Below are 57,671 nucleotides of genomic sequence, written 5' to 3'. Positions count from 1 at the left end.
TAGTCAAGATAATGCGGCAAGTTTAATTACTGAGATAAATTCAGTAGGTGGTTGGGTAGCTAATGGAGCTGATGCTAATACATCTTTAGATGCTGTGGTAGGAACTAATTCTTTACGGTTCACTGCGGCTTCAAATGGATCTGATAGTGGTAGATTTTATAATTTTAATGTTACTTCAGGAAGTGTTTACAGTATAAGTTTTTGGGCTAAAAAAGGAGCTCAAGGAAACAATCAAGCTGTTTACACGTCTAATTTCTTTGACAACTCTCCTGTTTTTCCAACAAGTACTTGGCAAAAATTTACATTAACCAGAACAGCAGCAATTACGGGTACTGTTAGGTTATGGGCAAATACTAACTTTAATGATCCTGGAGGTTTATCGGGTGATGAAATTTTTATTGATGGTGTTTCTATAATAGAAGTTAGTCAATCAATATTAGATACAGATGGTGATTTGGTTTTTAACTTCATAGATGTAGATAGTGATAATGACGGATGTTTTGATGCAGTTGAGGGTTCAGCAGCTTTTCCTGCAAATGCTATTTTTGCATCAGGTAGGCTAAAAGATCCAGTAAATTCAAATGGTGTTCCAGGTGGTTCTTTTCAAGCAACAACACTTGGTTATTTTGATTCGGCTTTATTTAGTACTGCTTGTGATGCTGATGGTGATAATATTTCTAATGCTAATGACCCTGATGATGATGATGATGGATTACTAGATGTTGATGAAGAATGTGCGAATAGTTTTTTGGTTGAAACTTTTGGGCAAGCAACGAACCCTAGTGATCAAATTGCTCTTACGGCACCAAATTTTTCTAATATTCCTTTTTCGTCGGGTGTAGTGGATGATAATTCATATGCCGTTGTTACTGACCCTGCTTTCAACACTAGTTTTTGGGGTCCATTAGGTACAAATACAGATCATACAGGAGATACAAACGGATATATGTTATTAGTTAATGCTCCAAATACTGGTAATAATATTGTATATCGTAGAGAAATAACAGGTTTGCAACCAAATTTAGATATTACAATTACTTTTTGGGTAAAAAATATTGCAAGTGCCCCTACCGATGTAGATTTACCAGATTTAAGAGTAAATATAGAAACAACTGGAGCAGTAGTTATTGGAACCGATAATACTGGATCAATTCCTTATACAGGAAATTGGGTGCAACAAACCTTAACTGTTAACCCAGGAACAAATACTTCGGTAAACTTTGTGTTAATAAACAATTGTGCATGTGGCCAAAATGGTAATGATTTTACAATTGATGATATAGAGGTTTTTCAAGTGTGTAATGACGATGCAGATGATATTCCAAATGAGCTAGATCTAGATAGTGATAACGATGGTATTTTAGATGCTGTTGAAGGTTTAGATGATGTAGATGGTGATGGCAATGGTAATAGTACAGATTTAGATAGTGATGGCGATGGTATTTTTGATATTGTTGAAGCAGGTGGAATTGACACCGATAATGACGGGATGATAGATGGGTTTAACGATACTAATGGTGATGGTCAGGATGATCTTATTGTTTTGGTAAGTCCAGATACTGATGGTGATGGCGTATTAGATGTTTTTGATTTAGATAGTGATAATGATGGAATACTTGATAGTATTGAATTAGAAAATAGTTTTGCTGACGGAGATAATTTACCTGACAGATTAGACTTAGATTCAGATGGTGATGGAATTCCAGATAATATTGAGGCACAGCCTACTGCTACGTATGTGGCTCCTAGTGGAACTGTTGATTCAAATGGCGTTGATACGAATTATACAGGAGGTTTAACGCCTGAAAACAGTGATACAGATGCAGATGTAGATTATTTAGATTTAGATAGTGATAATGATCTTATTTTAGATGCCATTGAAAACGGAAGTGCTACAAACTTTCCTTTATTGACTGATGCAGATAATGATGGAATAGATGATGCTTGGGATATTGTAGATGGTACAGGAAATACAGGAGCTCCTAATAATGTTAATAATGGGATTAATCCTCCAAATGCAAGTAATTTAGGTGATGAAGATTCAGATGGAGAGGTAGATTATAGAGATATTTTAGATTTTGATGGAGATGGAGTAACAGATTATATAGATTTAGATGATGATAATGATGGTATTGCAGATGTTGATGAGTCTGGTGGTAATGCTCCTAATGGAGATGCAGATGGTGATGGAATTCCGAATTGGCAAGATACTACTGATGATGGTGGTGCAGGAGATGGTAGTACGACAGATTATACAGATGCAGATAATAATGGAGTTCCAGACGTGTATGATAATGATGGAGATGGTATTCCGAATCATTTAGATTTAGACAGTGATAATGATGGTATTTTTGATATTGTTGAAGCAGGTGGGATTGACACCAATAATGATGGTATCATAGATACTTTTACAGATCTTAATAATGATGGTCAAGATGATCTTATTGTTTTGGTAAGTCCAGATACTGATGGTGATGGCGTATTAGATGTTTTTGATTTAGATAGTGATAATGATGGAATACTTGATAGTATTGAATTAGAAAATAGTTTTGCTGACGGAGATAATTTACCTGACAGATTAGACTTAGATTCAGATGGTGATGGAATTCCAGATAATATTGAGGCACAGCCTACTGCTACGTATGTGGCTCCTAGTGGAACTGTTGATTCAAATGGCGTTGATACGAATTATACAGGAGGTTTAACGCCTGAAAACAGTGATACAGATGCAGATGTAGATTATTTAGATTTAGATAGTGATAATGATCTTATTTTAGATGCCATTGAAAACGGAAGTGTTACAAACTTTCCTTTATTGACTGATGCAGATAATGATGGAATAGATGATGCTTGGGATATTGTAGATGGTACAGGAAATACAGGAGCTCCTAATAATGTTAATAATGGGATTAATCCTCCAAATGCAAGTAATTTAGGTGATGAAGATTCAGATGGAGAGGTAGATTATAGAGATATTTTAGATTTTGATGGAGATGGAGTAACAGATTATATAGATTTAGATGATGATAATGATGGTATTGCAGATGTTGATGAGTCTGGTGGTAATGCTCCTAATGGAGATGCAGATGGTGATGGAATTCCGAATTGGCAAGATACTACTGATGATGGTGGTGCAGGAGATGGTAGTACGACAGATTATACAGATGCAGATAATAATGGAGTTCCAGACGTGTATGATAATGATGGAGATGGTATTCCGAATCATTTAGATTTAGACAGTGATAATGATGGTATTTTTGATATTGTTGAAGCAGGTGGGATTGACACCAATAATGATGGTATCATAGATACTTTTACAGATCTTAATAATGATGGTCAAGATGATCTTATTGTGTTGGTAAGCCCAGATACAGATAATGACGGAGTAATAGATGTGTTCGATTTAGACTCCGATAATGATGGGATTCCAGACGAATTAGAGACAGGTGCTGATACCGATAATGATGGTGTAATAAATTCACGAGATTTAGATAGTGATAATGACGGTATTTTCGATATAGTAGAGGCTGGTAATATTTTGTCCGATGGTAATGGAGATGGTATTATAGATGCCGCTACGCCAATAAGTGTGGGTAGTAATGGTTTATTTGATGGATTTGAAACATTTCCAGATAGTAATATTTTAAATCCAACGTTAACACCGTTAGATTCAAGTACCGTAGGAGGTGTGCCAACACCAGATGGTATATTTGACTTCTTAGAATTAGATTCAGATACCGATGGGTGTAATGATGTTTTAGAAGCAGGATTTGCAGATACAGATCCTACTCCTGACGGTATATTAGGAGCTTCACCTGCAACAGTAGATCCTACAACGGGTGTGGTAGTTAGTACACCGCCACCACCAAATCAAGGCTATACAACACCAGCGAATGTTAACGGTGGAAATTTTGATTTCCAAGAATATAACCAAGCGGCTTCCATTATAACGCAACCAACACCACCTCCAGCAGTGTTAATAGGAAATAGTGTTACTATTGAGGATGCTACAGCAAATGGAGATATATTTAGATGGCGATTTAGTCCAGATAATGGTGTAACAGTGCCTTTTACGGATATTGCTGACGGTGATGCAAATTATTCAGGTCAAAATTCCAACGAATTAACAATTCTAAATGCACAACCAAGTTTAGCAGGGTATTATATATTGAGAGTTGAAGTAAGTAATTACGTATGTAATACAACTCCAGCGGAAACTGATCCAGCGGTACAGGTTGTGATTCAAGGTGATAATGATGGAGATGGAATTCCTGATGTGATAGATTTAGATGATGACAATGATGGTATCCCTGATGCTGATGAATTAGCAGGAGGTGTTGATCCTGATGTTGATGGAGATGGAGTGCCCAATGTGTTCGATTTAGATTCAGATAACGACGGTATTTATGATCTAGTTGAATCAGGTCAATTAAATCCGACCAATCTAGTAGCAGATTCTAATAATGATGGCGTTATAGATGGCGCTAACGCAGGGACTGTAGGAGCAAATGGATTATATAATAATATAGAAACAGATGATTCAAATACAGCTACTGTTTCTCAAGCTACTTTAGATTCAGATAGTGATGGGATAGCTGATTCCAATGAATCAAATGCAGACAATGATGGTTGTAATGATGTGACTGAAGCAGGTTTTGATGATGGAGCTGATGGTAACGATTTCTTAGGTGTTGGAGTTCCAGGAGCAGGATTGGTTACAGATGCTAATGGTGTAGTTCAAAATCAAGGAGGATATAGTGAACCTGCTGATAATGATGGAAATGGTATTTTCGATTATAGAGAGTTTGGTGAACAAGTCACAATAGACACTTCTACTCCTCAAGATGAGACAGTAATACTAAATGCTACTGCTAATTTTGAATTGATTCTTGAAGACGGAATAAATCCTACATATACATGGTTTGAAAGTAACGATGAAGGAGTTTCATTTAGGAGATTAGATGCCGATGGAGGTATTTATACAGGAACAAATACTGCCACACTTACAATAAATGCTAATACTTTAGATTTACATGAGAATCAGTACTATGTAGTAATTTCAGCGCCTGGTTATGCGTGTAATGGTAATGTCACTTCGAGAGTAGCAATATTAAATGTTCTTGAAGATTTCGATGGTGATGGTGTAGCAGATATTAATGATCTCGATGATGACAATGACGGTATTCTAGATACTGAGGAAGGTACAGGAGATTTAGATAATGATGGTCAACCTAATAGTCAAGACATAGACGCCGATGGTGATGGTGTTTATGATATGTTCGAATCTGGCCAGACGGCAGATTTGATTGATTCTGACATGAATGGTATGATAGATGGCGCAGTTGGCTCAAATGGTATTCCTAGTGCAGTTGATCCAGAAAATGATGGAACTGTTAATTATATAATACAGAATACAGATGGCGCTGATAATCCTGACTTTTTAGATACAGATGATGATAATGATGGAATAGATACTGAAAACGAATTTTCTGACCCAAATAATGATGGTAATCCAGATGATGCGATTGACACTGAAGGAGATGGTGTTGATAACTACTTAGATATAGATGATGATGGTGACGGCATTTTAACAAGCCTTGAAAATACAGGAAACTTAGACTTAGATGGTGATGGCATCAATAACTATCTTGATTTAGATACAGATGGTGATGGTATTGCAGATAATGTAGAAGGGCAAACTACTGCAGGGTATATTAATCCTTCAGGAACAGTAAATGCCTTAGGTTTAGATACTGCTTATGAAGGAACAAATGGTATTCAAGCGAATGATGTGAATTCAGATGTAGGTACACCATTTAGTGACCCAAATCCAGATTATAGAGATTTAGATTCAGACGGAGATTCTGTGCCAGATAGTACAGAAGCTCATGATGTAGATCCTTTGAATGGTTTGCCAGATGTAGGCCCTTCGGGTGACGCTGATGGTGATGGTTTAGATGATTCGTATGATGATACTGTTGGCTATGCTGACCCTAATGGTTCGATTGTAAGTACAAACCCAGCCAATGATTTACCAGATACAGATAATAATGGTGAAGTAAATTATAGAGATCGCGATGATGATGGTGATACGGTAGGTACACGATTTGAAGATGCAGTAACGATGGATGGTGACGTTACAAATGATGATACAGATGAAGATGGTATTCCTAATTATTTAGATAACGACGATGATGGTGATACGATACCAACAGCAGGTGAAGGACCAAACCCTGATGTAGATGGACGACCAGTTAATCCTGATGATGCTGATAATGATGGCACACCAGACTATTTAGATAATGATGATGATAACGATGGTGTTCCAACGCAAGAAGAAATAGGAGAAGGAGATACCGATGGAGATGGAATAGATAATTATTTAGATATTGACGATGATAATGATGGTATTCTCACAGTTGTAGAGACCTCTAATGATGATGATTTAGATGGTAATGACAATCATTTAGATTTAGACAGTGATAATGATGGTATTCCAGATAATGTAGAAGGACAAACAACTACTGGTTATCAAGCACCTAGTGGTGTTGATAGTGATAATGACGGTTTAGATGATGTGTATGATAACGATACAGATGGAACCAATGAGTTACCTAATTTCGAATCTACAAATGGTATTCAACCTGTAAATACTGATGAAAATTTAGATAATGGTGATGGCGATCCAGATTATTTAGATGAAGATGCAGATGGTGATAAAGTGCCTGATAGTATTGAAGGCCATAATTTTAATGCAGAAATTGAACCAGATACTATTGCATCAGGTAATGATGATGACGAAGATGGTTTAGACGATGCATATGATGGTGACTTAACAGGTTATGGCGATCCTAACGGAGCTACTGTAACGAATAGCCCAGCAACAGAATTACCAAATTTCGATGGTACTGATGAAGTAAATTATCGTGACATTGATGATGATAATGACGGAATCAACACAGTAGATGAAGATGGAGATATGAGTGGTGATCCTATTACAGATGATTGTGATGAAGATGGTAATCCGAATTATGTTGATGTAATACCTTGTGATCGAGTTCCTAGCGGATTCTCTCCAAATGGTGATAATAACAATGATACATTTGTAATACCAGCCTTAGATCAATATCCAAACTTTACAATGGAGATATACGATCGTTGGGGTAATGTCGTTTATGAATATAGTAATGATGGTAGAGCACAACCACTATGGTGGGATGGATTCTCAACAGGTTCTAGAACTATTTCTAAAGGACAGAAAGTACCTGTTGGTACATACTATTATGTAATTGAATTTAATCAAGACAGACAATCGCCGTTAGCAGGTTGGGTTTATGTAAATTATTAGGGATTTTAAGAATTATTAAACACTCATTTTGAGATGCATATTATAAAGAACAGACATAAGATAGTTTCGGTACTACTGTTGGGTTTATTGTTAGGTTTAACGGGTTTAGAGGTTAGTGCTCAGCAGGATCCTCAATATACGCAGTATATGTACAATATGAACATTGTAAATCCGGCGTATGCAGGTAGTAGAGGTACATTAAGTATTGGTTTATTGGGTAGAACCCAGTGGGTTGGTATTGATGGCGCTCCCAAGACAGCTACGGCAGCTATCCATGCACCGGTAGGTAAGAATTTAGGGGCAGGTTTCAGTTTTATAGCTGATGAGTTGGGTCCGGTAAAGGAACAGAATATTTATGCAGATATCTCGTATACGATTTCTACTTCAGAAGAAGGTAGGTTAGCTTTTGGATTAAAGGGAGGTATTAGTTTATTCAATGCGAATTTAGTAGGTGTTGAGTTGCCGCAGAATGATGTTGATGATTTGTTCGCAGAGAACATCAATAGGAGTTTTCCAAATTTTGGTGCTGGTATTTTTTATTACAATGAGAAGTTTTATGTAGGGTTGTCTGCACCTAATTTTTTAGAGACGGTTCATTTTGAGAAGGAGGGTAATGCGATTACCAGAGCTTCAGAGGAGACGCATTATTTTTTAACGAGTGGTTATGTTTTTGATTTATCACAGACGTTAAAGTTTAAGCCAAGTGTTATGTTGAAGGGCGTTCAGGGAGCGCCATTATCGGTTGATGTATCGGCGAACTTTTTGTTTAATGACAGGTTTGAGGTTGGTGCGAACTATAGGTTGGATGATTCTGTGAGTTTGTTGGCTAATTTTGGATTTACACCGAGTTTGCGAATAGGTTTTGCGTATGATTATACGACGACGAATTTGGGTAATTTCAATAATGGTACGTATGAGGCGTTTTTATTATGGGATATAGATTTTTCGAAGAAGAACTTAAAATCACCTAGATTTTTCTAAAAAATAGTAAGATAAATATTAAATGATGAAGAAATTTATTGCATTCATATTTTTAGTAAGCTTAATAACTTTCACACATGCCCAAAGAGAAGGTGGTGGAAAATACACAGTGAAGAATTTAGAAAATGTTAATACAGAAAATTCTGATTTCGGACCTTCGTATCTGGGAGCTGATAAATTAGTGTTCACATCACCGAAAAGAGGCTTTAGAATTATTAGAGATGTATGGGAACCTAATGGGCAGCGATTTCTAGATTTGTATGTTGGAGATATTGGAGAAGGAGGAGAGATTACAAATAAAAAGAAACTAGAAGGAGAAGTAAATACACGATATCATGAAGGAAATGCTATCTTTTCTAAAGACGGTAAAACGGTATATTTTACCAGAGACAATTATTATAACAAACAATTAGGAGTAGATAATACAGGCTGGACGAATTTAGCGATGTTTAAAGCATCGGTAAATAATGAAGGCGAATGGATCAACATTATACCAATGCCTTTTAATAACGTTGAGTACTCTGTAGGTCATCCTGCATTAAGTGATGACGAAAAAACGTTATATTTCGCTTCAGATATGCCAGGGACATTAGGCGAAACTGATATTTGGAAAGTTGAAGTAAATGATAGTGGTTTTGGTAATCCTGTAAACATGGGGCCAAAAGTAAATTCTAGCGCCAAAGATTGGTTTCCACATGTAGATGGAGAAGTATTGTATTTTTCTTCTGATAGATCAGGAGGTAAAGGAGGAATCGATATATATGCTAGTAAATTAACAGGATTTACACCAGACCCTGTACTACTAAACGCTCCGATTAATACAGAAAATAATGATTTTGCTTTTGTGATTAATAAAGAATCACGTAACGGTTATTTTTCTTCTGATAGACCTGGAGGTAAAGGAGACGACGATTTATATTCATTAGTAGAAGAAGAACCCGTAGAATTTAAATGTAAACAATCTATCGCTGGTGAAGTGTTAGATAAAGATACAGGAGATCCATTATCTGGAGCTGAGATTACACTTAGAGATAAAGAAGGCAATGTATTACAAACGGCTGTTGCAGATAATAAAGGTACTTTTAGTTTAGATGTTGATTGTCAAACAGAGTATCAATTAGAAGGAAAAAAAGAGGGTTATACGCCTCAGGCAAAAAATTTTACTACTTCTGAAGAAGCAGATAAAGAATTAAACCCAAGAATTCTTTTAGGTAAAGGAGATATCAATTTTGTGATAGATGAAAATGGTAATCGCGTACCTGCCGATCAGGTTGAAGATGTGAAACCAGAAGGTTTACCAGATGTTTTACCAGAAGAAATTGTAAGAGCACGTGCTAGTACTTATATTGTAAATATAGAACCTATATATTTTGATTTAAACTCATCTTACTTAAATAAAAAGGCAAAAGCTGAATTAATGAAAGTAGTTGAGTTGATGAATCAGTATCCTAAGATGATCATCGAGTCTGGTTCTCATACCGATTCAAGAGGTATCCCTAGTTATAATATGTGGTTGTCTGGAAGAAGAGCAAGCTCAACGGTTGATTTTATTATAGATCAAGGTATAGACCCTCGAAGAATTACGGGGAAAGGTTATGGCGAAACGCAGTTATTAAATGAATGTACAGACGGAGTAGAATGTACAGACGCTCAGCATGCTAAAAACCGTAGAACAGAGTTTGTGATTATAAGAATGTAAATAATATTGATTGATAATCTATAATACCCTTTTTTTGAGGGTATTTTTTATACAATACAATTGACTTGTTTTACGTTACAGTATAGTAATACAAGTAATTATGAGAACTTTTGTCGCTATATTCTCCTTTTTAAGTATCCTTATAAGTAATGCTCAAGATGTAGCTTTTGTAGATACTATTAAAGATAGATGTTATCAAAATATTCAAGGTGTCGTTAAAGATAGAATAACAAATAACTTTATCCCGAATACGGTCATTACTTTGATGGATGAAAAAGGGAATTCCGTTGAGACACAAATAGTGTTAGAAGACGGAATCTTCACTTTTAAGGTTGATTGTAATACAAAATATCACTTAAAAGCTAGTAAAGAAACATATACACCAGAGTCAAGAAATTTTACTACAACCAGTGAAATGGCTGCTAGGCTTAAAACAAATATTTTTTTAGATAAAGGAAGTATAGACTTTATAACAGCTTCAAAAGCGATTGAAACATCTGACAAAATAGTAGCAGAAGACTCTAAAATTAATGAGATATCAGTCGATGATATTGAACCAATAACGAATACAACCAAAAAAGATGATGAGGATAATACAGTAGAAGATGTTGTTGAAGAAAAAGTTAAGAAAACAACTAGTGAATCAATTGTAAAGCCTGTTAAATCTAAAAATGCGAGGCAGAATACAATTAGTGTTGGTGATGCAAGACTTACTATAGCACCTATTTTATTTGATTATGAGTCTTCGTATTTAAACAAAAAAGCTAAAGCTACTCTTAAAAAGACTGTAGCTTTATTAAAAGAACATTCAAATATAAAAGTTGATGTACGAGCCTACACTGATGCCAAAGGAACAGAAAAATACAACCAATGGATGTCTGATAGAAGAGCAAAAAGAACGGTTGATTATTTAGTGGCTAGAGGTATTTCTCGTTCGAGAATTACTGGGAAAGGCTATGGAGAAGCTAATTTAATAAACCATTGTAAGAACGATACAGATTGTACTGATGAAGAAAGAGCTGTCAACAGAAGAACAGAGTTCGTTATTATTAAAAAGTGAGATTGTTTATAAAAACAGAATAAAAAGCCTTTATCTAATGAAGGCTTTTTTCATGATTCGTCATGAACTCACTATATTTGGTATAACATTTGATTTACCCTTAATTAAATTGTATAGATGAAAAATTTCTTAGTACTTATATTATTTTTTATCACAGTTAATTTGGTTGCTCAGATAGAGCGAGCAGATTCGATTATGGCTGCAGAATATAGTATTAAAAGTATTGATGCAAATACAAAGTATTCAGACTTTGGTGCCACTTTTATGGGCAATAAATTAGTGTTTTCATCGACAAGACCACGTTCAGGTATTGTTAAAAAGGTATGGAGAGGTAACAATCAACCGTACTTAGATCTATATATTGGGGATCTAAAGGAGAATGGAGATGTAGAAAATGTAAAGCCTTTTTCAGATGAAGTCAATTCGAAATACCACGATGCTTTTGTGAGTTTTTCTTCAGATTTAAAAGATGTGTATTTTACGTCAAATGATAAGGTAAATAGAAAGATAAAATCAAAAAGTGTAAAACTTTTCAAGGGGTCCGTCGGAAAAAATGGAGAATGGGAGAATATAGAAAATTTACCATTTAATAGTGATGGTCACGATGCGGGTCATCCATTTATAAGTGACGATGGAAAACGTATTTATTTTGTCTCAGATATGGAAGGCACTTTGGGAGACAAAGATATTTTCTACGTTGATATAAAACAAGGCTATTATGGAGCTCCAGTAAATCTGGGTCCAACAATCAACTCACCTTATAAAGAATACACACCGTTTATTGATGGTGATCTTATTTATTTTTCATCTAATCGTGAAGGCGGTCTAGGAGGTTTTGACATTTATGTAACCAAACTTGATGGCTCATTGCCAGAACCTATTAATCTTGGGGCACCAATTAACAGTAAGGGAGATGATATCTCATTTATAATTAATAGCGAAAATTTACAAGGCTATTTTTCTTCTAACCGTGAAGGTGGAGAGGGAGATGATGATATTTATACCTTTGTGCAAACTACAACGGTACCTATTTGTGATCAATCAATTTCTGGTATTGTAAGAGATAAAGTTACTTTAGAGCCTGTTTTCAATGCCTTGGTAACACTAAAAGACACCAATGGTAATAGAATTCGAGCCATTACCACACTTGGCGATGGTGAATTTAATTTCGGTTTAGATTGCGCACTAAAATATACCATAGAGGTCTCTAAAAATGGATTTTTTGATACGTCAACTGCTATAGAAACTACGAATGCTAATGGGTTTAAGCATGATAAAGAAATTCTAATTGAAGAAAAAGAATTTATTATTAGAGATGGTGTAGAAATGCTCAATATTGCCAATATCGATTTCGAATTGAACAAGGCCGAAATAAAAGAAGTTTCAAAGAATCCTTTAGGGAAAGTAGTACGTATTATGAAAAAATACCCTAGTATGTACATTGCATTTGGTGCGCATACAGATGCTAGGGGTCCAGACGGTTTGAATTTATCACTTTCTCAGCGCAGAGCAGTCAAAGTAATACAGTTTTTAATTGAACAAGGCATCGAATCTGAACGAATTACTGGAAAAGGTTACGGAGAAACACGCCTATTGAATGAATGTTCAAATGGAGTTAAGTGTACAGATGCACAGCATAGAGTTAATAAACGAACGGAATTTGTGGTTATTAAAAAAGAGTAAAACTCTAATATATAAACACTTTTCAAAGCACTCTTTTTGAGTGCTTTTTAGTTTTATATACTATTTAAATAGTAGAAAAATATGTAATTTCGCGCTTCAAAAGTATTTTTAATAGAAATGAGCGCTAAGTTTAGAGAATACAAGGGATTAAACCTTGCCAAAGTAGCTGAAGAAACACTAGATTTTTGGGAAACGAATGATATTTTTCAAAAAAGTATTACTACACGCGATGAAAATAAGCCGTATGTGTTTTTTGAGGGACCACCTTCAGCAAATGGATTACCTGGTATTCACCATGTAATGGCACGTTCTATTAAAGATATTTTTTGCCGTTATAAAACATTAAAAGGATATCAAGTAAAACGTAAAGCAGGATGGGATACGCATGGCCTGCCGATTGAATTGGGTGTTGAAAAAGAGCTTGGCATTACAAAGGAAGATATCGGCAAAAAAATATCTGTTGAAGAATATAATGCAGCTTGTAGAAAGGCTGTAATGCGTTATACAGATGTATGGCTAGACCTAACAAAAAAAATGGGGTATTGGGTAGATATGGAAAACCCTTATATCACCTATAAATCAAAATATATCGAATCTGTTTGGTGGTTATTAAAGCAGATATATGATAAAGGATTACTATATAAAGGATATACGATTCAGCCTTATTCACCAAAAGCAGGTACAGGGCTAAGTTCACATGAGTTAAATCAGCCAGGTACCTATCAAGATGTAACCGATACAACGGTGGTTGCTCAGTTTAAAACGATATCAGAAACGTTACCTAATTTTTTACAAGATGAAGGCGATGTTTATTTTTTAGCTTGGACTACGACCCCTTGGACACTTCCGAGTAATACAGCATTAACTGTAGGCTCAAAAATTGATTATGTACTGGTGGAAACATATAATCAATATACATTCCAACCTATGAATGTAGTACTCGCAAAAAATCTAGTGGCAAAACAATTTATAGGCAAGTACAATGAAGTAGAAGAAAAACCTAAATTATTAAACTATAAAGAAGGTGATAAAAAAATTCCATTTTATGTTGTAAAAGAGTTCAAAGGTGCTGATCTTGTTGGCATACGTTATGAACAACTATTACCCTATACGTTACCTTATGAAAATGCAGAAAATGCTTTTCGGGTAATTTCGGGAGATTTTGTGACTACCGAAGATGGTACGGGTATTGTGCATACAGCTCCTACTTTTGGTGCAGATGATGCAAAAGTTGCTAAGGAGGCTGTGCCTGAAGTGCCACCTATGTTAGTGTTAGATAATAATGGTAATACAGTACCTTTAGTCGATTTACAAGGACGCTTTAGACCAGAAATGAATGAACTAGCAGGGAAATATGTAAAAAATGAATATTATAGTGATGGCGAAGCTCCCGAGCGTTCGGTAGATGTAGAGATTGCCATACGACTAAAAGAAGAAAATAAAGCATTCAAGGTTGAGAAATATAAGCATAGTTACCCTAATTGTTGGCGTACAGATAAACCCATACTATATTATCCTTTAGATTCTTGGTTTATAAAAGTTACCGAGATTAAAGATAGAATGTATGAATTAAACCAAACGATTAATTGGAAACCTAAAGCTACCGGTGAAGGACGTTTTGGTAATTGGCTGCAAAACGCAAACGATTGGAATTTATCGCGTTCACGTTATTGGGGAATTCCATTACCTATTTGGCGAACTGAAGATGGCACCGAAGAAGTACTGATTGGTTCTGTAGCTGAGTTGAAAGCTGAAATGAAAAAAGCTGTAGATGCAGGAGTGATGAATAAGGATATTTTTGCAAGTTTTGAAGTAGGTAACATGTCTGAAGAGAATTATGATAGTATTGATCTTCATAAGAATATAGTTGACGAAATTGTATTAGTATCTCCGTCAGGAAAACCTATGAAGCGCGAATCAGACCTTATAGATGTTTGGTTTGATTCTGGGTCTATGCCGTATGCACAATGGCATTATCCGTTTGAGAATAAAGAAATGATTGATGGAGTTTCTTCTAAACAAAACGATTTAATTGCAAAAAAAGGCAAGGCATTTCCTGCTGATTTTATAGCTGAAGGAGTTGATCAAACGAGAGGATGGTTCTATACCTTGCACGCGATTGGTACATTAGTATTTGATTCGATTGCCTATAAAAATGTAGTTTCAAATGGGCTTGTATTAGACAAAGAAGGTAAAAAAATGTCGAAACGCCTCGGCAATGCTGTAGATCCATTTAAAACTATGGATGAATATGGGGCCGATGCAACGAGATGGTACATGATCGCCAATGCAAATCCTTGGGATAACTTGAAGTTTGATATTGAAGGTGTAGCTGAGGTACGAAGAAAGTTTTTTGGTACACTGCATAATACGTATTCATTCTTTTCGCTATATGCTAATATTGATAATTTCTCTTACGAAGAAGCCAATATAGCCATACAAGATCGTCCAGAAATTGATCGTTGGATACTTTCAGAATTGAATACGCTTACCAAAAAAGTTGATGCTTTTTATGCTGATTATGAACCTACCAAAGCGGCTAGGTTAATTCAGTATTTTGTGATGCAATATCTAAGCAACTGGTATGTACGTTTGTCTAGAAGGCGTTTCTGGAAAGGCGAATATGGTCAAGATAAAATATCTGCATATCAAACACTCTATACCTGTATGTTAACGGTAGCTAAATTGAGTGCACCAATTGCACCATTTTATATGGATCAATTATATAGAGACCTTACAGCGTCATGCAATGTAGAGAAAGCAGAATCTGTACACTTATCAGATTTTCCTATATACGAAAAAGCACTTGTTGACGTTTCATTAGAACGTAAGATGGAAAAAGCTCAGGCAATTTCATCTATGGTATTATCATTACGTAAAAAAGAAATGATAAAAGTGCGTCAGCCATTACAGCGTATTATGATACCTGTCTTGGATGCACAAGATAGGGAAGATATAGAAGCGGTTGAAGATCTTATAAAAGCAGAGGTGAATGTTAAAGAAATAGAGTTGTTAGACGATGCTTCGGGCGTTTTAGTAAAAAACATCAAACCAAATTTTAAGGTTTTAGGTCCTAAGTTTGGTAAAGACATGAAATTAGTAGCGACAGAAGTGCAAAAATTCACACAAGAAGACATTGCTACTGTTGAAAAAGAGGGTGAAATAGCTATTGCAGTTAATGGTAAAAATACTATATTAACCCTCGATGAAGTTGAAATAGCATCGCAAGATATTGAAGGTTGGTTGGTGGTGAATCAAGGTGGCTTAACGGTCGCGTTAGATGTAACTATTTCTGATGAATTACGTAAGGAAGGCATTGCCAGAGAATTGATAAATAGAATTCAGAATTTACGTAAAGAATCTGGTTTTGAGGTGACTGACAAAATAAAATTAAGCGTTAAAAAAGATGGTGTTGTTGACGATGCAATCTTAGTTAATGCAAACTATATAAAGAACGAAACACTAACCAATGAGTTAGTATTAGAGGATGAAGTGAAAAATGGTATAGAAGTTGCTTTTGACGATGTAAATACCAAGTTATTAATCGAAAAAAATTAGTGAGTTATGACAGAAAATAAGGTTAGATACTCAGATGATGAGTTACAAGAATTTAAAGAGATCATAGAAAAGAAAATTGCGAAAGCGCAAGAAGATTTAGAGCTTCTTGAAAGTACCTATAAGAATGATAGTAATAATGGTACTGATGACACTTCGCCTACATTCAAAGCCTTCGAAGAGGGTTCTGAAACCATGAGTAAAGAAGCGAATGTACAGCTGGCAATTCGCCAAGAGAAGTTTATTCGCGACCTTAAAAATGCTTTATTACGTATAGAGAATAAAACATACGGTGTTTGTAGAGTAACAGGTAAATTGATCCAAAAGGAGCGATTAAAATTAGTTCCTCATGCAACATTGAGTATTGAAGCCAAAATGCGACAATAAAAACTAAAAAGCTTTCTAAATTTAGAAAGCTTTTTTATTTTATGTAATGAGACTTTTTTTAGTAATATTTTTCGTTTTTTTTACTACTTTTTCTATTGCGCAACAACAAAATGAGCAACAGTTAACTTCTGATGCAAAGACTATATTTATAGAACTAGCTTCCTTAAATGAATTAGTAATAAAGTCTAGTAAAAAAAGTAGTAGAATTACTGTAAAATGCTCGAATTGTAATTCAGAAACAATACCAAAAATTGTAGAAAACAAAGACATAGTAACTATTAAAGTTTTAGAAGATACACAAACAATTTATGGCGCCCAACGAAATAAGTTTAGAGCAGGACAACCAGCATATGCTAATTATAGTATTACCTTACCTGAGAACAAAGATGTAAAAATCGTATACAATAAAGGAAACTTTAAAACGTCTAAATTTAAAGGTGATCTTGAAATACACCTCAATCACGGAAAGGTTAGGGTTAAAGAAGTTTTAAACAATCTTACCATTACATCGTATGATGGTACGGTTGACTGTACTTTAAGCAAAGGAAAAGTACGCGTAGAAAATAGTAAGGGCACTACGATAAGTAACCTTATCAATTCAAACTTAAAAGTTATCGAGAATAATATTAGTGGAACTTATAAAAAGAACACTCCACTTATAAAGATAAAAACAGTACGTGCTAAAGTTGTGTTAAGCCCTGTGATAACTCAATAATATTCTTATTTTTGTGCACTTTTAAAACCGATTCATTGAAGAAGGCACTTTTCATCGTTATTGCTGTACTCTTAGTAGATCAGATAAGTAAGGTCTATATCAAAACCCATTTTCATTTAAGTGAAGAAATTAAGGCTTTTGGGCTCGATTGGTTTCGAATTCATTTTTTAGAAAACAATGGTATGGCTTGGGGTAAGGAGTTTGGAGGCGAGAATGGTAAGCTTTTTTTAACCTTATTTCGCTTAGTGGCTATTACAGGTATAGGGTATTGGTTGTATAAGGCAATACAAAAAGGAGCTCCTAAAATATTGGTAACCGCAGCTGCTTTAATTTTTGCTGGTGCTGTAGGTAACATCATAGATTCTGTTTTTTATGGAGTATTATTTGGCGAAAGCACCTATACTACTGTAGCCTCTTTTTTACCTGAAAGTGGAGGGTATCGACCTTTATTTCAAGGTAAAGTAGTAGATATGTTATACTTCCCGCTAATAAATACTGAACTACCCAGCTGGATACCTCCCATCAGTTTTGTATGGCCAGAATGGTTACCTTTTTTTGGTGGAGATGCGTTTAATCTATTTGTTGATCGTCGTTTTACCTTTTTTGATCCTGTTTTTAATGTAGCAGATATGGCTATCTCTACTGGGGTTGGTATCTTATTAGTCTTTAATAAAAAAGCATTTCCTAAAAAGGAAAAAGAAGAAGAGAACGCACATCAAATTGTACCACCAGTGGTGGTACGACATTACGAAAAGCCAAAGGCTTAAGTTTCTTTTAAGAAGTTAAAATGTTTAACTTCGCTCTATGCCAAATAACGCATTAGCATTACAAGTAAAAATCTTACCAAATTCTCCCGGAGTCTATCAGTATTATGATAAAGATGAAGTCATATTGTATGTAGGGAAGGCTAAGAACTTAAAGAAGCGCGTGTCTTCGTACTTCACCAAAAATCACGAGTATGGTAAAACCAAAGTACTCGTAAAAAAAATTGCTTCTATACAGCATATTGTTGTCGAAACAGAATCTGATGCGCTTTTATTAGAAAATAGCCTGATAAAAAAATACCAGCCTCGCTATAATGTCATGTTAAAAGATGACAAAACCTACCCTTGGTTGTGTATAAAAAAAGAGCCGTTTCCAAAAATATTTATGACGCGTAATCTTATTAAAGATGGTTCAGAATATTATGGTCCCTATACTTCGGTTCGTACAGCAAAAGCCTTATTATCATTAATTAAAGAATTATATCCGTTACGAACATGTGCGTATGATCTTTCTCAAAAAAACATAAAATCAGGTAAATATAAGGTGTGCTTAGAGTATCATATTAAAAATTGTGCAGGTCCTTGTGAAGGTTTACAAAATGAGATAGATTATTTAGAAGATGTAAAAGCGATACGCAACATTATAAAAGGTAATTTTAAGCAATCGTTACAGCGTTTTAAAGCACTAATGCATCAATTTTCCGATGAACTTAAATTCGAAGAAGCGCAAAAGATCAAAGAGAAAATAGATTTACTAGCGAATTATCAGGCAAAATCAACTGTGGTGAATCCGTCGATTACTAATGTAGATGTGTTTTCTATTATTTCTGATGAAAGCTTTGCATATATCAATTTTTTTAAGATCGCTAACGGGGCAATTATTCAGTCACACACCACTGAAATAAAGAAAAAGTTAGATGAATCTGATAAAGATTTATTAGAGCTGGCTATTATAGAAATTAGACAACGATTCAATTCACTAGCCAAAGAAATTTATGTACCCTTTAAGGTTGACGTAGGTGATGAAATAAAAGTTACAGTACCTAAATTGGGTGATAAAAAGCGTATTGTAGAATTATCAACACGAAATGCTAAGTATTATCGGCAAGAGCGATTCAAACAAATAAAAATTGTGGATCCAGACCGTCATACCAATAGAATAATGACACAGATGAAGAAAGATCTACGATTGTCGGTAGAACCTCGACATATAGAATGCTTTGATAATTCTAATATACAAGGTACTAACCCTACAGCTTCATGTGTTGTATTTAAAAATGGGAAACCTAGTAAAAAAGACTACCGTCATTTTAACATAAAAACGGTTGAAGGGCCAGATGATTTTGCTTCGATGACAGAAGTGGTTCACAGGCGTTATAAGCGCTTATTAGAAGAAGCACAATCTTTGCCTCAACTCATCGTTATTGACGGTGGGAAAGGCCAATTATCTTCTGCTGTGAAAAGTTTAGCCCTCTTAGGGCTTCGTGGTAAAATTGCCATTATTGGTATAGCGAAGCGATTAGAAGAGATTTATTACCCTGAAGATCCTATTCCATTATATTTAGATAAAAAATCAGAATCATTAAAAATTATTCAACAGTTGCGTAATGAAGCACATCGCTTTGCTATTTCACTTCATAGAAATAAACGTAGTAAAAGTGCTATTCAATCAGAACTAGAGTTAATTCCAGGAATTGGTAAACAGACCATTACAAATGTGCTAAAACATTTTAAATCAGCAAAGCGTGTAAAAGTAGCTTCGCTAGAAGAATTAATCCAAGTAATTGGAAAAGACAGAGCACAAAAAATTTTTAATTTTTTCAATTCAAATTAATAATTACTTTTATATAAAATTTGAAGATGAGGGGGTTTCTTTTTCTAATTGTCTTATTATGTATTTCTTTAGGCTTTTCTCAAGATACATTATCTGTTAAAAAAGATGTCAAGGTAGGTTTGGTGATGAGTGGAGGTGGAGCTAAAGGCTTCGCGCATGTTGGTGCCTTAAAAGTTCTTGAAAAAGCAGGCATACGTATTGATTATATTGGTGGTACCAGTATGGGTGCTATTATTGGCGCTATGTACGCTTCAGGATATAAAGCCAATGAAATCGATTCGATGCTACGCTCGTATGATTTCAATGAATTGATGCAAGACAATCTTCCTAGGCGTGTAAAATCAATCTACCAAAAAGAAAATACTGAAAAATATGCTATTACACTTCCCATTAAAAAAGGGAGTATTGGTTTGCCAAGTGCTTTGTCAAAAGGGCAAAATGTATTTAATGAACTTTCTAGATTGACAGAGCACGTACATACTATTAATGATTTTACAAAGTTACCCATTCCATTTTTTTGCGTGGCTACAAATCTTGAGACAGGTAAACAAGAAATCTTAGAAGAGGGATTTTTACCTGAAGCCGTAAAGGCAAGTGGCGCTTTTCCAACATTATTAGATCCAGTAGATATTGATGGTAAGTTACTGTCAGATGGTGGTGTGGTGAATAATTTTCCTACTGATATTATGCGACAAAAAGATGTTGATGTGATTATAGGAATCGACGTGCAAGATAAACTACTTACAAAAGGAGAAATAACATCTGCACCAGATATCGTTATGCAAATTGTGAATTTTCAGATGTATGATGATGAGAAGTTAAAAAGAAGTTTAACAGATTATTATGTGCATCCAGATATTACAGATTTTACAGTGATTTCTTTCGATGAAATAGATGGTATTATAAAATCAGGTGAAGAAGCGACCTTAAAGCAATTTCAGGCATTTAAAGAATTAGCTGAGAAGCAGAAAAAAAGGAATTTAAAAACGAAAATTACTCGAGTGAAACGAGATAGCTTGGTAATAGATAGAATTGTAATTAAAGGAACTAAATACTACACCAATGATTATGTACGAGGTAAATTAGGATTTAGGCAAGGTGAAACGTTAACCTATGATGAGTTTTCTAAAGGCATAAATCAACTTTTTAGTACGGGTGATTTTAAAAGCATTCAATATAAATTTTTAAACTCTAGAACAGTAGAATTTAGCCTTAAAGAAAATGACATTGCTTCTTTTTTGAGAATTGGTGCACATTTCGATGACCTTTACAAAAGCTCGGCATTGTTAAATTTTACAACAAAACTTGTATTATTTAAAAATGATGTATTGTCTGCAGATCTTATCTTAGGAGACAATATTCGCTATAATTTAGATTATTTTATTGATAACGGATTTCATTGGAGTTATGGTATTAACTCTAGCTATAACAGATTCGAAAAAGATATTTTTAAAGGAACATTCACAGTATTACAAGAGAATGAGGCAAACATCAAACAGAATATAGAATATAATGATTTTACCAATCAATTCTTTGTACAATCTGCAATTTCGAATTCATTTGCGATACGCGTAGGAGCAGAATCAAAATACTTAAGAATCTTTAATGAAAGTATTACAAACAATAATGAAGTAAAAAATTTCTATGATAACAGAACGTATGGTAACGCTTTTGCGGAACTAAAATTAGACAATTACGATGATGGTATTTTTCCTAAAAACGGATTTTATTTGCATGCGAATTATAGAGCCTATTTATTTTTATTAAATGATGGAAAGTTACGAGATACATTTAATCCTTTTACACAGTTAAAAGGAAAAATTGGTTTTGCATATACGTTTTGGGATAAACTTACTACTCAACTTATATCTGAGGCAGGAGTAACCATAGGTGAAAATGATAATAGAGTATTTAATTTTCATTTGGGTGGAAATAATGAGAATTTTGTAAATAATTTTACGAGTTTTTACGGTTATGATGTAGGAGATCTCACAGGTGAAGGCTATTTGAAATCGGCATTGACTATGCGTTATGAACTATTTTCTAAAAATTATGTATCGTTTACAGCAAATGCAGCGAGAGCTGAGGAAGATATTTATAATGATGGGGCTATTTTCGACAATACAAGATTGGGATACGCTGTAGGATACAGTATTGCATCTTTTTTGGGCCCCATTGAAATGAAATATACTTGGTCACCAGACACCAATTTGAACTTTTGGTTTTTTAATGTAGGATTCTGGTTTTAAAAAAAACCAAAATCCTACATCGTTACCCTAATAAAAATCTTTATTTGTTTAATGCTAGTTCCGTATTGGCATCATCAACTACCTTCGAATCAATTGATTTACTTCGAATCCACATTTTAAATCTAGTAGCCAAATAGAATAAAATTGGGACAACAATTAATGTTAAGAAAGTAGCTATAATGAGTCCGTAAATTACTGTTTTTGCCAACGGTCCCCAGAAAATTACATTATCACCGCCAAAGTAAATATTTGGGTTAAATTCACTAAATAGTGTGAAGAAGTTGATATTGAATCCAGTCGCAAGTGGTATTAATCCTAATATAGTGGTAATAGCCGTTAACAATACTGGTCTTAGACGTGCCTTACCACCTCGTATAATGGCTTCGTTAAGATCATTCTTTTCTAAATAATCACCTTCATCAATATCATTTTCTACTTTTTTTCTATCAATTAATAGTTGTGTATAATCTAATAAGACGACACCATTATTTACAACAATTCCTGCTAAAGAAATAATTCCCATCATAGTCATCATAATTACAAAAGGAGCGCCCGTAATAATTAAGCCACCAAAAACCCCAATTAAACTCAAGAAAATTGCAAGCATAATGATTGCAGGTTTAGAAACTGAATTAAATTGAAATATTAAGATAAAGAATATTAACCCAAGACCTGTAAAAAAAGCACCCATTAAAAATGTCATCTGTTTGTTCTGCTCTTCAATCTGCCCTGTATAATCTATTTTAACTGTAGCAGGTAAATTAGTATAATTTTTCATCTCATTTTGTATCTGAGAAACAATAGCACCAGCATCTGTAAAACCTGGAGCTAATGCTGAATATACGGTCACAACTCTTTTTGTATCACGATGTTTAATAGCACTAAAACCTGAATTATTCTTTTGTGTGGCAACAGCAGAAACAGGAATTTCCCTAATTTGACCTGAAGCCATATCTCTAAAGGTAATCTTTTGATTAAAGATGGCACTCGTGTTATATTTATCTTTTTCATTAAAACGCACATAAATATCATAGTCATCTCCAGCTTCTTTATAAACACCTGCTTTAGCGCCAAAAATTGAATTACGTAACTGTTGCCCGACCTGCCCTGTACTTACACCCAATTCACCAGCTTTTTTACGATCTACTTGTACTAGCATGGCTGGTTTAGACTTATTTACATCGATCTTTAACTCATCTACTCCTGGAATATTCTTTGCATTTAAGAAATTACGCATTTCTTCGGCTGTAGCAATAAGCTCATTATAGTTATTGCCTTCTAATTCGATGTTTATAGGGTATCCTGCAGGAGGCCCAACAGCATCTTTCTCAACAGAAATAGTAACGCCTGGATACACATCTTTTAACCCTTCTTGTATTTTCTGAAATAATTCATCACTTTTTGCGCCTCTTCTAAATTTATATTCGCGCATGGTAGCAGTAATCTTACCTCTATGGGGCATTTCTGCTGAAGACCCGCCATCAGTTTGCGGGTTACCTGCACCCTCACCAACTTGAGAAACAGCACTTTCTGTTAAGAAATTATAATCACCATCTATATAGCTTTTATCTTTAACTAATTCATAAAAACGCTTTTCAATTTGCTTTGTTATATCATTTGTTTTTTGGATATCTGTACCTTGAGGGTATTCGATATAAGCAATAATCTGATTAGGTTTATTATCAGGAAAAAATTCAACTTTGGTACGTTGGCTTCCAACAGAGGCACCGAACCCACCAAATGCGAAGAATAAAAGTAATACAGTTCCAATAGAGATAGCATAAGGTCTCCACCCTTTTAAAGCACCTCTCAGAATACGTTCGTAGAAGTGCTCCCAGCGTGGTAATATTTTATTTTGAAATGTATTTGCCCATCCTCTTAAGAATAATCGATATGCCCATAATAATACTGCAGTGATTAACATTAAAGTTCCTAAAGAACGATAGGCACCTCCAAATATTACAATGAGAATACCTATAATACCTAATATAAGTGTTATGCGTATCATGCGATTCATGGGCATTTCTTCATCTTCTGTTTTCATAAATTGTGATACCATTACTGAATTAAAGAAGATGGCTACAAATAGCGATGAGCCTAGAACAACAGATAATGTTACCGGAAAATAAATCATAAACTGCCCCATGACACCTGGCCATAACCCTAAGGGTACGAAGGCGGCTACAGTTGTTAAAGTAGATATAATAATAGGAAAAGCAATTTCACCAATACCTTTTTTAGCGGCTTCAATTCTTGGCATGCCTTCATCCATTAAACGATAGACATTTTCTACAACCACAATACCATTATCAACGAGCATTCCTAACCCCATAATAAGTCCAAATAAGATCATGGTATTCATAGTATATCCCATGGCACTTAAAATCATTAATGACATAAACATTGACATAGGGATAGCAAAACCTACAAATAAGGCATTTCTAAATCCTAAAAAGAACATTAATACGGTTACCACTAGAATAACCCCAAAAATGATATTATTTACTAAATCATCTACCTGACCTATAGTTTTAGATGATTGATCATTAGCAATGGTAACTTTAAGATCTTGTGGAAATACATTTTTGATAGCATCATCAACGATTACCTGAATTTGTTCAGCTGCAGCCACCATATTTTTACCAGATCTTTTTTTAACATCTAGCATTACGACCGGATCGCCAAACTCACGTGCATAGGTTGTTTTTTCTTTTTCTTTGAAGGTAACCTTAGCAATATCTTTTAAATAGATAGGATTGTTATTTTCAGATTTAACAACAAAATTTTCTAGCTGAGAAGGGGTATCAATTTCACCAACAATACGTATGGTACGACGTTGCCCACTTGTTACAAGATTTCCTGCAGACATAGTGGTATTACCATTACTTATAGCGCTTATTACATCATTAAAACTTACTCGAGCAGCCATCATCTTATAGATATCTACAGCTACTTCAACTTCTTTTTCTTGAGCACCTCTTATGTCAACTTTTTTAATTTCCGATAAGTCCTCTATTTCATCTTGTAAATATTCGCCAAATTCTTTTAGTTTTTGAACTGGGTAGTTTCCTGAAATATTAATATTAAGAATTGGTATCTCTTCAGACATACTCAACTCAAAAACATTAGGCTCTACTTTAGCACTATTAAATGTTGGCCAGTCTTCACTCGAAGTTTCAGAATCTACTTCATTTTTTACCTTTTGCTTTGCCTCTTCAACAGAGATACTTTCATCAAATTCTACAATTACCATTGAGTAATCTTCTTGTGAAGTTGAGGTAATTTCAACAACACCACTCACTGTTTTGAGTTTGTCTTCTAAAGGATCGGTTATTAATTTTTCAATATCTTCTGCTGTATTACCTGGAAATAGAGAACTGATGTATATTTTAGTTTCTTTTATTTCTGGGAAACTTTCTCTGGGCATACTGAAAAAGGCAGAGATACCTAAATACAATATCAATACTATCAGCACATACATGGTCGTCTTATTATTAATTGCCCAAGATGATAATCCGAATTCTTTATCGACTTTTTTCTTTTGTTTAGTATTCATACTTTATCTTTTATTATTCTGAGCAGACAACGGAATTATTTCGCCGTGCTACTACCATTTAGGATTTTTACAGTTTGCCCATCTTTAACACTACGAGCACCTTCTTCGATTATTTCAGTACCGTTTTTAATACCCGACAGAACCTCAATAACATCATTTTGTGTTTTACCAGTTTCGATGATTACTCGTTTGGCAATACCCTGAAAACCATCATCAACGTTTTCTATACTATCAACAACATATATATATTGTTGGCCAGATGCATCTTCTGATATAATACTTTGCGGAATTAATAATGCTTTATTGTTGGTATAATCGTTGATCTTAAGCTTTGCAGTTAAATTTGGTTTTATAGATTTATCTTTATTAGTGATACCCACTTCTACTTTAAAGGTTCTGTTAGCAGGATTGATAAAATTACCAGCCTGACGTACTTTTGCCTCTATACTTTTTCCTAAAACAGGAAATTCTACTTCAACCTTTTTTCCAGTGGTTACATTCGAAATATATGTTTCAGGAACATCGGTTTCGATATACATATTGTTAAGATTTACAATTCTAAATATTTCAGAACCTGGACCTGGCGCTACTACGGTGCCTTGATCTTTTATTACATCATCAATTATTCCACTAAAAGGAGCTCTTATAGAATACTTAGAAACCTGCTTTCTTAACGCGTTTAACGAGCTTTGTAGAGATTCATAGTTGGTCTTGGTATTTAAGTATTGTATTTCACTTCCAATTTTCTGATCCCATAATCTTTTCTGACGATCGTAAGTAGTTTTTGCTAAAGCGACTTGACTTTCCATTTGGGCAATTTGATTACTTGCACCACCATCATCTATAGTTGCTAGAAGTTGTCCTTTACCGACGCGCTGTCCTTCTTTCACATAAATTCTTAAAAGTGTTCCTGCCATCTCAGGATACACCAATACATTCTGTTTTGTTTGCACATTACCTTGTAATTCTAAAAAGTGATTAAAAACAGCTTCTTTTGCTTTAAAAGTTGTGATTAAAGGAATTTTTTGTGTTGGATCGAGTTTAGCGATCTCTTCATCTAATTTTTTAAGCTGATCAGCAATCTCTTGCTGATCAATAACAATCTCAGAACGTTTTGTACGTATAGATTCTAAATCACCTGACGCGATGATGTCGTCTATAGATTGTTTCTTTTTACCTGCACATGAGGCAATAATTAAGGCTAAAGTTACAATTGAAAATAGCTTTCTCATAATGTATTGTGAGTTAAGTTATATTAGTTTTTAATGGTGTTTAATACGGTTTCTAATTCAGATTTTCTTACGATTACATTAAGCATAGCCTGTAAAAATTCTGCTTGCGTTCCATATAATTGTGTTTGTGCTTGACGTAGGTCAAAACTGGTGGAGATACCTTCAAAAAATTTTGTTTGATTTTTTTTCTCAATACGTTCAGCCAACGCTAAATTTTGCTTTGTTGTTTGATACGATTCAATAGCAAATCGATAATTACTTTTAGCAGAAGCAACTTGAAATTTTAGTTGTTGTTCAGTTTCAGTTAATTGAGTTTTTGATTTTTCTAAGTTGATCTTAGCGCGTTGTGTGGCAGCTCTTCTACCAAAAGAACTAAATATTGGGATGTTTAAGCCTACACCTACCAAGGAAGAGCCAAACCAACGTTGATCACTGTCTAAAAAGGTAAACGAATCACTATTGCCTGCATAGCCTCCATTTAAAAAAGCAGTTAATTGCGGTAGGGCTTTGCTTTTTTCTAGTTTTAAGAGTAACTCTCTAGAACGCTTATCATTTTCAGCAATTTTGTAATCTACATTGTTTTTTACATTATTTTCGGCGTCTAACAAAGCTAAATCAACGTTTTGTACTGTGAGTGTTTCTAAATTGTCAGTAAGGTTAATTTGCGTATCTAAATCTACACCTAGTGTAATGTTCAACATTTTGTAAGCAATCGCTTCTAGTCGCTTAGAATTCTTTAAACCATTATCTAATTGTGCTAATGTAATTTGTAATTGCTCAACGTTTTCTTCTTCGGTTAAACCATTTTCGAATATTTTTTGCGTTTCATTAAGGCTTTTTTGAAGTACTTCCTTGTTTTTTTTAGTAATTTTTACACTTTCTTGTGCTAATAGTACATTACCATAAGCATTGATGACCGATTTTCTGATTTCTAAATCCGTTTTTTCTTTGGCATTTTTTGAAATTTCAAGGAAAACTTTTGCCGATTGCAATCCAACGAGGTAAGAACCGTCAAATAAAAGCTGGCTCAGCGTAGCAGTGGCATTTACATTTTGTTTAGTCCCAAAAACCACGGGTATAAATCCTTCTACAGGGTCGGGAGAACTTGTTCTAGTAATGCCGAAAAAGTCTTCAACTGTGGTAATAGTTTGTTCCCGTGAATCAAAAAACTGAGCAGGCAATAACGATACAGGCTGCTTTAGAAAATTTTGATAATCTATTTTAGCATTAATTTGAGGAAGACCAGTGGCCGTAGTTTCCCATTTTTGTTGTTCTGCGGCCTCTATATTTCTTTCGGCGTTTTTTGCATTTCTATTGTTTTCTAGCGCATAGTTAATAGCCTCTTCTAAAGAGAAATTTTTAGATACTTCTTGAGAAAAAGTACTTATACTATAAATTAAAGCTAACAGTACGGTAAGTTTATACTTCATTACACTACTTGATTGATCGTTATAAATTTGTTTACTATTTCTAATCCTTTGGTTGTTACAATAGCCCTTAAGTGATATTCTAAATAGCTTTCCATTAAATAGTCACTTGTAAATTCACTTCTGGGGAAAATACTTTCATCTTTAATACCCGTCATGCCATTAAAATACATTCTAGAAATAAAACCTACATCGATGGTTGAACGAAATAATCCTGTATCAACCCCTTTTTGTAAACTCTCTTGAACCGATTCATGCATTTTTTCAAATTGCTTTACACGAAGTACATCGTATATCTGGGGATAGTATTTTTTTAATTGATATTGAGGAGAAGTACGCTCATTTTTTAAATGTTGCATTACAAACATTTTGATGTCATACAACTCTTCAATAGGATTATTTGAGGTATCACAAATACAATCAATGCCATCACAAATTTTTTCGAATAATGAAAAAGTTACTTTTTCAACAAGTTGCGTTTTATTTTTAAAGTGAGTATAAATGGTTTTTTTTGATATACCCATATTATTTGCAATGTCATCCATGGTTACACTTTTAAAACCAAGTGAGATGAACATGTCTGCGGCTCTATGTAAAATTTTTTCTTTCATAAATCGAATGCAAAAATAGCAAGGAAACTTTTAAAACAAAAATAGTTTCCAAAGTTTTTTAAAAAATAACATTATAAAAGAGAATGGATTTGTTTTGTTTACAATATTTTTACAGAAAATATTTTTTTTGACTACAGAACAGTATAAAGAGCTTTTTATCGGTTATTTGAATGAACAGATAAAAACAAAGGAGCCAAAAAATCTTTACGAACCGATTTCCTATATTTTAAATCTTGGCGGTAAAAGACTTCGACCTATTTTAACCTTAATGAGTTGTGATGCTTTTGGTGGGAACGTAAAAGACGCTCTTAATGCTGCAGTTGCAGTAGAGGTTTTCCATAATTTTTCTTTGGTGCATGACGATATTATGGATTCTGCGCCAGTTAGAAGAGGTAAGCCAACAGTACATACTAAATGGAACGAGAATACAGGAATCCTTTCTGGGGACGCCATGATGATTTTAGCCTATCAATTTTTTGAAAGTTATAGCCCAGAAAAATTTAGAGATTTAGCAAAACTTTTTAGTAAAACCGCTATTGAAGTTTGCGAAGGTCAGCAATATGATATAGATTTTGAAATCCGCAATGATGTTTCAATACCTGAATATCTTAAAATGATAGAATTCAAGACTGCTGTTTTAGTAGCTGCTGCTTTAAAAATGGGGGCTATTATCGCAAATGCTTCTTTAGAAGATCAGAAGCTAATTTATAATTATGGATTAAACTTAGGAATTGCATTTCAGTTACAAGATGATTATTTAGATGTTTTTGGTGAAGAAGATTTCGGAAAACAAAAGGCAGGAGATATTATTGAAAATAAAAAGACATGGTTATATCTTAAAACACTCGAATTAGCATCATCATCTGATAAAAATATACTTCTCGATCTTTATAAAACCGATACTAGTAATAAATCAAAGATTGCCGAGGTGACGTCTTTGTTCAATAAATATGATATACCATTAAAAATTAAACGTGAAATAAAAACATATACGACGAAGGCTTTTAATGCTATAGATAAGTTGTCAACAGAAGAGGTTTTCAAAGAATCTTTTAAAGACTTAGGTGTTACGCTTATGAATCGTTCTATTTAATTTTTTGTAGTAAACATTGTGCAGTAATTAAATTATTGGTAATATTGCACTCCAAAATTTTTAGGTCCCATAGCTCAGCTGGTTAGAGCACCTGACTCATAATCAGGGGGTCCTTGGTTCGAGCCCAAGTGGGACCACAACATGTAAAATAGATGAATTAACCATTTAATAATACTAAATTTGGTATCTTTACGTTTCTATGGTTAGAAAAATTTATATATTTGCAATGAAATAAATGATTATTGATGAATCATTTAAGTAAAAAGGGGAAGTTTATGTTAAAAAAATACATCACATCTATATTGGTTATTGCAGTATTGTTTCTTGCATTAGAAGCCAATGCGCAATGCCCAGATGGAACTGCACCACCTTGTGGAAATGGACCAGGCGGGGGAGGTCCTCCTGGAAATCCACCACCACCACCTGGGAAACCAATTGATGGTGGTATTGGGATATTGCTCGCACTTGGAGCTGCATACGGCATTAAAAAATTAAATAAAAAAGACTAACTGAATTCAGTTAGTCTTTTTACATATTTACCAATTACATCAAATTCTAAATTCACCTCATCATTAACCCGTAGAGATTTAAAATTTGTATTATCGAATGTATAAGGTATAATAGCTACACTAAACTGATTTTCTTTAGAATTAATAACTGTTAAACTTACCCCATTTATTGTAATTGATCCTTTTTCGATAGTAATGTTCCTTAGTTTAGTATCATATTTAAAGGTATATAACCAACTACCATTAGATTCCTCAATTGAAATACATTTCCCAATTTGATCAACATGACCCTGCACAATATGCCCATCAAGCCGGTCTCCCAATTTCATTGCTCTTTCTAGATTTATCAAACTTCCTTCAGATAATGTATTTAAATTTGTTTTAATAAGTGTTTCTTCAATAGCAGTTACAGTATATAAATTATCTTTAATAGCAACGACAGTCAAACACACGCCATTGTGTGCGATGCTCTGATCAATTTTCAATTCAGGTGTTAGTTTACTTTTAATAGTAATATTTAGATTACTTCTGTCTTTTCTTATTAAAATAACTTTCCCTATTTCTTCTATAATCCCTGTAAACATTTTTAAGATATTATTTAACGACTAAACCCAGATACTAAACTCAGTAAGATTTAGTACTTTTGTTAAGTAACAATTATATGTAGTTTAACGTTCTCAAAAGTATAAATTTATAGCCTTTTAATGAAGAAAAATGACAAAATAAGAGTAGGTATATCTTGTGGAGATATTAATGGTATAGGTTTAGAGGTAGTGCTTAAAACTTTTGAAGATAACAGAATGTTCGATTTCTGCACTCCTATACTATTCTGTAATACTAAAATTGTATCGATTCATAGAAAGCAAACAGAAATAAACGCCATAAATACTAATGGAATTAAAAGTTTAGATAGAATAGTAGCTGAGAAGTTAAATGTGGTTAATGTAATAAGGGAAACAACTTCAATAGAATTTGGTAAAGAAACTAAAGAGGGAGGTAGAGCTGCATTTGTTTCATTAAGTGAAGCTACAAAGGCTTTAAAAAACGGGTTGATAGACGTATTGGTGACAGCTCCGATAAATAAAAATAACATCCAATCAGAAGCTTTTACATTCGAAGGTCACACAGAATATCTTGAAAACCAATTTGAGGGAAGTAGTTTAATGATTTTAATGACAGATGAACTTAGAATAGGTTTAGTTACAGGGCATCTACCCATAAGTAAAGTCGCTGAAACGATTACTCCCGAATTAATTACTAAAAAAGTGTGTTTAATGTACGAATCGCTTTTAAAAGATTTTGCAATTTCTAAACCTAAAATTGCAGTTTTGGGATTAAATCCGCATTGTGGGGATAATGGTGTTATTGGCAAGGAAGATGACGATATTGTACGTCCTACTTTAGAAAAAATTCAAAAAGAAGGAAAAATTGTATATGGTCCTTATGCGGCTGATAGTTTCTTTGGTTCAGAAAGTTATAAAAATTTTGATGGCGTATTGGCAATGTATCATGACCAAGGCCTTGGACCTTTTAAGACGCTATCTTTTGGTAAAGGAGTGAATTTTACAGCAGGTTTAAATATTGTTAGAACTTCACCAGATCATGGTACCGCATATGAAATAGCTGGCAAAAACCAGGCGAATCATTCATCATTTTCGGAAGCTGTGTTTACCGCTATAAAGATTGCTAAAACGAGGAATCAACACATTAAAATGTCAAAAAGTAAACTTAGGTCTAAACAGGTTGCTAAAAGTTAATTTTAATCGAAAAGAATTCCCGCATGCTTGCATCGAGCTATCCGTTGAAATTGTTATTCCCGTGAAAACGGGAATCTAAGTAATAGGATTTCTGTTTTTGACCCTGAGGTCAAAATGAAACTGACGAAATACCCCTGTAGTTTGTCCTGAGGATAGTTGGTTTCAAGAAATTCTTTATTTAGCCTATTTTTAGTATTATTTTTTTATCTTTGCGCGCTCAATTGATGTTGGTAGAAGAAATGAAAAAAATATTCACAATTCCTTTTGTTGGATTAAAAGAAGGAAACCATCAGTTTGAATATCTAGTAGATAAAACGTTCTTTGAGTCTTTTCCTTTTGATGAAATTATAGATGCTGATTTAAAAGTAGTTTTAGATTTTGTTAAAAAATCAACCCTTTTAGAATTATATTTTGTCGCAAATGGAAAGATACAAGTAGCTTGTGATGTTACAAATGAACTGTATGAAGAATCTATTGAAACTTCGTTAGAAATTGTTGTAAAATTTGGAGATTTTTATAACGATGAAAATGAAAATATAGTTATCATACCGCATTCAGAACATGAAATACATGTTGGGCAATTTATATATGAAATGATTGTATTTGCCGTACCCGCAAAGAAAGTGCATCCAGGTATTGAAGATGGTACATTACAATCTGATATATTAGATAAATTAGAAGAGTTAAGACCAAAAAAGTATAAAAATAGTGAAGAAGCAGATCCGAGATGGTCAAAATTAAAAGATCTGTTGAAAAAATAAAAATATAGTAATATGGCACATCCTAAGAGAAAAATATCTAAAACGAGAAGAGATAAGAGAAGAACTCACTACAAAGCGAGTACTCCTCAGATAGCTGTTGACCCTACAACTGGTGAAGCTCATTTGTATCATAGAGCGCACTGGCACGAAGGTAAATTATACTACAGAGGTCAAGTAGTAATTGATAGCACTGAAGCAGAAGCTTAAAATCTTATAAAGCTTATAAAAACCCTCATTTTTGAGGGTTTTTTTGTGTTTTTTGATCAAAAATGACCAAAAACTGACTTTTATTAATAAAAGTCAGTTGTTTTTTTTAGTACATTTGAAACCTGTTTTTACATTACAAAAGTAAAAATTTAAGACCTAACCAATTTAGCTTATGACTAAGACTACCGCCGCTATAACAGCTGTAGGGATGTATTTACCAGAGTATGTACTTTCTAATAAAATATTAGAAACCATGGTAGATACCAATGATGAATGGATTACTACGAGAACAGGTATTAAAGAACGTAGAATTTTAAAAGAAGAAGGTAAAGGCTCTTCTTTTATGGCTATAAAAGCGGCCGAAGATTTAGTTTCTAAATCTAATCTTGATCCAAAAGAAATAGAACTTGTAATTGTAGCTTCTGCTACCCCAGATATGCAAGCAGCTTCAACAGCAGCATTTGTAGCTCACAAGATAGGAGCAACAAATGCTTTTTCATTTGATGTAGATTCTGCTTGCTCTAGCTTTTTATATGGAATGTCAATTGCTTCAAGCTATATAGAATCAGAGAAGTATAAAAAAGTACTACTCATAGGAGCCGATAAAAATTCTTCAATGATTGATTATGAAGATAGAGCAACCTGTATCATTTTTGGAGATGGTGCTGGGGCAGTTTTATTTGAAGCGAATAAGGAAGGATTAGGAATACAAGATGAATATTTAAGAACCAATGGTGAAGGGAGAGACTTTTTACAAGTTAAAAGAGGAGGTTCGTCTTATCCTTATAAAAAAGGAGATGTTATTGGAGATAAAGATGGTAGCTTTGTGCATCAGGAAGGTAGAACAGTATTTAAAAATGCTGTTTTTAATATGGCAGATGTGTGCACCAAAGTTTTAAATCGAAATAACTTATCTAAAGATGATGTTTCATGGCTCGCCGCTCATCAAGCCAATAAAAGAATTATAGACGCCACTGCCGAACGCATGGGGCTAGAGGCATCGAAAGTAATGATGAATATTGAAAGATATGGTAATACGACATCGGCTACCTTACCATTACTATTAAATGATTATGAAAAACAACTCCGTAAAGGAGATACTATAATATTTGCTGCTTTTGGTGGAGGCTTCTCTTGGGGAGCTATCTATTTAAAGTGGGCATATAATGCTTAAGAAACTAACTCATTCAATAAATTATGGATATTAAAGACATTCAAAATCTAATTAAGTTTGTTGCAAAATCAGGAGCAAGTGAAGTAAAATTAGAAATGGAAGACATTAAGATTACAGTTAAAACTGCTGCTGCAGGAAAAACTGAAACTACCATTGTTCAACAAGCTCCTATAGCTCAAGCACCAGTAGCTCCTACACAAGTGTCAGCACCAGTAGAAACTCCTGCTACACCAGCAGCTACAAGTGATGATGATTCAAAATACATAGTTATAAAATCGCCTATAATAGGTACTATGTACAGAAAACCTTCTCCCGATAAACCAGTGTTTGTTGAAGTGGGCAGTACGATAAATGTAGGAGATACAGTATGTATTATTGAGGCGATGAAATTATTTAACGAAATCGAATCAGAAGTTTCTGGAAAGATTGTAAAGGTGCTAGTAGATGATTCTTCTCCAGTAGAATTTGACCAACCTTTATTTTTGGTTGACCCATCATAATTAGACATTAGAATTTTAGAGGTTAGACAGTAGCTATGCTAACTCTGAATTCTAACTCATAACTAAGTATATTATGTTTAAAAAGATTTTAATTGCCAATAGAGGTGAGATTGCACTACGTGTAATTAGAACCTGTAAAGAGATGGGTATAAAAACAGTAGCTGTTTATTCTACTGCAGACGAAGAAAGCTTGCATGTTAAGTTTGCAGATGAGGCTGTTTGTATTGGGCCTCCACCAAGCGGTGAATCATACCTGAAAATATCAAACATTATAGCCGCAGCAGAAATTACAAATGCAGATGCTATACACCCTGGCTATGGGTTCTTATCAGAAAATGCTAAGTTTTCAAAAATTTGTGAAGAACATGGCATTAAATTTATTGGTGCTTCGGCAGATATGATCTCTAAAATGGGAGATAAAGCAACTGCAAAAGCAACTATGAAAGAAGCTGGTGTACCCTGTGTGCCTGGTAGTGATGGAATTATTGAGGATTTTGAAGAATGCGAAAAACTTGCAGAAGAAGTAGGATACCCAGTTATGCTCAAAGCAACAGCTGGTGGTGGTGGTAAAGGAATGCGTGCGGTTTGGAAAAAAGAAGATCTTAAAGATGCTTGGGATTCAGCTAGACAAGAATCTAAAGCAGCATTTGGTAACGATGATATGTATATGGAAAAACTTATTGAAGAGCCACGCCATATTGAAATACAAATTGTAGGTGATTCTACTGGAAGAGCCTGCCATTTATCAGAGAGAGATTGTTCTGTACAACGTCGTCATCAAAAGTTAACGGAAGAGGTACCTTCTCCGTTTATGACAAGTGCATTACGAAAAAAAATGGGTGAAGCAGCAGTAAAAGCGGCAGAATTTATAAAATACGAAGGTGCAGGCACAGTAGAATTCTTGGTTGATAAACATAGAAACTTCTACTTCATGGAAATGAATACTCGTATTCAAGTTGAGCACCCAATTACGGAGCAAGTAATAGATTTTGATCTAATTCGTGAACAGATACTAGTGGCAGCTGGAGTGCCTATTTCTGGTAAAAATTATACACCAAATTTACATTCTATAGAATGCCGTATTAACGCAGAAGATCCTTTTAATGATTTTAGACCTTCACCAGGTAAAATTACGACTTTACATGCTCCTGGAGGCCATGGTGTGCGCTTAGATACGCATGTGTATGCTGGGTATATGATTCCGCCTAATTACGATTCTATGATTGCTAAATTAATAACGACAGCACAGACGAGAGAAGAGGCTATTAATAAAATGAAACGCGCTTTAGATGAATTTGTAATTGAAGGTATAAAAACAACAATACCATTTCATAGACAATTGATGGAGCATCCAGATTATTTAGCAGGTAATTATACTACTAAATTTATGGAAGATTTTGAAATTCAACCTGAAGTATAGTTGAATAAATTACTAAAAAGAGGTCGCCTAAAAGTTACTTTTTAGACGACCTCTTTTTAGTATGTCAAAACCTGTAACCAATTCGTAAATGTAAATTACCTGCTGATTGGCCATAATTAAAATCAAGATAATATCTGTATCCAATTCCTATTCCTGCTTCATAAATAAAGTGACTCCCTAGGTTCCGCCTTATTCCCCAAGATGGAATTATTGCAACATTATTTGTAATACTTAAACGATCTACATTAGAAATAACAAACCAATCGGGTGTAAAAGTAGTTTTTAATGAAACAAAATTCCCACTATTACCAGTGATAATTCTCGATTTAGAAACTCTTTTATCTAAGTTGTAGTACCACCTAGGTTCTAAGGTAATTACAGGAGTTAAAAAAAGCCTACCCCATCATAATAACTTCCTCCAAAAATTCCGCTATCCAGTCCTAATTCACTTCTTAAAGCTATTTGATTAGACAATTTAGTTTCATTGTGAAACCAAACACCTAAAAATCCAGTTTGAATACTATAAATTGATTTTTCTACAGTTGCATTTTGAGCTTTAGTAATAGAAGTAAATCCACAGAAAATTAAGACTAATACGATTTTTTTCATTTAATATTTTTTTTGAGTTTAAATAGTAAATTAATTTTCTACAATAATTATTCCGTTTATAAACTTATGACTTGTATTAAGATAATTGTTTTTTTGTATTTTTACTATTAAAATGAAAGGAAATGAAGGTTAAAGACTTACATATTGATGGTATTGATAAGATTATTCTGAAAAACTTGATGAGTGATGCAAGGGCTCCTATTTTAAGTATTGCTCGTGAGGTAGGAATTTCAGGTGCAGCTATTCATCAACGGTTACGGAAATTAGAAAAATCAGGGTTACTTGCAGGTTCGAAATTTATAATTAATCCGAAAGTTTTAGGGTATAAAACACTCGCTTTTGTGGGAATATTTTTAGATGCGGCAAGTACCTATAAAGAAGCAATAAAAAGATTAAAAGAAATAGATGAGGTGATTGAAAGTCACTATACTACAGGAAATTATGCAATTTTTGCCAAGATTTTATGTAGAGATAATGAGCACCTTATGGAAGTTTTAAATAAACAAATTCAATCTATAAAAGGCGTATCTCGTACCGAAACATTTATATCATTAGATCAGCAAATTGATCGACAAATTAAAATATAAAAAAATCCCGCATTCGCGGGATTTAATATTTACAAAATTATTTTCAGTCTCTACCCAAAATAGCAAAAGCCCAATACAATAACATGGCTAAAGAACCTAAAGCAGCTACTAAATAAGTTCTTGCTGCCCATTTTAAGGCATCTGCAGAACCTTTATACTCTTCTTGACTTACCATATTTTTATTTTTTAACCAAGCCAAAGCTCTATTGCTTGCGTCATATTCAACAGGTAAAGTAATAAAACTGAATATGGTACCCAGTGCCATAGCGACTAATCCGATAATAGCAACAGTAAAACCAATTCCGGTAGAACTAGAAGCTGCACCTAATACTAAGCCACCTATAATTAAATAATGTGAAAAATTAGAAGTAAGACTTACAACAGGTACTAATTTAGAGCGCATCGTCAACCAGTTGTATGCTGTAGCATGTTGTACAGCATGGCCAACTTCATGAGACGCCACCGCAGCTGCAGCTGCATTACGTTGATTAAATACACCTTCACTTAAGTTAACCGTTTTATTTTTTGGATTGTAATGATCAGTAAGCATACCTGGCGTAGAAATGACTTTTACATCATTAATACCATGATCTGCTAACATTTTCTCAGCAATTTCAGCACCACTCATTCCGTTACGTAACTGAACTTTTGAATAATGCTTAAATTTACTTTTTAATTTACTGCTTATTAGCCAGCTTACAAGAGTAAGCCCTCCAATAATTATATAATATCCTATCATAAATCTTTATTGTTTAAGTTGTTGTTAATTTAATAATCTTGATAAATTTACAACATAAATTATTCCAAAATTGTAAAAGGATTCTTAATTTCTAGATGGTAAGATGTTTTAGTTTTATATTTTATTGATTATCAATAAGATATGTCAATTTATAATCTAGTTTAACCGAAATTTAAGACATGACAAAAGTTCCTGAAATATTATTGATTTACACAGGTGGTACCATAGGTATGATTAAAGATTATCATACGAATGCTTTAAAAGCATTTGATTTTAATCACTTATATGAAAAAATACCTGAATTAAATCAATTGAATTGTAATATTGAAACAATCTCATTTAATGAACCAATTGATTCTTCAAATATGAATGTGAATTATTGGATAACTATAGCTGAGATTATAGAAAAGTATTATATAAGAAAAGATGGATTTGTTGTGTTAACAGGATCTGATACAATGTCTTATACTTCTTCTGCAATTAGTTTTATGTTTGAGAATTTAAATAAACCTGTAATATTTACGGGTTCACAATTACCTATTGGTGATTTAAGAACTGATGCAAAAGAAAATTTAATTACTGCTGTACAAATTGCAGCTTCTAGAAACAAAAAAGATGAGCCATGTATTACAGAGGTTGGATTATATTTTGAATATAAATTGTATCGCGCTAACAGAACTACAAAAATAAATGCTGAACAATTTGAAGCTTTTACTTCAGCGAATTATCCACCATTAGCAGAAAGTGGTGTGCATTTAAGATTTAACGATAGTTTAATAGTAAAGGTAAATAGTCACAAAGAACTGATAGTTCGTAAAAAATTAGAAGATAATATTGTGGTCTTAAAATTGTTTCCTAGTATTACTAAGAATGTTGTAGCGCACATCTTAAATATACCGAATTTAAAAGGAGTAGTTTTAGAGACTTATGGTTCTGGAAATGCACCCACAGAAAAATGGTTTATTAACCTGTTAAAACAAGCGCTTGAGAAAGATATTGTTATTGTTGATGTTACGCAATGTGTTGGAGGCAGTGTAATTCTTGGTCAGTATGAAACGAGTATTCAATTACAAAAAATAGGCTTAATTAATGGTAAAGATATCACAACAGAATCTGCTGTTGCCAAGCTTATGTATTTGTTAGGCGAGAATATAGAAAAAAAAGAATTTAAAAGAATTTTTGAAACTTCACTTCGTGGAGAAATGAGTTAGTTTCTTCAGTGAAATTTTTTATTGAACACTTTTTTTTGTTATTTGGTCGTCTTAAAAATAGAAGATTAGTTTGAGGAGAGATGGCCGAGTGGTTTAAGGCGCATGCCTGGAAAGCATGTTTACGAGAAATTGTATCGAGGGTTCGAATCCCTTTCTCTCCGCTTAAAAATATCTTTTATTAATAAAAAATTTATATCTTTAACCCGTTAACTAATTTAATTAATTAAGATTTACACAATGAAAAAAGTATTTACTATCCTAGCAATTACAGGATTATTTTTGAGTTCAATTCAAAATAGTTACGCATTTACTACATTACAGGATGCTGCTGCTTCAGGTGAGGCAGAACAAACATTTCACCAAATAGTTAAACAACGCTTTATAGAAGGTGGTCCAATATTCATGGGAATTGTATTGGTAACATTAATTCTAGGTTTGGCTATTGCAATAGAAAGAATTATCTACTTAAACATGGCGACTACCAATACAAATAAATTGGTAAGTAACATAGAAGAAGCGTTAGCTTCTGGAGGAGTAGAAGCTGCAAAAGAAGTAGCAAGAAACACAAAAGGTCCTGTTGCCTCAATTTTCTATCAAGGATTAGATAGGATGGATGAAGGAGTTGAACAAGCAGAAAAAGCTGTAGTAAGCTATGGTGGTGTACAAATGGGATTATTAGAGAAAAATGTTTCTTGGTTATCTTTATTTATTGCACTAGCACCAATGTTAGGGTTCATGGGTACGGTAATTGGTATGATCGATGCATTTGATGCGATTGCTGCTGCAGGTGATATTTCTCCAGGTATTGTTGCAAATGGTATTAAAGTAGCCTTATTAACAACAGTATTCGGTCTTATTGTGGCGATTATTCTTCAAATTTTCTATAACTATATCATTGCTAAAATTGATAGTATAGTAAATAATATGGAGGATGCTTCAATTTCACTTGTTGATTTATTGATCAGACATAAAAAATAAGATTTAACTATGGATTTATATAAAATATTTAAATGGGTAGCAGTTGCTGTTGGTGTCCTTGCGATAGTTTTTTTCATTCGTTTATTTCTGATAGGTGGTGAGGTTATCGAAAATGATCCATCACAGCAAGGGGTTGCAAACACTTTTGTGATGTTTGCTTTCTGGTTACTTATTGCTGTTACTGTAATTACGTTATTACTATCAATTGGTAACATGATAAAGAACCCTCAGAACCTTAAAAAAACGCTAATGGGTGTTGTTATCTTAGGTGTATTATTAATGCTATCTTATTTTGTTTCATCTGGTGATGCCGTATTAGATAGTTTTGGTAATGTTGTCAAAGATGGTGAGGCAGGATCTACATCTAAGTGGGTCGGAACCTTAATTACCTTTACGGGAATATTAGGCCTAGGAGGTTTGTTAGCTATCGGAATGGGCTTTGTGAAATCAATGATAAAATAATTATTTATTATGGCTAGAAGAGACACCCCAGAAATTAATGCAGGTTCAATGGCAGATATTGCGTTTTTGTTATTGATATTCTTCTTAGTTACAACTACTATGGATATCGATACAGGGATAGCTCGTAAATTGCCAGAAAAGCAGCCTGAAGATATTGAGCCGCCTATATTAAAACAGAAAAACGTTTTTGAAGTTGATGTGAATAGACGTAATGAAATTTTAATAGAAGGTGAAACGTATATGCAGATTGGTGACTTAAGAGAAGCTACTATGAAGTTTATCGATAATGGTGGAGGTACAGCAGAAGCTTTAGCTAAAGAGAATCTTAAACCTTGTACATGGTGTGAAGGTGCTAAAGATCCTGAATCTTCAGATCACCCCAAGAAAGCTATTATTTCTTTACGAAGTGATAGAGGTACATCATATGCTACGTATATAGCTGTACAAAATGAGTTAGTAGGTGCATATAACGATCTAAGAAACCGTTATTCTAACAAGAAATATGGTAGAGATTTTGATAAACTTACTAATGAGCAGCAAAAAGAAATAAAAACAGAGATTTACCCTCAAATTATATCTGAGGCTGAACCTACAAAATAATAAAGAACATGTCTAAATTTAGAAAGAAGAAAAAAGGAATGCCTGGTATTTCTACCGCATCTTTACCAGACATTGTATTTATGTTACTTTTCTTTTTTATGGTAACTACAGTAATGCGTGAAACGGAAATGAAGATTAAAAAACCGACATTGCCGAAAGCAACTGAAGTTCAAAAATTAGAAAAGAAGAGTTTAGTAAATTATATTTACGTTGGTAAGTCTAAAGATGGTAGTACCAAGGGTGATAAAATTCAGTTAAATGATAAAATTGCTTCTGTAGAAGAAGTACCATCATTTATATTTCAGGTAAGAACGAAGCACTCTGAAGAAGATATCCCTAAATTAACGACCTCTATTAAAGCAGATGTTGAGGCAAATGTTGGAACAATTTCTGATATAAAAGAAAAACTTAGAGATGTGAATGCGCTTAAGATAAATTACTCTACACTTAAAGGAAGTGCTTTAGATAATGTAAAAAACTAATTAAGTTAGTAATTAACAAAAAGGCAATCGTACGATTGCCTTTTTTTATTTTTTATAGTTTTGTAATTAAATGATTAAACATTATATAGTTGGGATTTTTCTTTGCTATTTCGCAATAGCCTTTTCTCAGAACTCAGGTAAGGTTGATAATAACTATTTAGAAGATCAATTTTACTTAAATCTTTCCTACAATATACTTTCTAAGCGACCAGATACTATAAGTTTAAAAGGATTATCAAATGGAATTTCCTTAGGCTACATCAAAGACATTCCGTTGAATCAAACGAGAAATTTTGGATTGGGTATTGGCTTGGGCTACGGTAGAAATACATTTTATCAGAACTTAAAAATCTTCGAAGAAAACGGAATGACCGTTTTTCAATCATTAGGAGATACTTCTTTCGATAGGAATAAATTCTCTATGCATGCTATCGAAATGCCTTTTGAAATACGTTGGAGGACTTCTACCGCAAAATTATATAAGTTTTGGCGTGTATATCCAGGAATAAAATTTAGTTATGTATTTGCTTCAAATGCAAAACTAAAACAGAATGGAACAACCAAAATAAATGGTATCAACGAACTTAACAAATTTCAATACGGTTTAACCTTATCTGCTGGTTATGGAACTTGGAATGTGAATGTTTATTATGGTCTCAAGAATCTTTTTTCTAATGCTTCTTTGCAAAGTACTGGCGAACCACTCAAGATAAAAGATATAAGAGTTGGGCTTATTTTTTATATATTCTAATGTGAGTTCGACGAAAAGAACAGAAAATTATATAAAAATCAATTATATACGTCATTACGAAGACGTTTAGTCTGAAGTAATCTTTCTTTTTGAATAAGATTGCCACAAAAAACTTCATTTTATTACGTTTTTTTCGCAATGACGTTTTAGTTTATAAAGAACTCAAAGTTTAGTTGCATCGAACTCACGTTATTCTAGTTAAACTTAAGGTAGAACGAATAAATAATCAACTGACTTACAAAACCGACGATAAAACCACTATATATTTCTAAATGTGTATGAGCTTTAAGATGTAATCTTGAAGTAGCAATAATTCCGAAAAGTAAAAATAGCGTTACAATAAACATAAGGTAATTCTGTTCATATTGATAGCTCATTACACAAATTAATCCTATCAAACCAGCAACACTCATGGTGTGCAAACTAGACTTTAACTTTAAAGAGAATAATATGTAGATGAAGATTAATGAGATGCCGCACCCAAAAAAGGAAAAGGCTAAGAGATTTACAATTTTAGCATCTAATAATAATTTTCCTAACAAGAAAAAAAGTAAAGTCATAAAAATAATGGGAAATTTTCTTTCTTCAATTGTTTTTAAATGGTAGTCTTCTATAAGTTTAAATTGTTTTAAAAAGAAGATCATTAGTAAAGGAACAATGTAGGTAGTAGCAAAAACGATTCCTAGAACAATACGTTTACTTTCTTCAGAAATATGAGATGGTAATACAGAGAAATATAAAAAAGCAGCAATAGTTGGGAAAAGAATAGGGTGGAAGAAATAAGATATTATTCTATAAAAAAACATCTTATATTTCTTTACGTAACCTTGCTACCGGAATTCCTAACTGCTCTCTATATTTGGCCACTGTTCTACGAGCAATTAAATATCCCTTTTCTTTTAATAGCCCAGAAAGTTTATCATCAGTTAGTGGTTTTCTTTTGTCTTCTTCACTAATTACTGTCTGTAATATTTTTTTGATCTCACGTGTAGAAACATCTTCTCCTTGATCATTTTTCATTGATTCTGAGAAGAAATCTTTGATAAGTTTAGTGCCGTAGGGTGTGTCAACATATTTGCTATTAGCAACTCTAGATACGGTAGAAACATCCATATTAATCTTGTCAGCAATATCTTTTAAGATCATCGGTTTTAACTTTCGTTCATCACCTGTTAAAAAATATTCTTCTTGGTGATGCATAATTGCATTCATCGTCAGCAATAAGGTTTGCTGACGTTGCTTAATGGCTTCGATAAACCACTTAGCAGCATCTAATTTTTGTTTGATAAAAAGCACTGCATCTTTTTGAGACTTTGACTTGTCTTTAGAAGCTGCGTAACCGCGTAACATGTTGTTGTACTCTGAAGAGATATGCAGTTCTGGAGCATTTCGAGAATTAAGAGTAAGATCTAATTGCCCATCTATAATTCTAATAGAAAAATCGGGCACTATTTGCTCTACAATCTTATTAGAATTTGCATAAGATCCACCAGGTTTAGGATTGAGTTTTTCTATTTCTTGAATCGCTTCTTTTAATTCTTCTTCGGTAATATCGAATTTTTGTAATAACTTCTTATAATGCTTTTTTACAAAATGATCAAAAGCATTTTCTAGAATTTTAATAGCTAATTGTCTATTTTTATTTTCTTGTTTCCTTTTGAGTTGGATGAGTAAGCATTCTTCTAAACTTCTGGCTCCAACACCAGCAGGATCTAATTGATGTACTACATCAAACATGTGTTGCACGTGATCTTCTGTAGTATAAATATTTGCTGTAAAGGCTAAATCATCAACAATATCTTCAACATTTCTGCGTATATAACCACTTTCGTCTATGCTTCCTACTAAGAATTCTGCAATCTGTCGCTCATCATCATTTAGTCGAAATGTATTTAATTGACTCTTTAAATGCTGATTAAAAGAAGTGCCTGCAGCATACGGAATATGTTTTTCATCATCATCACTACTATAATTATTTGCTTGTAGTTTATAACTCGGCATCTCATCATCACTAAGATATTCATCAATATTAATATCTGTTTCTATAGTTTCAGAATCGTTGTTATCATATTCGTCTTGAGAAAGCTCGTTTTCCGTTTCAGCTTTCCCGCTATCTAATGCAGGATTCTCTTCAATTTCTTGCTTTATTTTATCCTCAAAAGCTTGTGTAGGCAATTGAATTAGCTTCATAAGCTGTATTTGCTGAGGAGATAGCTTTTGAGATAATTTATATTGAAGATGTTGTTTTAACATTAACTGTTTAAATCAGATTAAAATAAAAGTACAAAAAAGAATTTTTATTAAAATTCGGCATTCTGTGGTGTTCTAGGAAACGGAATTACATCGCGTATATTATTCATACCCGTTGTAAATTGTACTAAACGTTCAAAACCCAGGCCAAAACCAGAATGAACTGCGGTGCCAAACTTACGCAAATCGAGATACCACCATAATTCTTTTTCATCGATATCCATCGCTCTCACTTTATCTAAAAGTACATTATAACGTTCTTCACGTTGTGAACCCCCAACAATTTCGCCAATTCCAGGAAAGAGTACATCCATAGCGCGAACGGTTTTACCATCCTCGTTAAGTCTCATGTAGAAAGCTTTAATACTTGCGGGATAATCAAATAAAATCACGGGACATTTAAAATGTTTTTCTACCAAGTACCGCTCATGCTCACTTTGTAGATCTGCTCCCCATTCATTAATTATAAACTGGAATTTTTTCTTTTTATTTGGTTTAGAGTTTCTCAATATCTCAATGGCTTCAGTATAAGTTATACGTTTAAAGTCATTATTTACCACGAAATGAAGCTTTTCTATGAGACTCATGTCACTTCGTTCGGCTTGAGGTTTTGTTTTTTCTTCTTGCAGTAGTCTATTGTCTAGAAATTTAAGATCATCCTCACAATTATCTAATACGTATTGAATAACTTTTTTAATAAAATCTTCGGCAAGGTCCATATTGTCGTTAAGATCATAAAAAGCCATTTCTGGTTCTATCATCCAGAATTCTGCTAAATGCCGTGTTGTATTAGAATTCTCAGCTCTAAAGGTAGGTCCGAAAGTATAAACCTTGCCCAGCCCCATAGCATAAGTTTCTGCTTCTAACTGACCAGAAACTGTTAAGTTGGTTTCCTTTCCGAAGAAATCTTCTTTATAATCAATTTGACCATGCTCATCTTTTTGAGGGTTAAGTGGGTCTAAAGTGCTTACTCTAAACATTTCACCAGCTCCTTCAGCGTCTGATCCAGTAATTATGGGTGCATGAAAATTATAAAAACCATTTTCAGTAAAATATTTATGCACTGCAAAAGACAGTGCTGCACGAATGCGCATAACAGCACTAAAGGTATTGGTTCTGATTCTCAAATGTGCGTTTTCACGTAAAAATTCAAAGCTGTGTTTTTTGGGCTGTATAGGATATTCTTCAGGATTTGAGTCACCTAAAATTTCAATGCTGGCAACTTGTATTTCTACAGACTGTCCTTTACCTTGACTTTCTACTAACGTACCCGTTACAGCAATTGCTGCACCTGTTGTAATGCGTTTCAACAATTCTTCTGGTGTTTTTTCAAAATCTACAACACATTGAATGTTATGAATGGTCGATCCATCATTTACAGCGATGAAACGATTTGCTCTAAAGGTGCGAACCCAACCTTTTAAGTGAACTTCTTGTGAAAATTTATCTGATCGTAATAATTCAGCAACAGTCATTTGCATTTCTCAAAAATTTATGAAAAGCAAAGATACTAATTGATTAGCTTAAGAAAAATAAAGAGGTATGATTTTTGATAGTGAAATAATAATTAATCTACTAGACTCTTTAAGTATTGACCGTAGCCACTTTTTAAAAGTGGTTGAGCTATTTCTTCAAGTTGCTTACTATTAATATATCCTTTTTGATATGCTATTTGTTCAATACATCCTATTTTTAGCCCTTGACGTTCTTCAATTACTTGAACAAACTGCTGCGCTTGCATTAATGATTGAAATGTCCCTGTATCTAACCAAGCAGTACCTTTATCTAAAATAGTGACATTTAAGTTACCATTCTTAAGATAGGTTTTATTTACATCTGTTATTTCGTATTCTCCTCGTGTTGAAGGTTCTAAGTTTTTAGCAATCGCTATTACCTCATTGTCATAAAAATAGATGCCAGGAACTGCATAATTCGACTTAGGATGCTTAGGTTTTTCTTCGATAGAAATTGCTTTTTTATTTTTATCAAAAGCAACCACTCCATATCGATTTGGGTTGTTTACATGATAGGCAAATACTGTACCTCCTACGTTTTTAGTTGCTTGTTGTAATGTTTGTTCTAAGCCAGTTCCATAAAAAATATTATCGCCTAATATTAACGCAACATTATCATTACCAATAAAAGGTTCACCAATAACGAATGCTTGCGCTAAACCGTTGGGTGTTTCTTGAACGGCATATTCAAAATTACAGCCAATGCGCTTTCCATCACCCAAAAGTCGTTTAAATAAAGGTAGATCATGTGGCGTAGAAATAATTAAAATATCTCGTATGCCTGCTAATAACAGCGTAGAAAGCGGATAATAGATCATTGGTTTGTCATAAATAGGCATTAACTGCTTACTTACAGCCAATGTTAACGGATGTAAACGCGTTCCACTACCTCCGGCTAAAATGATTCCTTTCATGAATTGTCTTCTATTTGCTCAACTATATCTTCTTCGAGTTCTTCTTTGGGCAATATTTTCATAGCTGGTTCTTTAAATACTTTTTTATTAGCAATACTTTGTTCAAGTGATAGTAATAATGAGGGTAAGAGTAATAAGTTAGATACCATAGCAAATAATAAGGTTACTGAAACCAGACCTCCTAATGCAATAGTGCCTCCAAAACTTGAAACGACAAATATTAAAAAGCCAAAAAATAATACAATCGATGTATAAAACATACTTACTCCTGTTTCGCGTAAGGCGGCATATACAGATTTCCTAACTTTCCAATTGTTAGCTTGTAACTCTTGTCTATATTTTGCTAAAAAATGAATCGTATCATCTACTGAGATACCAAATGCTATACTAAAAACAAGTATTGTTGACGGTTTTATAGGTACGCCCAAAAAACCCATAAGACCTGCGGTGACCAATAAAGGCAACATATTGGGTAGAATAGATATCAAGATCATTTCTAATGATCTGAACATCCAAGCCATAAATAAGGCAATTAATAAAATGGCTAACGATAGTGAAACTACTAGATTTCTGATCAAATAGTTTGTTCCTTTTAAGAATACTAGCGCTTTACCTGTCATTTTTACTTCGTAACGCTCGGCTGGGAACTCCTTATCAATACGAGCTTGTAGTCGTTCTTCTATACGCTCCATTTTTTCGGTACCAATATCTTTCATAAAAGTGGTCATCCTAGCATATTGACCTGTAGAATCAACAAAATTATTAAGCAAATCAGAATTGGCATCAGAGTTCTTAGTAAATTCTAAAATAAAGGCACGCTCTTGCCCGTTAGGTAATTGATAATATTTTGGGTTTCCATTATAATAAGCTTGTTTCGAATATTTCACAATATTTAAGACTGAAACTGTAGGTGACAGGTCAGGAATTTCATCGATAATATCGTTCAGCCTATCCATCCGCTTAAGCGTTGTCAATTTCATGACTCCTTTTTTGCGCTTCGTATTGATCAAAATTTCTAGCGGCATAATACCCCCAAATTCTTTTTCGAAGAAAACAATATCTTTAAAGAAAGGTTCTCCTTTTGGCATATCTTCAATAAGACTGCCAGAAACGCGAATCATATATACACCAATAATACTTACAATGATGATTACTACAGTACTTAAATAGATAGCAATACGTTTATGACGGACCATATTTTCCATCCAGTTTACAATACCTTCCATCCACCTCTTCTCAAGATGTCTTAAGTGCTTGCTTTTGGGTTTCGCCAAGAAACTGTAAATAATAGGAATGATAAGTAAAGACAACATAAATATGGTTAGAATATTTATGGAAGCGATAATACCAAATTCGTTTAGTAATTGACTTTTAGTAAAAATAAAAGTAGCAAAACCAGAAGCGGTAGTAACATTGGTCATTAAGGTAGCATTACCGATTTTAGAGATTACACGCTGCAGCGATTTTGCTTGATTACCGTGACTCTTTACTTCGTTTTGATATTTATTAATTAAAAAAATACAATTAGGAACACCAATTACAATGGTAAGCGGAGGTATTAACGCCATTAAAACCGATATTTCATATCTGAACAAACCGATAAATCCTAAGGCCCAAATAACACCAATACTTACCACCAACATGGTGATGAATGTCGCGGTAAAGGATCTGAAGAAAAAGAAGAAAATTATAGAAGTAATTAGTAAAGCCAAACCGACAAAAAGACCAATCTCATCAATAATATTCTGAGCATTCATAGTTCTGATATACGGCATACCCGAAATACGTACATCGACATCATTGTCTTTTTCAAATTTTTCTATAAGAGGATTGAGATGATCAAAAATAAATTCTTTACGTTCAATTTTATTAACGATTTCTTTTTTGAGATAAATGACAGTTTGTATGGTTCCTGTTTTCTTATTAAATAAAAAGTTGTCAAAAAACGGAAGGTTTTTAAAAAGCTCATTTTTAATTTTTTGAACCTGTTCGTCTGTATTTGGTTCACTTTTATATAAGGGCTCAACCGTAAACTTTTTATTAACAGTATCTTTTTTGAGCTTATGTATATCGCCAATAGATACACTAAAATCAACTTCATTTTCAAACGAATCTATTTTTTTCGATAGGGCGTTCCAATTATTGAATTTCTCTTTTGTAAAAATGGTAGAATCTTGAACACCAAGAATGATAATATTGCCCTCTTCTCCAAAAATATCTAAGAACTTATCGTATTCTTTATTTACTGGATGATCTGATGGCAGTAAGTTTGCTTCAGTATGTGAAAATTTTATATGTTGTATCTGTGAGTAGAGAAGATAGGTAATGACACCTAAGATAATAAGTATAGGAATTCTCCCTTTTAAAATTATTCGAGAAACAACTGCCCAAAAGCCCATTTAAGTGTCTTACGTTAAGAAGAACAAAGGTAGGAAAATACTTTTGTTAAATTAAAAGCCGATACTCAAAACATAGGTTAGTTTTACTGCTAAATTATCTGAAAACCTTTCGTTGCTATAGGGTCCATATCTATAAAAAGAACTAATACCAAACCCTTTAAACAAATGATTTAATACAAATCCTGATTCTAAGTAACCTTTCTCCATACTTTTAAAGCTTACACCTTGATGAAATTCAGGGTTGTCAATAGCACCAATAGCAAATCTTGATATAAGACTTAATCGTGGTCTAAATTTCTTACTAACCTTAAATCGCTCTAAATTATGACGTGCTTGTAGCATCACATATCTATCTGAAATAAACTCATTAAACGTCATCGTTTCGAAAGCATTTGTGCCAGAAAAATTAATACGCTTTCTCCATGGGTTTTTAAGTGAGTAATTAGGAGTAGCGTTGTATAAATGCGTTAACGGAGCATCACCAAAAACCAAACCACCCTGAGCTAGAAAAGAGGTTGAACTATTTTTCAAGGCTTTTATTCTATGTTCAATTTTAAAGTTGAATTGCGTAAAATCGAAATCACTATCAAAAAGTCCATCAATACTTTTGCTAATCTGTGCATTTACCTTAGGCCAGCTATTCTTCACCGTTAATTTGCCAATAGGAGAGTTCATGTATTTGCTAAAAGGTGTCCATTTTAAGGCTAAAGTAACTGATGAAAGTTCGTAATCATCAAGTGTTTTGCTATCACTAACAAATTGATAATCAAATTTCGTGTTATAATTACCATGACCAAATCTTAGTTTTGATTCTAGGTTTGGAAAAATATCATGATCAAGACCAACTTGATAGGTTCTATAACCATAAAACTGACTAATATTTAGATTTCTTGGATTGATAAGTGAAAAGGAAGTATCCTCAAAAAGAAAATCAATTTTTGCAGCTTCTTGTAGATCATCTGTGTACGATATGTTGAACCATGTATTGTTTTTTTTATCAAGACGTAATGCGCCACCTACATGATATTTTACCTTTTCGTCTTTAAAACCATACGCTGTATAACCAGAAAACCGGAGTGTGTTTGAAAACTTATTATTGGTAACACCACCAAAACCAAGACGAAAACCTTCATAGTTATTAAAGTTGATAAGCTGACTTAAATCGAAATCAAAATATTTTGTTGGAAAATAACCTTTTAAAATTTTTCTACCAGCATTTAGTTTCTGTTCTATTTTATCTTCTTGAGCTGCACTATCAATCACTCTATACGCTTCTAATCCTCTTTTTGAGATGGAATCAGTTCTATAGTTATTCCAAAAATCTTCATCTCTATTAGCTGCATTGTCATCTATTTCTATGGTTGATGCAGAATTAAGAACTTTTACAGGTTCGTTTATTTTTATATCAGAAATGTTGGTTGTTGATATAAGATATGCCACATCGCTGGGATCTTTTTTATTTGTCCTTATAATCGAATCATTTTTTTGCCCTGTTGAAAATTTTACGACACCTCCAAAAAGATTTACATTTTGTTTCGTTTTTCCTTTACGGATAGTTATCTGTGTTTTATTAGGGAACCAAATATTGAATTCGGGTTTATAGCTAAAATTTTGGATAGCCTTTACATTAATTTGCCCTTTAAGTTCGGCAATGCCTTTTTCTAAAGCATAACTTTTAGCATTGATATATAAGACTCCTTGTAAACCAGCATAATCTTGCTCTTTCTTATATTTATAGTAAATCATATAAGAATTGCCTTGTGGGCTATTTAGAGTGTCTAAAATCTTATAAGAGTAATTTTTTAGTGCATTTTTGGCTAACGGATTTACATAGTTATTACCCATTAAGCGATAGACTTCGTCATAAAAAGTAAAATTTTCAATATTTAATGCTAAAACCTCATAGATGGGAACTTTAAAACCAGCCATTCTGGAGGCTAGAATCGTTTCTTTTTTGTTTTTTCCTCTTTTAAAACTGTGTTCTGCTATTTTCTCTGTGATATACAGATGATGTTTATCAATTTGCTTTTTAAATTCATAATTTGAAGAATCTATTCGTTTAAAAACCTTTTTATTATTTCGAATTACGAATACTGAATCTATAGTTCCTTTAATAGAGTCAGGCTCTGCTGTGACTAGCAGTTTATTGTAAGCGAGGTATTTGAAAGAGTTGAGGGCAGACTCAATATTGTTCTGCTTTCTATTCTTTATAGCATTTCGTATGATTTTTAATGCTGGATTTTCAGTTGAAGTGATCACCACTTCATCCAAACTTTCTCGATTAGGCTCTAACGGTATTGTAATATACTTATCTGAGTTATGAATTTCAATTTTTTTAGTCTTATATCCAATATAAGAAACTGTAATATAGGTAACAGTATTGTTAGTCTTAATTGCAAATTTACCATCGGCATCAGAAATTTCACCTTGACCTGTATCGGTCAGTATAGTAGCGAAGGGTAGTGGGGTGTTTGTTTTACTATCTTTTATAACTCCTGAAAAAGAACTTTGCGCCAACAATACAATTGGTGATAGTAATAGAATAAAAAAAAGTTGTTTCATAAATTAGTTCTCAATTTCAAAGAAAACATTGTTGAAATTAAAAAGCAACCTCATGGGTTGCTTTTAACATAAGTTTATCAAGTTGAGGTGATATAGTATTAAACTGTCATTATTTCCTTTTCTTTCACACTCAATAATTCATCTATGATTTTAATATATTTATTTGTTAACTCTTGAACATCATCTTCTGCATTTGATTTCATATCTTCAGAGACCTCTAATTTTTTAATGTCATTATTAGCATCTTTTCTGGCGTTTCGAACGCTTACCTTATCATTTTCTGCTTCTGCTTTTGCTTGTTTCACTAATTCGCGACGACGCTCTTCTGTTAAAGGAGGTACATTAATAATAATACTTTCACCATTATTCATAGGGTTAAAGCCAAGATTGGCAATCATAATACCACGTTCTATTTCTTGTAACATATTTTTTTCCCAAGGTTGTACAGAAATGGTTTGTGCGTCTGGTGTGTTAATATTTGCCACTTGACCTAAAGGTGTTTGCGACCCATAATAATCTACCTTCACATTTTTGAGCATTGCAGGTGAAGCTTTGCCAGCTCTAATAGTTATAAACTCTTTTTTTAAATGCTCTACGGCATTATCCATTTGTTCTTTAGCTGCATCTAAAATAAATTCTACTTCTTCGTTCATGTTAACAATATTTGATCTGATTGGTTTTTATCAAAAAGTAAGCCATAAATAGTTACTATAAGAGTAATCACATATTAAATATTTACTTTGGTACCTATACTTTCGCCAGAAAGTACTTTTATAAGATTACCTTTAGTATTCATATCAAAAACTATAATGGGTAATTCATTTTCTTGACTTAAGGTAAATGCAGTGGTATCCATTACTTTCAACCCTTTTTTCAATACTTCATCAAAAGAAATATTATTGAATTTTACAGCATCACTATTTTTTTCAGGATCTGAAGTATAAATGCCATCTACACGTGTTCCTTTTAAAATTACATCAGCGCCTATTTCAATAGCTCTCAATACGGCGGCTGAATCGGTTGTGAAGTATGGATTACCCGTACCTCCTCCAAAAATAACCACACGTCCTTTTTCTAAATGCCGCATGGCTTTGCGACGTATAAAGGGTTCGGCCACTTCATTTATTTTTATGGCAGATTGCAATCGTGTCTGAATATCACAATCTTCTAAAGCGCTTTGTAAAGCAAGCCCGTTAATAACGGTTGCCAACATACCCATGTGATCTCCTTGTACTCTATCCATGCCGTTACTGGCACCAGCGAGACCTCTAAAAATATTACCTCCACCAATAACAATAGCTACCTCTACACCTTTTTCTACAACTTCTTTAATTTCGTGTGCATATTCGGCAAGCCGTTTAGGGTCAATACCATATTGTCTTTCGCCCATCAAGGCTTCGCCACTTAATTTTAAAAGTACTCTTTTGTATTGCATGTATTTAGTTATAAAAAGATTCCTGCGTATGCAGGAAAAAGGTTAGACAAATATACAAATATTAAGAACAAAAAAACCTCGCCATTAGGCGAGGTTTTTTATATCTAATTAGAAACTAAAATTAAGCGCCTAAAGCAACTCTTTTAAAGTTATTTACTTTTGCATCGTTACCTAAAGATTGTACATACTGAGCAACAGTTTGTTTATTATCTTTAATAAAGGTTTGATTTACTAAAGTGTTATCTTTAAAGAAACGATTTAATTTACCTTTAGCAATATTGTCTAGCATAGCTTCTGGCTTGCCTTCTTGACGTAATTGATCTTTAGCAATCTCGATTTCTTTTTCGATTATAGCTTGATCTACGCCATTTTCATCTAAAGCAATAGGATTCATTGCAGCAGCTTGCATGGCAACATCTTTAGCAACTACAGCTGCACCATCGATATCGGTAGATAAACCTACTAATGTTGCAATTTTGTTACCTGCATGAATATAAGAACCTACAAAAGGGGCTTCAATTTTTTCAAATGCATTGATATCTATTTTTTCACCAATAACTCCCGTTTGCTCGATTAATTTATCAGCTACACTCATACCGTTAAAATTGGCAGCTAAAAACTCATCTTTAGAAGCATAGTTTAATGCTAATTCTGCTAATTCGTGTGCTAAACTTACAAAGTTTTCGTTTTTACCAACAAAGTCAGTTTCACAACCTAATACGATAGATACCCCTACAGTATTATCTGCATTCACTTTAGCGATAGCAGCACCTTCGGTTGACTCACGATCAGCTCTTTTAGCAGCTACTTTTTGCCCCTTCTTACGTAAAATCTCGATTGCTGTATCGAAATCTCCTTCTGCTTCTACTAATGCCTTTTTACAGTCCATCATACCAGCACCAGTAGCTTTTCTTAATTTATTTACTTCAGCAGCGGTTACTTTAACCATTTCGTTTTAAATGTTTATGCGTTTAGTCGTTTAGTTGTGTATAGATTACTTCAATACACGATTAAACAAAGAAACAATTTAACAATAATTTATTTTTCTTCCTCTTGTACTTGCACTTCAGCTACTACTTTAGTTTTTACCTCTTCAGTACCATCTGTTTTTGCTTCTACTTTTGCTTTTTCTTTACCAGCTTTTCTTTCTGCTAAACCTTCGGCTACTGCTTCGGTAACATATGCTAATATTTTATCAATTGATTTGGAAGCGTCGTCATTTGCTGGAATAGGAAAATCTACGGGTCGAGGATCAGAATTAGTATCAACCATTGCAAAAATTGGAATATTCAATTTTTGAGCTTCGGCAACAGCAATATGCTCACGTCTTGTGTCGATTACAAAAATAGCACCTGGTAAACGTGTCATATCAACTATAGAACCCAAGTTCTTGTCAAGTTTAGCTCTCTGACGATCTATTTGAAGTTTTTCTCTTTTAGATAAAGCGTTGAAAGAACCATCAACTTTCATTCTATCGATTTGTGCCATCTTTTTCACAGCCTTACGAATCGTTACGAAATTTGTTAACATACCTCCTGGCCATCTTTCTGTAATGTAAGGCATGTTTACATTCTTAGCTTTTTCAGCAACAATATCTTTAGCTTGTTTTTTAGTAGCTACAAATAAGATTCTTCTACCTGATGCCGCAATTTTATGAAGCGCTTTAGAAGCTTCTTCGATTTTTGCAGCTGTCTTATACAGGTCTAAAATGTGAACACCATTACGCTCAGTATAGATATACGGAGCCATGTTTGGATTCCATTTTCTTGTTAGGTGACCAAAATGTACACCTGCGTCTAATAATTCTTTAATTTCAATGTTTGCCATCTTTGTTTTTAGTTTACGTTCCGTTTTATTAGCAATACCTAAGTAGCCACTTAGTGAGTCTTACGTATTTGGGTGCTAAACTTCTACGATAACAGATTTATAATTAATAATATATGATTAACGTTTAGAGAACTGGTATTTCTTACGTGCTTTTTTCTGACCGAATTTCTTACGTTCAACCATTCTCGGATCACGCGTTAGTAAACCTTCTGGCTTCAATACCGCTTTATGTTCTTCGTTTATTTCAACAAGGGCTCTGGTAATTGCCAAACGAATTGCTTCTGCTTGACCAGTTACACCACCTCCAAAAACGTTAACTTTAATATCGAATGCTTTTTCGTTACCAGTTAACATTAAAGGCTGTGTTACTTTATATTGTAAAGTACCTGTTGTAAAATAATTTTTTAATTCTCTGTTGTTGATAGTGATGTTTCCTTTTCCGTCAGAAACGTAAGCACGAGCAACGGCTGTTTTTCTTCTACCTATTTTGTGTACAGTTTCCATTATCTAAGATCGTTTAGGTTAATAGCTTTTGGTTTTTGAGCTTCATGTTTGTGCTCACCACCTACATTTACATGTAGGTTTCTAAATAAAGCGCTACCTAATTTGTTTTTAGGTAACATACCTTTTACTGCTTTTTCAATCAATCTTGCAGGATCTTTCTCGAACATTTCTGATGCAGTAAGTGATCTTTGACCACCTGGATACCCAGTGTGACGGATATATGATTTATCGGTCCATTTGTTTCCAGTTAAATTAATTTTCTCAGCGTTAATGATAACAACGTTATCACCACAATCTACGTGAGGCGTGAAATTTGGTTTGTACTTACCTCTAATGAGCATGGCTACTTTAGAAGCTAAACGACCCAATGTCTGCCCGTCCGCATCAACCAAAACCCACTCTTTGTTTACAGTAGCTTTGTTTGCCGATGCTGTTTTGTAACTTAATGTGTTCATAATTACACGATTAGTTTTTGTCTATTAATAAATATAACTTTTCCTTAAAAAAGGAGTGCAAATGTACAAACATTTATTCATATAGCAAACAGTATGTTAACTATATTTTATGCTTCATTTTTTCGTCTCTAATACTTTTAAATGAACATAGTTTTAAGAAAAGAAATTAAACATTAATATTTTTAGATGTAAGAGATGGTATATCGCTAAGTCTTTATTTACAAAACTAAATAATTCAATACACCCAAGATGAAAAATAGTGTCCTCGTTTTGTTTTTAATATCGAAGTTACAAGAAGAACAAAAAACAAGAAGTACTTCCCTAAAGAATTTATACAACTCAATATGTAGGTTCTGAAAAAGACCTTATTATAGATAGTATTTTAGACAATGCTTAGGATGGATGAGCGATTATATAGAAAATCAGCCCGATAAAAATACAACTCTAAGTGAACAAGCACTATATAAAACAGTTTACGATAAGAAAAACCTGTATATAAGTGTTCGAATTTTGATAAAGAGTCAAATAATGTTGTTAGACGATTATCGCGAAGAGATGGCTTTGCAGGAGATTGGGTTGAATTTAATATTGATAGTTATCATGATTTAAGAACAGCATTTTTATTTGCTCTTAATTAATGATAAATTTATCAAACAAAAGTTATAAATAATTTATTACTGACCTCTAATACTTTTTATTTGATTATTCGTAAAGAGTCATAAAAGGTGTTCGTCAATCTGAACTTGTTTCAGGTTCCCATTGTAAATACTTGATTTATTAAATGATGAGATTCCGAAATAAATTCGCAATGACGCTTTAAAAATATGTTTATGACATAAAACGGACATACAATTTTTTATTTAGAAAATA

General features: G+C 33.5%; 45 protein-coding genes and 2 tRNA genes (1 of these 47 running past the window's edge). 28 read left to right on the top strand and 19 right to left on the bottom strand.

The genetic code is table 11. The annotated features are described in order from the left end of the window. From AC1EUY_RS09325 to AC1EUY_RS09275, 11 genes are all read left to right on the top strand, one after another. Positions 1-7,348, top strand: partial view of a T9SS type B sorting domain-containing protein gene (locus AC1EUY_RS09325; protein ID WP_480195256.1) — the 3' portion only. It extends 371 nt beyond the left edge of the window; only the last 7,348 of its 7,719 coding nucleotides appear in the window; its start codon lies off the left edge, out of view; the stop codon is at positions 7,346-7,348. Positions 7,349-7,381: 33 nt separating this feature from the next. Next, entirely contained in the window at positions 7,382-8,329 is a 948-nt protein-coding gene (locus AC1EUY_RS09320) for a PorP/SprF family type IX secretion system membrane protein (RefSeq protein WP_480195255.1), read from the top strand. Positions 8,330-8,354: 25 nt separating this feature from the next. Continuing rightward, positions 8,355-10,028 (top strand): OmpA family protein, encoded by a 1,674-nt coding sequence (locus AC1EUY_RS09315; protein ID WP_480195254.1) that lies wholly within the window; start codon positions 8,355-8,357, stop codon positions 10,026-10,028. Positions 10,029-10,128: 100 nt separating this feature from the next. After that, on the top strand, positions 10,129-11,088 hold the full coding sequence (locus tag AC1EUY_RS09310; protein ID WP_480195253.1) for an OmpA family protein: 960 nt from the start codon (positions 10,129-10,131) through the stop codon (positions 11,086-11,088). A 117-nt stretch (positions 11,089-11,205) separates the two neighbouring features. After that, positions 11,206-12,771: an OmpA family protein gene (locus AC1EUY_RS09305; protein ID WP_480195252.1), complete on the top strand. Its 1,566-nt coding sequence runs from the start codon at positions 11,206-11,208 to the stop codon at positions 12,769-12,771. A gap of 117 nt (positions 12,772-12,888) precedes the next feature. Further along, positions 12,889-16,329: an isoleucine--tRNA ligase gene (gene ileS, locus AC1EUY_RS09300; RefSeq protein WP_480195251.1), complete on the top strand. Its 3,441-nt coding sequence runs from the start codon at positions 12,889-12,891 to the stop codon at positions 16,327-16,329. A gap of 6 nt (positions 16,330-16,335) precedes the next feature. After that, positions 16,336-16,713: a TraR/DksA family transcriptional regulator gene (locus AC1EUY_RS09295; RefSeq protein WP_480195250.1), complete on the top strand. Its 378-nt coding sequence runs from the start codon at positions 16,336-16,338 to the stop codon at positions 16,711-16,713. 46 nt (positions 16,714-16,759) lie between these two features. Continuing rightward, on the top strand, positions 16,760-17,428 hold the full coding sequence (locus AC1EUY_RS09290) for a hypothetical protein (protein ID WP_480195249.1): 669 nt from the start codon (positions 16,760-16,762) through the stop codon (positions 17,426-17,428). A 35-nt stretch (positions 17,429-17,463) separates the two neighbouring features. Further along, positions 17,464-18,195, top strand: a complete 732-nt coding sequence (locus AC1EUY_RS09285) for a lipoprotein signal peptidase (protein ID WP_480195248.1) — start codon at positions 17,464-17,466, stop codon at positions 18,193-18,195. A 37-nt stretch (positions 18,196-18,232) separates the two neighbouring features. After that, positions 18,233-20,026, top strand: a complete 1,794-nt coding sequence (uvrC, locus tag AC1EUY_RS09280; protein WP_480195247.1) for an excinuclease ABC subunit UvrC — start codon at positions 18,233-18,235, stop codon at positions 20,024-20,026. A 26-nt stretch (positions 20,027-20,052) separates the two neighbouring features. Then, a complete protein-coding gene (locus AC1EUY_RS09275; protein ID WP_480195246.1) occupies positions 20,053-22,275 on the top strand; it encodes a patatin-like phospholipase family protein in 2,223 nt (740 codons plus the stop codon). 40 nt (positions 22,276-22,315) lie between these two features. Here the strand turns inward: AC1EUY_RS09275 and AC1EUY_RS09270 are convergent, their stop codons facing one another. Genes AC1EUY_RS09270 through AC1EUY_RS09255 form a run of 4 tightly spaced genes read right to left on the bottom strand, consistent with a single transcriptional unit; the run spans position 22,316 to position 29,101 of the window. After that, positions 22,316-25,831, bottom strand: coding sequence for an efflux RND transporter permease subunit (locus AC1EUY_RS09270; protein WP_480195245.1), 3,516 nt, complete (start codon positions 25,829-25,831; stop codon positions 22,316-22,318). Positions 25,832-25,866: 35 nt separating this feature from the next. Further along, positions 25,867-27,063 carry an efflux RND transporter periplasmic adaptor subunit gene (locus AC1EUY_RS09265; RefSeq protein ID WP_480195244.1) on the bottom strand — a complete coding sequence of 399 codons (1,197 nt, stop codon included), beginning with the start codon at positions 27,061-27,063 and terminating at the stop codon, positions 25,867-25,869. 23 nt (positions 27,064-27,086) lie between these two features. Then, on the bottom strand, positions 27,087-28,493 hold the full coding sequence (locus AC1EUY_RS09260) for a TolC family protein (protein ID WP_480195243.1): 1,407 nt from the start codon (positions 28,491-28,493) through the stop codon (positions 27,087-27,089). After that, positions 28,493-29,101, bottom strand: coding sequence for a TetR/AcrR family transcriptional regulator (locus tag AC1EUY_RS09255; protein ID WP_480195242.1), 609 nt, complete (start codon positions 29,099-29,101; stop codon positions 28,493-28,495). Before AC1EUY_RS09255 ends, AC1EUY_RS09260 begins: the two co-directional genes overlap by 1 nt. A 127-nt stretch (positions 29,102-29,228) precedes the next feature. Between AC1EUY_RS09255 and AC1EUY_RS09250 the strand changes: the two genes are divergently transcribed. From AC1EUY_RS09250 to AC1EUY_RS09240, 3 genes are all read left to right on the top strand, one after another. Then, on the top strand, positions 29,229-30,194 hold the full coding sequence (locus AC1EUY_RS09250) for a polyprenyl synthetase family protein (protein ID WP_480195241.1): 966 nt from the start codon (positions 29,229-29,231) through the stop codon (positions 30,192-30,194). A 63-nt stretch (positions 30,195-30,257) separates the two neighbouring features. Then, positions 30,258-30,331: transfer RNA gene (locus tag AC1EUY_RS09245), tRNA-Ile, on the top strand. Between the two features lie 108 nt (positions 30,332-30,439). Further along, entirely contained in the window at positions 30,440-30,703 is a 264-nt protein-coding gene (locus tag AC1EUY_RS09240) for a PID-CTERM protein-sorting domain-containing protein (RefSeq protein WP_480195240.1), read from the top strand. On the opposite strand, the gene AC1EUY_RS09235 is transcribed toward AC1EUY_RS09240, so the two are convergent. After that, positions 30,700-31,287 (bottom strand): riboflavin synthase, encoded by a 588-nt coding sequence (locus AC1EUY_RS09235; protein ID WP_480195239.1) that lies wholly within the window; start codon positions 31,285-31,287, stop codon positions 30,700-30,702. The two genes, AC1EUY_RS09240 and AC1EUY_RS09235, sit on opposite strands and share 4 nt — an antisense overlap. Before the next feature lie 120 nt (positions 31,288-31,407). On the opposite strand from AC1EUY_RS09235, the gene pdxA reads away from it, so the two are divergent. From pdxA to accC, 6 genes are all read left to right on the top strand, one after another. After that, entirely contained in the window at positions 31,408-32,460 is a 1,053-nt protein-coding gene (pdxA, locus tag AC1EUY_RS09230; RefSeq protein WP_480195238.1) for a 4-hydroxythreonine-4-phosphate dehydrogenase PdxA, read from the top strand. 239 nt (positions 32,461-32,699) lie between these two features. Next, a complete protein-coding gene (locus AC1EUY_RS09225; protein ID WP_480195237.1) occupies positions 32,700-33,221 on the top strand; it encodes a YceD family protein in 522 nt (173 codons plus the stop codon). A 12-nt stretch (positions 33,222-33,233) separates the two neighbouring features. Beyond that, complete coding sequence (gene rpmF, locus AC1EUY_RS09220) at positions 33,234-33,428, top strand: 50S ribosomal protein L32 (protein WP_480195236.1); 195 nt, start codon at positions 33,234-33,236, stop codon at positions 33,426-33,428. A gap of 172 nt (positions 33,429-33,600) precedes the next feature. Then, the gene (locus tag AC1EUY_RS09215) at positions 33,601-34,602 is read left to right on the top strand and encodes a beta-ketoacyl-ACP synthase III (RefSeq protein WP_480195235.1); all 1,002 of its coding nucleotides are present in this window, start codon (positions 33,601-33,603) and stop codon (positions 34,600-34,602) included. A 23-nt stretch (positions 34,603-34,625) separates the two neighbouring features. Beyond that, positions 34,626-35,102, top strand: coding sequence for an acetyl-CoA carboxylase biotin carboxyl carrier protein (gene accB, locus AC1EUY_RS09210; RefSeq protein ID WP_480195234.1), 477 nt, complete (start codon positions 34,626-34,628; stop codon positions 35,100-35,102). A gap of 73 nt (positions 35,103-35,175) precedes the next feature. Further along, entirely contained in the window at positions 35,176-36,522 is a 1,347-nt protein-coding gene (gene accC / locus AC1EUY_RS09205) for an acetyl-CoA carboxylase biotin carboxylase subunit (RefSeq protein ID WP_480195233.1), read from the top strand. A gap of 384 nt (positions 36,523-36,906) precedes the next feature. Here the strand turns inward: accC and AC1EUY_RS09200 are convergent, their stop codons facing one another. Beyond that, entirely contained in the window at positions 36,907-37,131 is a 225-nt protein-coding gene (locus AC1EUY_RS09200; protein WP_480195232.1) for a hypothetical protein, read from the bottom strand. Positions 37,132-37,253: 122 nt separating this feature from the next. Here AC1EUY_RS09200 and AC1EUY_RS09195 point away from each other — a divergent pair, with 122 nt between their 5' ends. After that, the gene (locus AC1EUY_RS09195; RefSeq protein WP_480195231.1) at positions 37,254-37,718 is read left to right on the top strand and encodes an Lrp/AsnC ligand binding domain-containing protein; all 465 of its coding nucleotides are present in this window, start codon (positions 37,254-37,256) and stop codon (positions 37,716-37,718) included. A gap of 43 nt (positions 37,719-37,761) precedes the next feature. On the opposite strand, the gene AC1EUY_RS09190 is transcribed toward AC1EUY_RS09195, so the two are convergent. Continuing rightward, positions 37,762-38,457 carry a zinc metallopeptidase gene (locus AC1EUY_RS09190; protein ID WP_480195230.1) on the bottom strand — a complete coding sequence of 232 codons (696 nt, stop codon included), beginning with the start codon at positions 38,455-38,457 and terminating at the stop codon, positions 37,762-37,764. Between the two features lie 179 nt (positions 38,458-38,636). Between AC1EUY_RS09190 and AC1EUY_RS09185 the strand changes: the two genes are divergently transcribed. The 7 genes from AC1EUY_RS09185 (at position 38,637) to AC1EUY_RS09155 (ending at position 42,941) form a co-directional block, all read left to right on the top strand. Then, the gene (locus AC1EUY_RS09185; RefSeq protein WP_480195229.1) at positions 38,637-39,668 is read left to right on the top strand and encodes an asparaginase; all 1,032 of its coding nucleotides are present in this window, start codon (positions 38,637-38,639) and stop codon (positions 39,666-39,668) included. A gap of 74 nt (positions 39,669-39,742) precedes the next feature. Further along, positions 39,743-39,829: transfer RNA gene (locus tag AC1EUY_RS09180), tRNA-Ser, on the top strand. A 76-nt stretch (positions 39,830-39,905) separates the two neighbouring features. Beyond that, on the top strand, positions 39,906-40,646 hold the full coding sequence (locus AC1EUY_RS09175; protein ID WP_480195228.1) for a MotA/TolQ/ExbB proton channel family protein: 741 nt from the start codon (positions 39,906-39,908) through the stop codon (positions 40,644-40,646). 9 nt (positions 40,647-40,655) lie between these two features. Next, the gene (locus AC1EUY_RS09170) at positions 40,656-41,108 is read left to right on the top strand and encodes a hypothetical protein (RefSeq protein ID WP_480195227.1); all 453 of its coding nucleotides are present in this window, start codon (positions 40,656-40,658) and stop codon (positions 41,106-41,108) included. A gap of 9 nt (positions 41,109-41,117) precedes the next feature. Next, entirely contained in the window at positions 41,118-41,708 is a 591-nt protein-coding gene (locus AC1EUY_RS09165) for an ExbD/TolR family protein (protein ID WP_480195226.1), read from the top strand. A gap of 8 nt (positions 41,709-41,716) precedes the next feature. After that, positions 41,717-42,190 carry an ExbD/TolR family protein gene (locus AC1EUY_RS09160; protein WP_480195225.1) on the top strand — a complete coding sequence of 158 codons (474 nt, stop codon included), beginning with the start codon at positions 41,717-41,719 and terminating at the stop codon, positions 42,188-42,190. Between the two features lie 70 nt (positions 42,191-42,260). Then, positions 42,261-42,941, top strand: coding sequence for a porin family protein (locus AC1EUY_RS09155; RefSeq protein WP_480195224.1), 681 nt, complete (start codon positions 42,261-42,263; stop codon positions 42,939-42,941). 194 nt (positions 42,942-43,135) lie between these two features. Here AC1EUY_RS09155 and AC1EUY_RS09150 read toward each other — a convergent pair whose 3' ends face one another. The 12 genes from AC1EUY_RS09150 to rplM form a co-directional block, all read right to left on the bottom strand. After that, on the bottom strand, positions 43,136-43,747 hold the full coding sequence (locus AC1EUY_RS09150; RefSeq protein WP_480195223.1) for a hypothetical protein: 612 nt from the start codon (positions 43,745-43,747) through the stop codon (positions 43,136-43,138). A gap of 1 nt (position 43,748) precedes the next feature. Beyond that, positions 43,749-45,194, bottom strand: a complete 1,446-nt coding sequence (gene rpoN / locus AC1EUY_RS09145) for an RNA polymerase factor sigma-54 (RefSeq protein ID WP_480195222.1) — start codon at positions 45,192-45,194, stop codon at positions 43,749-43,751. Between the two features lie 47 nt (positions 45,195-45,241). Then, a complete protein-coding gene (gene asnS / locus AC1EUY_RS09140; protein WP_480195221.1) occupies positions 45,242-46,672 on the bottom strand; it encodes an asparagine--tRNA ligase in 1,431 nt (476 codons plus the stop codon). 86 nt (positions 46,673-46,758) lie between these two features. Next, positions 46,759-47,619 carry a glucose-1-phosphate thymidylyltransferase RfbA gene (gene rfbA, locus AC1EUY_RS09135; RefSeq protein ID WP_480195220.1) on the bottom strand — a complete coding sequence of 287 codons (861 nt, stop codon included), beginning with the start codon at positions 47,617-47,619 and terminating at the stop codon, positions 46,759-46,761. After that, positions 47,616-50,018 (bottom strand): efflux RND transporter permease subunit, encoded by a 2,403-nt coding sequence (locus AC1EUY_RS09130; RefSeq protein WP_480195219.1) that lies wholly within the window; start codon positions 50,016-50,018, stop codon positions 47,616-47,618. The genes rfbA and AC1EUY_RS09130 overlap by 4 nt, the downstream gene beginning before the upstream one ends. A 51-nt stretch (positions 50,019-50,069) precedes the next feature. Beyond that, complete coding sequence (locus AC1EUY_RS09125) at positions 50,070-52,580, bottom strand: DUF5686 and carboxypeptidase-like regulatory domain-containing protein (protein WP_480195218.1); 2,511 nt, start codon at positions 52,578-52,580, stop codon at positions 50,070-50,072. A 98-nt stretch (positions 52,581-52,678) separates the two neighbouring features. Further along, complete coding sequence (frr, locus tag AC1EUY_RS09120) at positions 52,679-53,233, bottom strand: ribosome recycling factor (protein ID WP_480195217.1); 555 nt, start codon at positions 53,231-53,233, stop codon at positions 52,679-52,681. A 74-nt stretch (positions 53,234-53,307) separates the two neighbouring features. Continuing rightward, positions 53,308-54,015 carry a UMP kinase gene (pyrH, locus tag AC1EUY_RS09115; RefSeq protein ID WP_480195216.1) on the bottom strand — a complete coding sequence of 236 codons (708 nt, stop codon included), beginning with the start codon at positions 54,013-54,015 and terminating at the stop codon, positions 53,308-53,310. 121 nt (positions 54,016-54,136) lie between these two features. Beyond that, complete coding sequence (gene tsf, locus AC1EUY_RS09110) at positions 54,137-54,964, bottom strand: translation elongation factor Ts (RefSeq protein WP_480195215.1); 828 nt, start codon at positions 54,962-54,964, stop codon at positions 54,137-54,139. An 89-nt stretch (positions 54,965-55,053) separates the two neighbouring features. Next, the gene (rpsB, locus tag AC1EUY_RS09105; protein ID WP_480195214.1) at positions 55,054-55,842 is read right to left on the bottom strand and encodes a 30S ribosomal protein S2; all 789 of its coding nucleotides are present in this window, start codon (positions 55,840-55,842) and stop codon (positions 55,054-55,056) included. A 117-nt stretch (positions 55,843-55,959) separates the two neighbouring features. Beyond that, complete coding sequence (gene rpsI / locus AC1EUY_RS09100; RefSeq protein ID WP_480195213.1) at positions 55,960-56,346, bottom strand: 30S ribosomal protein S9; 387 nt, start codon at positions 56,344-56,346, stop codon at positions 55,960-55,962. Beyond that, entirely contained in the window at positions 56,346-56,801 is a 456-nt protein-coding gene (gene rplM, locus AC1EUY_RS09095; protein ID WP_480195212.1) for a 50S ribosomal protein L13, read from the bottom strand. Before rplM ends, rpsI begins: the two co-directional genes overlap by 1 nt. Between the last annotated feature and the right edge of the window lie 870 nt (positions 56,802-57,671).

This window comes from Maritimimonas sp. 2210JD6-3 (genome assembly GCF_056591795.1).
The sequence above is the reverse complement of the archived record's forward strand: the minus strand, read 5'-3'. Positions and strand labels throughout refer to the sequence as shown.

What these genes read in the sequence shown, in the direction of transcription:
- AC1EUY_RS09290 (WP_480195249.1), top strand. Translation starts at nt 16,760, where the DNA reads ATGAGACTTTTTTTAGTAATATTTTTCGTTTTTTTTACTACTTTTTCT.
- AC1EUY_RS09260 (WP_480195243.1), bottom strand. Translation starts at nt 28,493, where the DNA reads ATGAAGTATAAACTTACCGTACTGTTAGCTTTAATTTATAGTATAAGT.
- AC1EUY_RS09310 (WP_480195253.1), top strand. Translation starts at nt 10,129, where the DNA reads ATGAGAACTTTTGTCGCTATATTCTCCTTTTTAAGTATCCTTATAAGT.
- AC1EUY_RS09305 (WP_480195252.1), top strand. Translation starts at nt 11,206, where the DNA reads ATGAAAAATTTCTTAGTACTTATATTATTTTTTATCACAGTTAATTTG.
- AC1EUY_RS09175 (WP_480195228.1), top strand. Translation starts at nt 39,906, where the DNA reads ATGAAAAAAGTATTTACTATCCTAGCAATTACAGGATTATTTTTGAGT.
- AC1EUY_RS09125 (WP_480195218.1), bottom strand. Translation starts at nt 52,580, where the DNA reads ATGAAACAACTTTTTTTTATTCTATTACTATCACCAATTGTATTGTTG.
- AC1EUY_RS09315 (WP_480195254.1), top strand. Translation starts at nt 8,355, where the DNA reads ATGAAGAAATTTATTGCATTCATATTTTTAGTAAGCTTAATAACTTTC.
- AC1EUY_RS09240 (WP_480195240.1), top strand. Translation starts at nt 30,440, where the DNA reads ATGAATCATTTAAGTAAAAAGGGGAAGTTTATGTTAAAAAAATACATC.
- AC1EUY_RS09170 (WP_480195227.1), top strand. Translation starts at nt 40,656, where the DNA reads ATGGATTTATATAAAATATTTAAATGGGTAGCAGTTGCTGTTGGTGTC.
- AC1EUY_RS09320 (WP_480195255.1), top strand. Translation starts at nt 7,382, where the DNA reads ATGCATATTATAAAGAACAGACATAAGATAGTTTCGGTACTACTGTTG.
- AC1EUY_RS09215 (WP_480195235.1), top strand. Translation starts at nt 33,601, where the DNA reads ATGACTAAGACTACCGCCGCTATAACAGCTGTAGGGATGTATTTACCA.
- rfbA (WP_480195220.1), bottom strand. Translation starts at nt 47,619, where the DNA reads ATGAAAGGAATCATTTTAGCCGGAGGTAGTGGAACGCGTTTACATCCG.
- accB (WP_480195234.1), top strand. Translation starts at nt 34,626, where the DNA reads ATGGATATTAAAGACATTCAAAATCTAATTAAGTTTGTTGCAAAATCA.
- AC1EUY_RS09255 (WP_480195242.1), bottom strand. Translation starts at nt 29,101, where the DNA reads ATGAAAGAAAAAATTTTACATAGAGCCGCAGACATGTTCATCTCACTT.
- uvrC (WP_480195247.1), top strand. Translation starts at nt 18,233, where the DNA reads ATGCCAAATAACGCATTAGCATTACAAGTAAAAATCTTACCAAATTCT.
- AC1EUY_RS09160 (WP_480195225.1), top strand. Translation starts at nt 41,717, where the DNA reads ATGTCTAAATTTAGAAAGAAGAAAAAAGGAATGCCTGGTATTTCTACC.
- AC1EUY_RS09225 (WP_480195237.1), top strand. Translation starts at nt 32,700, where the DNA reads ATGAAAAAAATATTCACAATTCCTTTTGTTGGATTAAAAGAAGGAAAC.
- AC1EUY_RS09295 (WP_480195250.1), top strand. Translation starts at nt 16,336, where the DNA reads ATGACAGAAAATAAGGTTAGATACTCAGATGATGAGTTACAAGAATTT.
- AC1EUY_RS09235 (WP_480195239.1), bottom strand. Translation starts at nt 31,287, where the DNA reads ATGTTTACAGGGATTATAGAAGAAATAGGGAAAGTTATTTTAATAAGA.
- AC1EUY_RS09190 (WP_480195230.1), bottom strand. Translation starts at nt 38,457, where the DNA reads ATGATAGGATATTATATAATTATTGGAGGGCTTACTCTTGTAAGCTGG.
- ileS (WP_480195251.1), top strand. Translation starts at nt 12,889, where the DNA reads ATGAGCGCTAAGTTTAGAGAATACAAGGGATTAAACCTTGCCAAAGTA.
- AC1EUY_RS09195 (WP_480195231.1), top strand. Translation starts at nt 37,254, where the DNA reads ATGAAGGTTAAAGACTTACATATTGATGGTATTGATAAGATTATTCTG.
- rpoN (WP_480195222.1), bottom strand. Translation starts at nt 45,194, where the DNA reads ATGTTAAAACAACATCTTCAATATAAATTATCTCAAAAGCTATCTCCT.
- rpsB (WP_480195214.1), bottom strand. Translation starts at nt 55,842, where the DNA reads ATGGCAAACATTGAAATTAAAGAATTATTAGACGCAGGTGTACATTTT.
- AC1EUY_RS09265 (WP_480195244.1), bottom strand. Translation starts at nt 27,063, where the DNA reads ATGAGAAAGCTATTTTCAATTGTAACTTTAGCCTTAATTATTGCCTCA.
- AC1EUY_RS09165 (WP_480195226.1), top strand. Translation starts at nt 41,118, where the DNA reads ATGGCTAGAAGAGACACCCCAGAAATTAATGCAGGTTCAATGGCAGAT.
- pyrH (WP_480195216.1), bottom strand. Translation starts at nt 54,015, where the DNA reads ATGCAATACAAAAGAGTACTTTTAAAATTAAGTGGCGAAGCCTTGATG.
- accC (WP_480195233.1), top strand. Translation starts at nt 35,176, where the DNA reads ATGTTTAAAAAGATTTTAATTGCCAATAGAGGTGAGATTGCACTACGT.
- AC1EUY_RS09270 (WP_480195245.1), bottom strand. Translation starts at nt 25,831, where the DNA reads ATGAATACTAAACAAAAGAAAAAAGTCGATAAAGAATTCGGATTATCA.
- rpsI (WP_480195213.1), bottom strand. Translation starts at nt 56,346, where the DNA reads ATGGAAACTGTACACAAAATAGGTAGAAGAAAAACAGCCGTTGCTCGT.
- rpmF (WP_480195236.1), top strand. Translation starts at nt 33,234, where the DNA reads ATGGCACATCCTAAGAGAAAAATATCTAAAACGAGAAGAGATAAGAGA.
- AC1EUY_RS09155 (WP_480195224.1), top strand. Translation starts at nt 42,261, where the DNA reads ATGATTAAACATTATATAGTTGGGATTTTTCTTTGCTATTTCGCAATA.
- rplM (WP_480195212.1), bottom strand. Translation starts at nt 56,801, where the DNA reads ATGAACACATTAAGTTACAAAACAGCATCGGCAAACAAAGCTACTGTA.
- pdxA (WP_480195238.1), top strand. Translation starts at nt 31,408, where the DNA reads ATGAAGAAAAATGACAAAATAAGAGTAGGTATATCTTGTGGAGATATT.
- AC1EUY_RS09150 (WP_480195223.1), bottom strand. Translation starts at nt 43,747, where the DNA reads ATGTTTTTTTATAGAATAATATCTTATTTCTTCCACCCTATTCTTTTC.
- AC1EUY_RS09275 (WP_480195246.1), top strand. Translation starts at nt 20,053, where the DNA reads ATGAGGGGGTTTCTTTTTCTAATTGTCTTATTATGTATTTCTTTAGGC.
- AC1EUY_RS09185 (WP_480195229.1), top strand. Translation starts at nt 38,637, where the DNA reads ATGACAAAAGTTCCTGAAATATTATTGATTTACACAGGTGGTACCATA.
- AC1EUY_RS09130 (WP_480195219.1), bottom strand. Translation starts at nt 50,018, where the DNA reads ATGGGCTTTTGGGCAGTTGTTTCTCGAATAATTTTAAAAGGGAGAATT.
- asnS (WP_480195221.1), bottom strand. Translation starts at nt 46,672, where the DNA reads ATGCAAATGACTGTTGCTGAATTATTACGATCAGATAAATTTTCACAA.
- AC1EUY_RS09200 (WP_480195232.1), bottom strand. Translation starts at nt 37,131, where the DNA reads ATGAAAAAAATCGTATTAGTCTTAATTTTCTGTGGATTTACTTCTATT.
- frr (WP_480195217.1), bottom strand. Translation starts at nt 53,233, where the DNA reads ATGAACGAAGAAGTAGAATTTATTTTAGATGCAGCTAAAGAACAAATG.
- tsf (WP_480195215.1), bottom strand. Translation starts at nt 54,964, where the DNA reads ATGGTTAAAGTAACCGCTGCTGAAGTAAATAAATTAAGAAAAGCTACT.